Genomic DNA, 57,671 nt, shown 5'->3' with positions numbered 1-57,671 from the left:
GCCACATAACATTTAGTACAAGACCTGGTGAGACAACAGCTATTATTGGTGGTACAGGTTCTGGTAAATCAACTCTTATAAACTTAATACCGCGTTTTTATGATGCAGTTAGTGGCTTAGTATTGGTTGATGGAGTAGATGTTCGCGAAATGAGTCAGGAAGCTCTAAGGTCTAAGATTGGTTTCGTTCCTCAAAATACTGTACTCTTTTCTGGAACTATTGCCGAGAATATTAAATATGGTAAGGATAATGCTACTATTGAAGAAATTCAGCATGCAGCTACGGTAGCACAAGCTACAGATTTTATTAATGGAATGAAAGAAGGATATGACCATCTTATTGCCCAAGGAGGAACAAATGTTTCTGGTGGACAAAAACAGCGTCTATCTATTGCACGTGCCTTAGTTAGAAAACCTGAAATATATATTTTTGATGATAGTTTTTCAGCACTTGATTTTAAAACTGATGCAAAACTACGTGAAGCACTTAAAAAAGAAACAGCAAAATCAACGGTAATAATCATTGCCCAAAGGGTTGCAACAGTTATGGACGCAGATAGAATTATAGTTTTAGATGAGGGCAAAATTGCAGGCATAGGAACTCACAAGGAACTTTTAACTAGTTGTAAGATATATCATGAAATTGTATCTTCACAGCTTTCAGAGGAGGAATTATCATGAGTGAAAATAACAAGAACAATAAATCAGGTGAAGGAGCGGGAAAAGGCATGGGGCGCTCAGGTGGACCAATGGGATCCTTCGCAGGTCCTGTAGTGAAAGCAAAGGACTTCAAAGGTACATTAAAAAGGCTTTTAAGTTATTTAAAGCCTCAAAGAACTAATTTTATTCTGGTATTTATATTTGCGATAGTAAGTACTGTTTTTACAATAGTAGGACCTAAGGTTTCAGCAAGAGCTTTAGATAAATTATTTGAAGGCATAATGAGTAAAGTTGGGTTACTTCAGTTGCATGCTCAGCAGGGCAAAATAGCAGCTTTAATAAAGTCTGATCCAGCAGTTGCAAAGAGGCCTGAAGTAATTGAGGGCCTTGCCAAAATTAAAACTGGAATTTCTAAAATAATGGATGTAAATGGTGGAAAGATAGATTTCATATACATTCGAAATATTATTCTTTTATTATTTGCATTATATATAGTAAGTACAGTTTTTGCATTTCTTCAACAATATATAATGGCTGGAGTTGCGCAGAAAACTGTTTATAATTTGCGTAAAGAAGTTGAAAATAAGCTTTCGCGGTTACCACTTAAGTTTTTTGATTCAAGAACTCATGGTGAGATATTAAGTCGTGTAACAAATGATGTTGATAATATATCAACAACGCTTCAACAAAGTCTTACACAGCTTATTACGTCTGTTGTTACAATCGTAGGTATTATCATTATGATGCTCACAATAAGCCCATTAATGACGCTGGTTGTTATATTAACTTTGCCACTATATATTGTTGTGACAGCGTTTGTAGCAAAACGATCCCAAAAATATTTTGCAGCGCAGCAAAAGGAAATTGGAGCACTTAATGGTCATGTTGAAGAGATGTATACTGGACACAAAATTGTTAAATCTTTTGGACATGAGAAGGATTCTATTGAGGAGTTTAAAAATATTAATGACAGATTATATGTTTCGGGTTGGAAAGCTCAGTTCATATCGGGAATAATAATGCCTATGATGAGATTTGTTAGTAATATAGGTTATGTAGTAGTTTGTGTTGTTGGTGGATTTTTAGCAACGCAAGGTAAAATTAGTATTGGTAATATTCAAGCCTTTATTCAATATTCTAGTCAGTTTACTCAGCCAATAGTTCAAACTGCAAATATTGCTAACATAATTCAATCAACAGTAGCTTCAGCTGAACGTATTTTTGAATTATTAGATGAGGTCGAAGAGCTTGTAGAAACTGAGGATACCAAGGTAGTTGAGCTTCCTAAGGGAGAAGTTAAGTTTGAGAATGTTGACTTTAGTTATAAAGCAGAAGAACCTCTTATTAAGAATATGAACCTCGATGTAAAAAGAGGTCATACAATTGCAATTGTTGGACCAACAGGTGCTGGTAAAACTACACTTGTTAACTTGCTTATGAGGTTCTATGAGATAGATGCAGGTTCAATTACAGTTGATGGAGTGGATATCAGAGACATAAAGCGTGGAGAACTACGTAATATGTTTGGGATGGTACTTCAGGATACATGGCTCTTTAATGGTACTATAATGGAGAATATTGCGTATGGTAAAGAGGGAGCAACTAATGAAGAAGCTATAGAGGCAGCAAGAGCAGCTCATGCGCATCACTTTATAAAGACTCTTCCTGATGGATATAATACAATACTAAATGAAGAAGCTTCAAATATATCACAGGGTCAAAAACAACTTCTTACTATAGCTAGGGCAATACTTGCAAATCCAACTATTATGATACTTGATGAAGCTACAAGTAGCGTTGATTCAAGAACAGAAGTTTATATACAAAAGGCTATGACAGAACTTATGCAAAATAGAACAAGTTTTGTAATTGCACATAGACTTTCTACAATTAAAGATGCAGAGTTAATATTAGTTATGAATAAAGGAAGTATTATTGAGATGGGGAGTCATAATGAACTTCTTGCTAAGAATGGATTCTATGCAGATCTTTATAATAGTCAATTTAGTGGAGCAAACTTAGATAATGAAGTAGTATAAATAAAAGAATAATGATAAATGAAATTTTTAAATACCCTATAGAGTAGACAAGTAAAAAAAGTCTGCCCTATAGGGTATCTTTATGCATAATTATGTTTGGGATATTACTTGTAAAGGTATAGGCATCATTTTCATCTCAAGAAATACCAGCATAAATGCCAATACATTGATGTTTTAGATTATTAAAACAAACATTCAAAAACTAGTAAGAGTGACTCTTACTAGTATTTTTTTATGAAAATTTATCATGTCACGATATTTTAATATTGCAAATATAATGTAGTGAGGTGGTAATTTAATGAATCAAAAAAATTGTAAAGATAGATACGAAACACTTTCGAAAACTGTTGATATTCCTATAGAGCTGTACGAATCTATGCGTGGACAATATTTTATTGGGTATGCTGATGATTGTGCGCCACGAAAGCGTGGTAATCAACTCGCAAGAGTTGATTAATATAGCTGTGCTATACAGATGATGGAGGAAGGTCCTCCGAAATCGCCATGCAGGTGGAGATTTCAAACTACCTTAAGGTGCTGTAATCAAAAGTTATGGTGCTTAGCGTTAAGGAAAAGGCAGAGGTAAATCTGTCAAGTATGTACTAAAGAGATGAACGAGCATGTGAATCACTTACGAAAATGTCGAAAGCGTAGAGACTCCATCAAAACCAGGGGGTAGTCGTTAACTTGGGATAAGCCTAGAGGAAACCTGTTTACTGGCTAGGCGGTGGGCGGCATAAAGGTGGCATGACTTTAGTATGGGCATTTGTATGGAACGTGGGAACCTACGGCTTGATGTTAAGAGAGTATTTCAAGCAGAAGAACTGTGAGAAAAGAGTATCGATGCAAGCATAGGGGCAGATTGGGTCGTAGTAGTGAAGAAACTTCTGTAATGGAAGTGGAGCGAAGGACTTCAAGTTATTCAGTTTCAGAAATAAGTCAACTTTGAAAAGGAGGAGGAGCTTATGACAGAAACAAAGCCGTTTAATATTTCTAAAAGAGCTGTAGTTACAGCTTACGAAAAGGTGAAAGCAAACAAGGGAACATATGGAGTTGATGGACAGTCAATTGAAGATTTTGAAAAGAACTTGAAAAATAATCTATATAAAATCTGGAATAGGATGTCATCAGGAAGTTACTTTCCCCAACCTGTAAAAGCAGTTGCAATTCCAAAGAAAAGTGGAGGAACTAGATTACTAGGGATACCGACTGTTGAGGATAGAATTGCACAAATGCTAGTTAAACTATACTTTGAACCAGAAGTAGAGACTATGTTTTATGAGGATTCCTACGGATATAGACCTAATAAATCTGCAATACAGGCACTTGATGTTACAAGAAAAAGGTGTTGGAGGAAAGATTGGGTCCTTGAATTTGATATAAAGGGACTATTTGATAATATCAAACATAACATTTTAATTAAAATGGTAAAGAAACATACAAATGAAGAATGGATTATTCTATATATTCAAAGGTGGTTAACTGCACCATTTCAAATGGAAACGGGAAAACTAGTGCCAAGAATTTCTGGAACTCCGCAAGGGGGTGTCATAAGTCCAGTACTTGCGAATCTGTTTTTACATTATGTGTTTGATGATTTTATAACAAAAGAATTCAAAACAATTCCGTGGGCAAGATACGCAAATGATGGAATAGCACACTGTGTATCCCTAAAACAGGCTAAATATCTACAAAGACGGTTGCAAGAAAGGTTCGAAGAATACGGATTGCAACTGAACCTTGATAAAACAAAGATTGTATACTGTAAAGATGATGATAGAAAGGGAGATTATCCAAATATATCATTTGACTTTCTAGGGTATACATTTAAGCCTAGAGGCGCAAAAAGTAAATATGGAAAGTATTTTACAAGTTTCTTACCAGCGATAGCAGATAATGCAAAGAAAAGAATTAGGAAAGAAGTAAGAAGTTGGAGAGTACAGTTGAAGGTAGATAAAGACTTGTGGGATATATCAAGTATGTTTAATAAAAAGATACAGGGGTGGATTAACTATTATACACATTTCTATAAAACGGGAATGTATTCAGTATTAAGATATATCAATAATGCTTTAGTAAAATGGGTTCGAAGAAAGTATAAGAAACGAAAACATAAACGAAGAGCAGAATATTGGTTGGGAAGTATTGCGAAAAGAGATATAAATTTGTTTGCACACTGGAAAATGGGAATATTACCAACGACTGAATGATGGGAGCCGTATGAGCTGAGAGGTTCACGTACGGTTCTGAGAGAAACTAAGGGTGAAGTTCCCTTGGTTTACTTACTTAGTATTTGGGAAAGGTACAAGTGCCTCGGCAAGATTATACAATCCAATTAATTCAGGTGTTATTTTACATGTGAATGTTTGGACTGTAACTGATGTTGCAGAGTCAGCTTTCCGTGCACAGTTTTGGTTTAACGCAACTCCTCCTGAGTCAGATGTTAAGTATGCACTTGTAACGCCTACAAATTTAAGTGTCAAACCACAACCTAGAGCAAAGGTGAAATTAGAATACGCATCTAATGTTATAGGTGAGCCAACTGGTGGAATCAAAGCTTTTGTAAGACGTGCCCAGCCTGAAACAACATTGGTGGAAAGTGAAAATGGTAAAATAATTATTGGCGAAGGTGGTAATTTCTTAATATTTCTATCAAATCCAGAAACACCAGAAGTTTTAACAGAAGGTAGGATAGCTTTTGGTTGGTGGGAAGAAAGCATAAGTAACAAATGTAATGATTAACACTTTTCTAAGCTACAAATACGTACGTTGTAAATCATACAAATAAAAAAAGACCATTAAATAGTATAACTATTTAATGGTTTTTTTTTAATTATAAAACTGAAATGTTTTCTGCTTGTGGTCCTTTAGGTCCTTTAACGATGTCAAAAGAAACTCTTTGACCTTCATCAAGTGATTTGTAACCATCTGAATTTATTTGAGAAAAATGTGCGAAAACATCTACTCCGTCTTCTCCTGTAATAAAACCAAATCCTTTTTCTCCATTAAACCATTTAACTGTACCATTCATATAATGTATACCTCCGAAATTTTATTTTCTTAAATGCTTTGTAATAGCTCACTAATAAAATTTCGATATTAAAATACTATATTTAAAAGTACCAATTGAAATATATATGTGCTACATTAATTACTATTCATTTAAGTCAATTCTTATGTTATCATAGTTTATTATAAAAAGCAAGTTATATTAACTAATTGTTTTATATTTAGCATAAAATTAATTGTAGATTAGGAGGATTAAAATGAAAGAAAATCAATTTTAAAAGGATTTTTAGATGAAAAGGGTCAGTAAAATATGCTACTATATATGTAGATAACTAATAAAGTTATAAAGATAATTATGTGACCGTAGTTATTGAAATGATTTTATTGGACAGGAACCTAAGATTCATAAGATATATGAAGAAGGCTATTCCACAAATGGAAAAGACGAGGACTAGGTCTGTACAGCGCAAAACAGATTATAGATAAAAAATATCATAATGCATTCTTAAATACAAGCATAGAAGGTAACATGTTTGTTCAAGAATTGTGGATAAAATATATTTAAAAAGCATCTTATGTGGATGCTTTTTTTGATGCATAGGAGATGCTATATAGTTTTCATAAACGTTAATTTTTTAAGACTCATCGTAAAAATAAGTTTTTTCATGAAGAACTAAGTTTCACTTGGGAAGACTTGGATAATATAGGGCCAAAAGTTTGGTCCTATAAAGTCATCAAACAGAAATGAAGGAAGTGACATTATGGGTATTTTAAAATGTGAAAATGTTCGCAAAAATATAAGCAATAAGGAAATCTTAAAAAATATCAATTTCGAATTAAATAAAAATGAAATTGTGGGTTTGGTTGCCCCAAATGGTGCAGGTAAAACCACCTTGATGAAGCTAATGGTAGGTTTATCTAGTATTACTCAAGGAAAAATAAAGCTCTATAATTTTGATGTGGAGCAAGAATTTTTAAAATACATTAAAGAAGTTGGTGCCATCATTGAGGTGCCCATTTTCTATCCAAGTTTAACATGTTTGCAGTGTTTAAAGTTTTATGCAAAACTTAGAAATGTGGATAAAGACTCGTTATCAAAAACTATTCAATTAGTGGGTTTAGAAAATTTATAGGGTTATTTAATATTAGCACCAAAATTAATAAATATATTCTACCTACTATTGTATTTTTATTAAGGTGCTTTCCCTTCAAAATATCCCATTCCAAACTCTCTTAATATCTTAGGTACATAATTGCATCTACATTTAAACAGGAGCAAGATTTTGCATTAACACGGAATTAACATTGGATAATGTATAATAGAGTTCAGTCAAAAAATTATAATTTACAATAAACGCTTTTAGAGACAATGATTATGATTTAGTTGAAATAGCATGGAAATCAGTACTTAGGTCTATAATAGGGTTAATACTATTTAAAAGATAAATCGAGTTGGAATTATATGAAAAATCATAAGCTGGTGAAAATAATTTAAATTAGGGAGATAAGTCATTGATATTTTTAAGTTCATAAACACAGTCACGAAATTGTGACGTGATGATTTTTATATAAAAACAAATTAAGGAATATCAATGGCTTGAGAGTTTTCGAGGGTACGGTACTACATGATAGTTTGAGAGGTGATTAAAAATGCGTCTACTTATCATAGAGGATGACAAAGAATTGTCATATGTAATGAAAATCGGACTTGAAAAAAATGGGTTTACTGCCGATGTCGCGAACACAGGATTTGAAGGTGAAGAAAAAGCCTTTGCAAATAGTTATGACACAATTTTGCTTGACCTTAATCTTCCGGATAAAGACGGGATAGAAATTTTGTCCTTTTTACGTGAAAACAATATCCACACACCGATTATTATAGTTTCAGCGCGGGATGAAGTTCAACAAAGGGCGTTAGGACTTAATAGTGGTGCTGATGATTATATCATCAAACCATTTGACTTTGTAGAGCTTGAAGCGAGAATACAGGCCGTTGTTAGGCGTTTTTATGGACGCACGAAAAATGAAATCGATCTTGGAAAAATTAAGGTTTATCCAAATACGCGCAAGGTGTTTGTGGGTCAATTTGAAACAGTACTGTCGGCAAAGGAATTTGACATATTGGAATATCTGGCAAGTAGAAGCCCGGATATTGTATCAAGTGAAGATATTGTAGAACATGTGTATGATGAGTTTTATGACCCTTTTTCGTCCGTTTTACGCGTTCACATTGCAAATTTGCGCAAGAAGCTGACTCGGAAAGGCGGAGAAGGATTGCTGATTACGATTAAAGGGAAGGGGTATCAGTTATGCGAAAAAAAACAATGAAAATTAATTGGCTTCTTCTTTATTATTCCGGTGCGGTAACAGCACTTTTAATTCTTGTTTTCTATATTTTTGTTAGCACAATATCTGTTCCAAAATCAAATTTGCCAAAACATTTATTTGTTGCAAACGAGAAAAACATTGCTTATTCTATGCAGGGCGAAAGTATGGAAATACCTTTTAATGACAAGTACACTTCTGTTGTTACAAAAACTAATTTGGAAAATTATTATATAAGTGCGTTGCTTAAAAACATACCGATTCTTATTATATGCATTATAGGAATGTTCATTGTTGGAACAATTATCTTATCCAAAATACTAAGAAGGCAAAACGAGGAGCAGGCGCTATTGCTTGCAAAGCAGCTTTGTAATATTGGCGAAGAAAATTCGTTACCAGACCAACACCCAGCTGTTGTAAAAGAATATCAGAAAATAAAGGACAGATTGGCGGCTTATGCACTTGATTATGTCCGTCTAAGCTCCTATGTGACACACGAGCAAAAAAACATTCTTGCATTACTTCGGGCAAAACTACAGCTTTCGGAAAACTCGGATTATACGGCTGAGGTGGATAAACTCACCGATAGTTTGAACGATGTTTTGACCCTCTCCGCAACAAAAGACAGTGGGGAAACTGAAATTGTAGACGTTGCTTTAGTGTGTGCGGATGTATGTGACGAATACAGAAAAATTTACCCGCAGGTTGATTTTAATTTTGACGATTATGCTAACAATTTGGTGTATGGACGTGAACTATGGATTAGCCGCGCGGTCTCTAACCTTGTCTCAAATGCTATTAAGTACGGTGGTAGTGGAGAAATACAGGTTTCAGTTGAAAACAAAAAAGGTAGCATCATTATTACTGTTTCCGATGAAGGAGAAGGTATTGATGAAGAGGAACAGGAAAAATTATTTGATTACCAGTATAGAGTAGGCAAGCTCAAAAGAAATGGATATGGCATTGGATTAAGTATTGTGAGGCATGTCTGTGAGCTTTGTGGTGGTATTTGTTGGGTGGAAAACCGGGATGTGCGTGGCACAACCTTTTTTATGATTTTACCTGAGGCCTTAACGTTAGATTAACATTAGATTTGCTAAAATGAAATTGTTCCAAAGTGAATTCGTCTAAAAAGAAATCTTCAGATGAACCACTTTGTGAAATCTAACAAATTAATTCAAGGAGGCAAAGCAATGTACATTTTTCAAAATGCAATAAAAAACGTAGGCAGAAACAAGGGACGAAATATTCTTATGGGTATTATTATCCTTATCATCATAATTACGACAGTGGTATCATTGATAATAAACAACGCAACAAGTGAAATTATTGACAATTACAAATCTGAATTCGGCGCAAAGGTTAGTATAGCGCCTGATATTGACAAAATTATGGAAAGCGGTAAGCGGCGGGGCAGATTAACTGCTGATCAATATTTATCATTTGCTAAATCTGATTATATTAAAGAAAGTAAGTTATCCGCAGAAATACAAACTAGTAGTGAGAAACTAAAGGGAATAGGTCAAGATGAAGATGAGAAAGCTAGGAAAGAAGAAGGGGAAGGAGGGTCCATTTCATCAAATGGTTCAGGTAAAGAAGTACAAATTCCAACAATGAAGCTTAAAGGCGAATCAGATATTGATAATCTTGAAGAATTTAAGGATGGAAAAAGAAAGATAATAGACGGCAGAATTTATAAAGCTGAAAATGAATGTATTTTGAGCAAAGAATTTGCAAAGCTTAATAATATTTCTGTTGGTGATAGTATTACTGTCAAAGGTAATGGAAAAAGCATTAAATTAACTGTAACAGGATTGTATTTCGATACAACAGATGAGTTCGGAGGAATGCCGATACACTCTAGTTGGGCAAATAGACGTAATGAGATTCTTACCACGTTTAATACGATAATTAATGCGAAAGATGAAGGAGTTATGATTAATGCGTCATATTATCTAAAAAACCCTGATTTATTGCCTAAGTTTGAAGCTGAATTGCGTACAAAAGGACTTGCTGACACTTTTGTGGTAAGTGCAGACGATGCAGGCTATGACAAAGTAGTCGGACCTGTGGAAGGTTTAAAAAGCATATCCATGACATTTATGATTGTTGTCCTAATATTGGGAATGCTCATTCTTGTTTTACTTTCTTCCATCTCAGTAAGAGAACGTAAATATGAAGTCGGAGTTCTTCGTGCAATGGGAATGAAAAAAGGCAAGGTAGCGGCGGGATTTATAACTGAATCACTGATAATTACCACAATATGCCTTGTAATAGGGCTTGGTATAGGAAGTGTATCATCACAACCTATAGCAAACGCCTTACTTAAAAATCAGATAACAGCGGCAGAAAATGCTTCAGCTGGCGCTGATAAAATGATGTCGTTTGGCTCAGATTCAGATACCAGTAATGATAAACCAGTCAGTGAACTAGGTGCTCATTTGAGTCTGGACTCTCTTTGGAAAATATCGCTTATTGCCCTGCTACTTGCATCAGCTTCAAGCATTGTAAGTACCAGCAAGATTACGAAATACGAACCTATCAAGATATTGATGGAAAGGAATTAGGAGGGTTAAAATGAGTGTATTAACATTAAAAGATGTGTCGTATCAATATGAAGGCAGTAAGAAATCAGTTTTCAAAAACGTCACTGCGACGTTTGAAGCTGGGAAAGTATATACTATTGTTGGGAAATCCGGTTCGGGAAAATCAACATTGTTATCTCTTGTTTGCGGACTAGATGTCTGTGCGGGTGGAGAAATATTGTATGGTGGTACAAGTCTTAAAATATTGGACCGTGACGAATACAGGTCAAAAAGCATCGGCGTTATTTTTCAGGGTTTCAATTTGATTACTAATGCGACAGCCATGGAAAACATCGTTCTTTCCATGAATATAAGCGGCAGTAAAGAAAAAGATAAAAAAGCGTTTGCATATGCGCTTTTAGAGAAGGTTGAAATTGACAAAGAAACAGCAGATCGCAAAATTTTAAGGCTTTCCGGCGGAGAGCAGCAACGTGTCGGAATTGCCCGCGCATTGTCGCACAATCCTGATGTCATTATTGCCGACGAACCCACAGGAAATCTGGATAGTGAGACTGAAGCGGAAGTTTTGAAGATTTTAACGTCACTTGCCCATAATGAGGGAAAGTGCGTTATCATCGTCACCCATTCCAAAAAAGTCACATCCAGTGCAGACGAGGTTTGGGGAATAAATGGTGGAAAATTGCTTTTAATTAAATAGTGATAATTCATAGAAAGGGAGTAAATGAAACAGGGGTAAAAAGAAAATTCCGATTTTTAGTATCATTTTATATGTATTTGCCGTTTTACTTGTGCTTTATACGACTTGGGCAGTGATCCACTGCCAAGACCAAATTTCTACGATGATTGCACAGGGAAAGTTGGAGCTAAAAGGAAACGAGTATGATATCGTAAACTTCTACATGGCAAACTGTGCACAATATGTGTTGTTTGCAGTTATTATATTTACGCTGGGGTGGATATTGCAAAAGAATTCATCCGATACGGAAACAAAGCTTAACGTTGAGAATCAAGTAACCCCTTCACCATCCAACATTTCTAAAGATGATGAAATAAAGGATGAGGATTTTAAGGATTGGCTCAAGGATAACGATAAATAATATAATCCTTAAAAGTGTTTTGTCCGTAAGCGGTAAATAACCAGTCATGGAGTAGTTCACTCATATTCTTAAAACATCTATTAAGTTATTCCAGAAGGTTCAACTAATTTAGCATTACTTGGACAGTTCTGTGAAATAGAAGATGATGCACTTAAATCTTTGCAAAATAATTTAAATAACATTAGGGAGTTATAGGCTTTTAAGTTAAAAGCCTATAACTCCCTTTTAATCTCACACAAAATAAATACACCAGTTATTTTATGAAGTTTACTCTTTTTTACAAAGAAAAGGATTTTTTATTTAGAAATTGAATTAATTTAAACTATGTAGTATTATATACTATATAGAAAAATATATTTTAATGTTTTTTAGCGGTTGGACAAACTGAAGCTTAGTTTGATTCCGAGAATTTTGTTTCTAGGGCGGGAAACTCTTATTTGAGTCCCGCCTTTTTATTTTTTGATTAATAAACATTAAAAATTATTTATAGATACTAATACAAGGAGGCAATGATATGAATTCTCAAGATATGATTGTAATTGTTACTGTTGGAATATTAATTATAGGATTTGTTTATATTAATTTTATTTTTTTTCCAAAAGTTGAAAAAGAAAGAAGAGAAAAAGAAGAACAACAAAAAAATAAATAAAAAGTAGATTCATTTTTTAAGTGGCAAACAGGACCTTATTAAAGAAATTAGTTATGGATGGGATCTTTATGAAATATTATGGAAACACCTCTTTATTATTTGTCATCCGGGCGATGTTTAAGAATACAGATAAGAATAGTAACAAAGTTGTTAATTATTATACAAAAAAACTAGTAGCAGGGGAACAAAAGAAGCCTTACCCCTACTACTAACATCTTAACTGATAGCTACTTTTCTATTCATATATCACTTTACTTACGCTGCGAAGTCTACCTTTGATAGGTGTTTCTTGTAATTCCTTAAATACCAACTCACCTTTATTATTTAATATTTCTACAAAAGTAGATATATCAATTATATTGATGATTCCTATATCATCTTTTGTCATGCCGTTAATACTGCAAAGTGTACCTACAATATCCATTGCTCTCATCTTTGTTTTCTTACCTGCGTTAATATGTAATTTCATAATTTCTTTGCTTAGCTCGGCGCCTTTTGCTTCTTTAACTTCAGGTCTTGTATTCATTTTTCTCGCAAATTCTTCTTTGGCATTACTTACGGTTTCGGTTGAAGGTCTTTCGTTTAAAATAATCTCTTTGCCAATATATTGATGTATATCATTTAAAAATCTGCTTTCGTTTCTGGTTACAAAGGTAATTGCATGGCCTGTCTTTCCTATGCGTCCAGTTCTTCCTATCCTATGGACATAGCTTTCTTTGTCGCCCGGTATATCATAATTAACTACAAGGCTAATGCTATCTATGTCTATGCCTCTAGCTGCAACATCTGTAGCCACTAGATATCTAAAATAACCTTTTTTAAAATCATTCATTACTCTTAATCTATCAATTTGTTCCATTCCACCATGTATTTTTTTACAAGTATACTCGAGATTTGCCAGTTTATTATAAACTGCATCTACTTTTAGTTTTGTATTGCAGAATATTATACAGCTATCAGGGTTTTCTACTATGGTTATATCTCTTAAAAGGTCTATTTTATCTAGTTCATCTACGTTATATCTTTCTTGACATATATTACTTTTTAATTTATTTTGGTCCTCTATTTCTATGTATATAGGATCTTTCATGTAGTTGTTACATAAAGTCTCTATATCTTTGGGCATTGTGGCTGACAATAACATAGTCACACGTTCTTTTGATAAGCCACCTATTATTGTTTCTATCTGATCTACAAATCCCATATTAAGCATTTCATCAGCTTCATCTATTACAAGATACTTTACATTTGATGTATCAAATGTACCTTTTTCTAAATGATCAATAATACGACCAGGTGTGCCAACTACTACATGTGTTTTTTGTTTAAGTTCCTTTTTTTGATCATAGAAAGGAGACTTTCCATAAATTGCAGATACTTTAAGTCTTTTAAATCTACCTATATTAAAAATATCTTCTTTGACTTGAATAGCAAGCTCTCTTGTTGGTGTAAGCACTAATGCTTGGGGTTTATTTTCTTCCCAATCTACTAATTGGCAAATAGGAATGGCATATGCGGCAGTCTTCCCACTTCCGGTTTGGGACTTTACTACTACATCCTTTTGCGCGATTACCGCTGGTATAACCTGCTTTTGGACTTCTGTGAAATTCTTGAAATTTAACATGTTAATTGCTTTTAATAACTCACTGCTTAACTTACAATCGTTGAAATTTGCATTTATCATTTGATCATCTCTTTCCTTATAATTCTATTACTATTATTGTTAGGATTATATTTTTTTATGCTCCACATACAACGATTCTCCGTTTTTTTATTTATTGCAGATAGGTACATTGTCCCTATCATTACATTGGGATCACCAATATACACACTAACTTTTTTATTATATCACACCCATGTATTTCAACGTAAATATTACCACCGAAACAGGAAAACATTGAAAACAGCTAAATTTAATTGGAAGTAATGACTTCATACCAGCTATTATCGATAATAGCAGGGTACTAGTGTTTTGCAATATAAATTCATTGATAAACAGTGAATTTGCATTGTAAAAAAAAAACTAATGTGATAATATTGTTTTAAAGTTCATATAAGTTAAATTACAATTTTATATCATTTAAGAATCTGGAGATAAAAAGCAAACAACATAAATTGTTGAAATTAATAACATTGATTTATACTTACTTGTTAATATAAAGTAGCATTTAATTTAAAAAAATAAAAGTACAAGTTATGGAGGAAATTTTTATGAAATATTATGGAAAAACTTCTTTATCATCCCTACTAAAGTTAATGCTAGATGGTTTAATTGTTATAGGGTTTATTGTGTATTTATTAATACTTAGAAAAGCATTGGTGGCGGAGCAAGTAAACTTACTTAACTTTAAAAATATTATCACCTGCGTTCTATTCGTCCTAGGTGGTTTTGCATTACTTTGTATAATGTATTATCTTAGGTGCATTATGAATTCATTAGTTAAAGCAAACCCTTTTGTATGGAAGAATGTTGAAAGTTTAAAAATTGTTGCTGCTTCATGTTTTATAATTGCTGCTTGTTATGTGCTCAATTTTTTTATTAACAATCAATATTTAAATTTAAAGTTAATAGAAATTGATGCTAAAGGGATTCACACAGACATTGAGTTTATAATTTTTTTCTTTGCAGGTTGTTTTACATTAGTTCTTTCTAAGGTTTTTAAACAGGCGATTGAAGTTAAAGAAGAAAATGATTTTACGGTATAGATATTTGCGTTATATAAACAAATTGAGGTGAAATACATGGCAATAATAGTGAATTTAGATGTAATGATGGCCAAAAGAAAAATTTCTTTATCTGAACTGGCAAACAGAGTGGGAATTACAAATTCGAATTTGTCTATATTAAAAACCAATAAAGCAAAGGCAATAAGATTCTCTACCCTTGAGGCTATATGTAGTGAGCTTCAGTGTCAGCCAGGAGATATTTTAGAATACAGAGAAGAATAGTAACAAAAAACTTAGTGAAAGCTATCGAAGGTAACTACTGAAATATACATATATTTCAGTGGTTTTTTGTCGTTTAAATATAATTTACTTTAATACAAATATATGGAGAGATAGTTTTATTTTTCTTTTAAAATGCTTGTTATTTTGGTAGAATGAAATTAGCGGAGTAACTCCGTTATTGTAGATAAGGGGGAGATTTTTATGGCAATTCGAAATATTTTGTTTGATTTGGATGGGACTTTGTTAGATACAAATGAACTAATTATACAATCTTTTCAGCATACTTATAAAATGCACTTGAACAAGCAAGTAGATAAAGAGGAGATTATTAAAAACTTTGGAGAAATTTTAAAAATTACATTAGATAGGGAATTTGGTGATGACAGTGAAGAAGCCATTAAAACCTATCGTAGATTTCAAACCGGTAACTTCGAAAAGTTGATTACAATCCACAAGGGCGTAAGGGAAGGAATAATAGAGCTCCATAGACAAGGATATAATCTTGGAATCGTTACTTCCCGTTTAAATGATTCGGCCATTAAAGGATTAAAACATTTCGGATTAATGGATTATTTTGAAAGCATTATAGGGGCAGACGATACAGACCAACATAAGCCAGATCCTACCCCAGCACTTATGGCTTTAAAGGAATTGAAAGGGAAGCCAGAGGAGACCATCTTTGTGGGGGATAGTCCATTTGATGTTTTATGTGCCAAAAATGCAAAAATTACATCCGTGGTTGTTGGGTGGAGCGCACTGCCTATGGACATGATTCTTAAGTATGAGCCCGATTATGTTGTAAACAGCATGGAAGAATTTATGAGATTGGTTGAAAAAGTAGTATAATTTAAAGAGAAATAGATTTAATATTGAGATTTTGAATGTGAGGAATATATATGATTGAATCCATACTTCTAGCTCTTTTTATTGCAAAAATAAAAGGGTACAAAGTAAGACCACTTTTTAAGACATGGGCAGTATATCCTGTATTAGCATTTGTACTAATATATGTAATTTTAGAGGTAATGCTATTTCATGGTAATTATGCATTTATAAAGTATGCTAGCACTTTTCATTATTTTTATCTTTTAACGTTTTTGATTTTGATTATTAAATATAAGCTTAATGTTAGTGCAATTATAGGGTCAATATTTATTTTTATTGGAACTGCTTTGAATAATACTGCTATAGCAGCTAATAATGGGAAGATGCCAGTATTTCCAACTTTAGCATACTTAACTGGTTATGCAAAACCAGATTCTTTTATGAAAGTCAATGACATACATATTATGGGGAGTGAAGTAACTAAGTTGAAGTTTTTAACAGATATAATTGATGTGGGTTATAGCGTTATGAGTATTGGAGATATATGTATAAGAGTTTTTGCCTTTATTATTATATTCAATACCATAAAGATCATTAATGAAACAGAGATAATGAAGTCTGAGGGTTGCACTAGTAGTATCTGAAGTTTTATTGAATTGTATTAAGAATTATATCCTATTTTGTAATATTAATGATATAATTGGCAATATATACATAGATATTTTAGAAGGGTGTTAGGGGAGAAGTAAAATATGTTGAAAATAACGTTGTTAGAGTTTTTATTTAGAGGTCTGCCGGAAGGATTTCTAATTTTTTTCGCAGTATATGTATTTTCAAAGACTGTTATTAATATAAAAAGATATATAATATCAAGTATTATTTTTATTATAGCAGTTTATTTAATAAGATTACTACCAATTCAATATGGAGTACATGCTATTCTTAATATTATAGTAATTATTGTATTAACGGTTAATATAAATAAAATTAGCATAATTAAATCCATAAAAGCAGGCATAATGACAGTAGTTCTGGAACTTATTTGTGAGGGAATTAATGTTTTTATAATTGATAATATCTTTAAAGCAGATCTTATGTATGTGTTAAGCGAACCTTTATTAAAAACATTATATGGAATTCCATCATTGTTGGTTTTTGCAATTATAGTATCCACATATTATTTATATGTTGCTAGAAGAAAAAAGATGAGCGAGGTAATAAATGGAGAAATTATCTGATAATATTGCTAATAAAGTAGCATTAGAATTATCCCTTGATGAGGATAATAGAGAGGTAATTGCCTATGGCACTTTTGCTTTAATGCAGATGTTTATTTCTATAATTATTGTATTTTTATTTGGATTGTTGTTTCATGTAGCGTTTGAAGCTCTAATAATTTCCTTTACAGCAAGTATTCTTAGAAAATATTCTGGAGGAGTTCATGCAAGTTCACCAGGAATTTGCACTTTCATAGGAACAATTGTATGTGTAGGAGAAGCGGTATTAATATCGCTTTTAATGAGCTCAGTGGTTAATTTAAAATTAATTATAATAATAGGAACATTGATTTTTATATGGTCCTATTACATAATTTACAAATTAGCCCCAGTGGACAGTGCCTCAAAGCCTATAGTAAAAGAAGAAAAAAGAAAGCGGATGAAAAAAGGATCTACAATACTTTTAAGTGTTTATTTAATCATTTCAGTATTTATTATCCTGTTGTATATAAATAGTGGTGGAATAAATCTACTTTTTTATGCTCTATGCATATATTCAGGCATCTTATGGCAAGCATTTACGCTTACAGCTCCAGCACACTTATTAATAGGTAAAGTAGATACCTTTTTAAATCATAAATATTAAGAAAAGGAGGTAAAATTAGTATGAAGAAAATAAATAAACACCTATTCACTTTAATTGCAGTGGTAACTACATTTGTGGCGGCTTCTGTAGCTTCTTCAGCATGCTGGTGGTTTACTTATCAGCCTGTAGAACCAAAATGTCTAAGAGAAAAATAATAAAGAAATGAGGTCAGTTTTACTGACCTCATTATTTTTTTCGTAGTGCAGACCTTACAATAAAAGCAAAATTTATAAAGACGCTATTGATGAGATTAGTAGATCTAGCGGTAATCAGTTCGATAAAGAGATTGCTGATGCCTTTATCCAAGTTATTAGGGGAAGTGAAAATGTACTTGGTGATAGAGAGACCTTGAAAATATAAAAAGCATTGATATTATAAAGAAATTATAAGATAATACATTAGTAGCGAATCAAATGAAGAAGGAGTTTTATTTTATGAATGAATTACTTAAAGAAATTGAATATAATAATGGGAAATTTCCAGAAGCACAATTAAAGGAAATAATAAACCGCAAAGAAGAGTTCATACCTGAATTACTTGAGGTATTAAAAAATGCCAAAGAAAATTATGGAGAGATTTTAGAAAAACCTAATTATTTTGCGCATATATATGCCATTTTCTTGTTAGCACAGTTTAAAGAAAAGCAAAGTATTGAGCCGATTATAGATTTAATTAGTTTACCAAATGAAATTTCAGACGATATTTTTGGTGATTTTCTTACAGAGGATTTACACAAAATTTTAGCATCAGTTTGTGGAAGCGATATGGATCCAATAAAAAGATTAGTAGAAGATAGCAGTGTTAATGAATATGTTAGAAGTGCTGCGATTAAATCCTTTATTGTACTTCTGGGCGAAGGAGTTATATCACAAAGTGAAGTTATTGAATATTACAAAAGTTTATTTGAAGAGAAACTTGAACGGGAATTTTCACAAGTTTGGAATGAACTTATATATGATTCTTGTGAAGCGGGTCCTAGTGAATTATATGAACACATAAAAAAGGCTTATAAAGATGGACTAATAGATGAGGAGTGCATTTCTTTAGAAGAAGTGGATGGGGCTATTAAAATCCATGATAAAGAAAAATTTCCAAAGTTAAAAGAGGAAGGGTATTCATTTCTTAAGGATACTATAGAAGAGTTAGGGTGTTGGAGATGTTTTCCTAGAGAGAGTATTGAGTCTAAGTCGCAATATATGCTAGGAATTAACAAGATGAATAAAAATAAAAATAAAAAAAAGCAGGTAAAAGCTACAAAAAAAAAGCAAAGAAAAAAATAGAGGATAACCCGTAGATTGATTTCTACGGGTTTTTTTAGGTTATAATTTTTTTAGCAATAACCATTATTTCATTATCAAGTTCATATAAATCCCAAGAATTTCATAGTATTACAACAAGGTAAAAAGCCTAAAATAAGAGTATGAAATTTAAAAAAAAGAGGAGGTTTTTTTATGTCACACAATAATAATATACATTATAATGAAGATCGTGATAAAAACCAAAAAGATAATGCGATAGCGGTGCTAAATAATATAGCAGAAAGTCATAGTATAAAAGATCGAGTTCTTAAAAAACATTCTGATATTGAGTCATTAGAAAGTGTGAGTAAGGTGAGAACAAAGAAGGATGAGAGTGAAGATAACAGTGATGGAAGTTATAAAATTTCAAATTTTTTATAAGGTACATTAAAAACAGGCAAGATCCTAAGGAACTTGCCTGTTTTATTTTCTATTATATAATTAATTCTCTTCAATATATTTTATGATATTGTCAGGATTTCTTAGTGCTAATAAATCCACACCTTTTTCATACTTTTTAATATCGCCTGTTGTATAAATCTCAAATGAACCGTTAGTCTTATCATTATTAATAATATTATTTTCTTGTAAATACTGCTTTAACTCAGCACATTGTTGTAAAGCAGGATTTATAAAGTTTATATTGGGATAACATTCCTTAAATATATCCATTATTAGTGGGTAATGAGTGCATCCTAAAATAATAGTATCAACATTTTCTTTAGTAATAATAGTTCCGATATGATTTTTTACTATACACTTTACAGCCTCAGATTTATAATCAGAACTATCAATGATTTCTGCTAGTTCTGCACTCCCTTCTGATATAATTTGTATTTTACTATTAACTTTTAATAAAGCTTTATTATAACAATGAGTATTTACTGTAAAACATGTAGCTATTAAACCAACAGCATCTTTGTCTGTACTTTTACTTATAGTATCAATAACAGGATTAATAATACCAATTATTTTAATGTCATAATCCATACTAAATAGTTCTATTACACTGGATATTGTATTACAAGCAATTGCTATCACCTTTACGTTTTTACTAATTAGAAAATCAATCATACGTTTTGTTAAACCCGTAATCTCGCCTACTGTTTTGTTCCCGTATGGTACATTTTTATTATCTCCAAAATACATTATATTCTCATAAGGCAGGAGAAGTTGAAGTTCTTTAACAACTGATAAACCGCCTATTCCTGAATCAATAACTCCTATAGACCTATTATTATTTATCACGATATCACCCCTTAAAATTAAATTTGTCTTTCAGGAAAAATATTAAAAATATTCCCCATATTTGAGTTAATTGTTTTTCTTATTTATATATATGTAGGGTATCTATGTACCGTTAATGAACATGTTAAACTAAAGTAAATATAACATAAAGTTTATTTAGCGTAAAGAATTACATTATGATTTATAAGACTAAGACAGAGGCCATTATGGCTGCTATTATCGTATTTTGAGGACTATAGAGGTGCATTTTTTACAATAAAATCAAACAATTGGTTTATAAGTGAAAGTAGTAGTTGATTATAGGTTACTAATATTGGTATAATTGTATAAAGCAAGGCTAGTGATTGCACTAACCTCTAAAATTAGGGAGGTAAATTATGAATGATACAAAAAAACTTGGCTTATGGACTTTGGTAATGTTAATTTTTGTTCCAACATTTGGATTTGGGAATATTGCTTCAAATGCAGTGGCACTCGGACCGGCAGCTATTCCATCATGGCTTATAGTTGCTCTATTATTCTTTCTACCTTTATCAATAATGATAGCAGAGTTAGCTTCTTCTAATAAAGACAAAGAAGGAGGGTTATACACCTGGATAGAATGTTCAATTGGTCCAAGATGGGCGTTTATAGGTACCTGGTCATACTTTGTTGCTAATTTATTCTATTTGCAAATGGTTTTTGCCAGAATACCAGTCATGGTATCATGGACTCTTTTTGGTGAAAATAGATTTAACGATGCCAATGCATATTTGTTACCTTGGATAGGATTGGGACTAGCAGTAGTATTAACTTATATAGCTACAACTGGAGTTAAAAGATTCTCGAAAATCAGTGATTTAGGTGGAAAACTAACTTTAGCAGTTACAGTTATATTTATATTATTTGCAGTTGTTGGAGCATTAGTTGGTAAGCAACCATCAGCTACAACTTTCACAAAAACAACACTTATTCCCAAGTTTGATGCTGACTATTTTTCAACTTTCTCATGGCTGATTCTCGCTGTTGCAGGGGCTGAGGTGGCAGGGACTTATATTAAAGATGTTGCAAATCCTAAAAAAGTTTTCCCAAAGGCTGTTCTTATAGCAACTACATTTATAGCTGGAGCATATGTACTAGGATCACTTGCAATATGCTTAGTTGCATCACCTGAATTAATAACCAAAGCTGGTGTTAAGGATGCAGGTTATGTTGTTTATAAGATATTAGCAGAATCCTGGGGTTTAAATGGTAAAATATTTGTTCAAATATATGCTTTTATTTTAACTGTATCGTCTATAGCCGCATTTGTGGTTTGGTTAGAATCCCCAATTAGGGCTATGTTCTCAGAGGTTCCGAGTGGCACCTTTCCTAAATTTTTAACTAAGAAACGTGAAGATGGAACACTAGTTAATGCACTTTGGGTTCAATGTGGAATCTTATCAGCATTAATAATAGTACCACTAATAGGATTGAATTCAATAGATACTTTTTTTAACACATTAACTACATTATCCGGTTTATGTCTTGCAATACCTTATATTGTTCTTGCAGCTGCATATTTAGTATTTAGGCTTAAAGGTAATGTACCTCCATTTGTAATGTTAAAATCAAAAGCGGCTGTAGTTACATCTTCAACTATTGTTTTCGTATTAGGTGTATTAGCATTCTTTGGCGCTGGCTGGGGAGATATTGCAGGAGCTACAAGTTTCAAAGAAGCAATAGTTCCAATATTAAAGAATTATGGTGGGCCAGTAGGATTTATAATTTTTGGATTTTTTATAACATATTTAACAAAAATATTTACTAAGAGTGATATTAAAAGATAATTTGCTAATGAAATAAAAATTATAATAGGACATTTGTTTAAACGGACATCCTATTTTTTAAGGATTATATATAGGAGTTACAAAGAAAGAGGTATAGCAGGATTTTGCTATACCTCTTTCTAATTCAAGCTAATTTAATTAAAGAGGGGGGGGGGATGCAATGAAATTATTGTTCTATGTGGAAACATAGAAGATTTAAAAATAAGTTAGAATATTTTTAGGAATTTAAATATAGACTAATAAGATGTAATATTGAAACAATTACGATTCCATCTAAAACGTATATATAGTAAGCATATAAGCGGATGGGGATTAAAATGTTATAGTTTTGTCAATTTAGTCGGGGATTTGTTTTTATTTTAGCTTAAATGAAAGAATACAAAATTGAAGTCTTTGAATCAATACTATATAATAAATAAATAAATAAATATAGTAATGAAAAATTCTATAATAGAGGTGTAATTATGTTTTCAAAATTAAGAGAACTACTAATAGGTAAGACACTAAAAACAGAAGAATTAGAAGGAGAAAAATTAAATGTTTTTTGGGGACTTCCTATATTATCTAGTGATGCCGTTTCTTCAGTTGCATATGCAGGGGAAGAAATTTTAATTGTGTTAATTAGTGTTATAGGTATTATAGCATATAGATATATGTTTTATGCTGCGTTGTGTATTGTCGTACTATTATTTATACTTGTTTTTTCTTATAGGCAAACTATTGATAGCTACCCATGTGGTGGTGGATCATATATAGTCGCAAAGGATAATCTTGGTACAAAAGGTTGGAATGTTCTTAAAGTGGAAAAGAAGTAGAACTCTGGGATGGAAACATAAGGAACTTATAAATGGATTAGGTGCAGTTGTAACTTTTATTACAGTAATACTCATAGGTATAACAAAGTTTTTCCACGGAGCTTGGATAGTTTGTATTGTAATACCTTTACTTGTTTATCTTATGGTTAAGGTTAAGCAACATTATACTAAGATAGCGCAACAACTTAAATTATCATTAGAACAAAGACCTAATGAAGGAGCGACAACGAATAACCAACAACATGTAATAATACTTGTAGGAGCATTAAATAAATCATTTTTAAAGGCATTAAACTGTGATAGATGCCTATCACAAAATGTAGTTGCATTTCATGTATCAACTGATGCTGAAGCTACTGAAAAATTAGAAAGAAAATGGGAAGAGTATAATCCTGGGATTCCATTAATAATAAAACATTCCTCCTATAGAGACATAATGAAACCATTAATGAATTTTATAGAATCTGAAGAACGTGCTTCAAAACATGGAGAAACTGTGACAGTTGTAATATCACAATATGTCATTACTAAGTGGTGGCATAATTTACTTCATAACCAAACAGCATATTTTATAAAGAGTATGCTATATAAAAATAGAAATGTAGCAGTGCTTACTGTACCATATATAATAAAAGAGTAGAAACTCTAAAATTCTTTGCCTAGACCTATACTTCATGCTATAGAAATAGTTGGTCATTATTAAGAAAAATTAAATAATTTAAACAAAAGCACTTAATATGATTAAGTGCTTTTTTCAGAGCACATTATACATCTACCTTAAACTCTAAATGTTTCGCTTTTTCAAAGTTAGGAGTTAATTTTAAGAAAAGAACTAAATTTCTAGAAATGTGCGCAGGCAAGTACCGCCGTTTTAAGTGGTTTAGTTCTTAATTATTATAGGGTTACTCTATTTTTGACGTATAAACTGTTTTGAGTTGAACCAGTTTGTTTTAATTGTAATAAATCTAAATAATGCTAAGGCTGATCCGATTGCAGAGCGAAGCATAAGATGATCTAGTCAAAAATCACAGCAAAAAAGATTGCGATGGAGGAGCATTACAAAGCAATTAGAATATTATTACTTATAATATTTCATAGCTGCATTATGTTATAATTAAAGCTAATAATATGTAAAGCAGATTGTAGTAGAATATTGCTTTCATTGTAAGAGGTGAAATTATGGAAAAAAAAGTGCTCATTATAGAAGATGAGGAATCTATTAGAGGGTTTATTAAAATTAATTTCCAAAGAAATAACTTTTTAGTGCTTGAAGCTGTATCTGGAGAGGAAGGTTTAGAAAAAGTCCACCAGGAGCGACCAGATTTAATAATCTTAGATATAACACTTCCTGGTATGGATGGGTTTAAAACCTGTGAATTGTTAAGGGCTGATTTTCCGAATTTGGGTATTATCATGCTTACTGCTAGAGGACAAGATATGGATAAAATAATGGGCCTTGAGTATGGTGCTGATGATTATATGGTAAAACCATTTAATCCTTTAGAACTTATTGCCAGAGCAAATTCTCTACTTAGACGAATGAGTCATAGTGAAGAGAAAAATCCTGAGCGATTAATCTCTGGGTGCTTCATCATAGATACTGTTTCAATGAAGGTATATAAAAATCGCCAGCTTCTAGATTTAACTCCTAAAGAATACTTGATTCTGAAGGCCTTCATGGAAAATGAGGAAAAAGCTTTTAGTAGAGATGATTTATTAAACTTAGTATGGAATTATGAATACTTTGGAGACTCTAAAATTGTAGATGTTAACATACGACGTCTTAGAGAAAAAATTGAAGATACTCCTTCTAAGCCCAAATATATAGAAACAGTATGGGGCGTTGGATATAGATGGAAAAAGAGGTGATATTTTGAGAGGAATAAAAGCCAGACTTGTTTGGAGTTATCTATTAGTGATTTTTTTTACGGTAATTACCTTAGAAGTTTTTCTTACGGTTTCTATAGAGAAATATTACTACAAAAACATGGAGTCTTTGCTTTCGAGCCAAATTAAGGGGTCTGTTGATTTTTATAATAATTATTTTTCTTCATCAAGTTTAAAGGAAAATGTGGAGAATAATGCTGATATTTTTTGGAAAAACACCTCTGCTGAGGTCCAAATTATTGATAACTCAGGAATGATGCTAATGGATTCAATTGGTAATTTTAATGAGAAACCTATTGAAGATGATGATGTAAAAAAGGCATTGATGGGGGGACTTGGAACCTTTACTAAGAAAGATAAGTATACAAAAGAAAATTTTATGTACGTTTCATACCCCTTAAAATCCTCTAATAAAATAGAGGGTGTACTGCGTTTTGTTACTTCATTATCTGAGGTAGATGCACTGATTCGTAAAATAACATTTCTTTTCTTAGGAGTTGGGGCTCTTGTAATTGTGATTTCTGGTGTTTCTAGTATATTTATATCTAATACTATTGTGGAACCCTTAGAGGAAATAAAAAACCTAGCTAAGAAATTTGCGTCTGGAAACTTCAATGAAAGACTAGAAAAAATAAGAAATGATGAGATTGGAGAACTATCCGATACATTTAATTTTATGGCAGAAGAAATTGAAAAAAATCAAAAGTTGAAAAATGAATTTATTGCGTCGGTTTCTCATGAACTTAGAACTCCGCTGACATCTATAAAAGGTTGGGCTGCAACTATTAGTTCTGGTAGTTTAGAAGATAAGGAAGAAATCCTAGATGGACTTAGCATCATAGAAAAGGAAAGCGATAAACTTACAGGAATGGTGGAAGAACTGTTGGACTTTTCTAAATTTATATCTGGAAAAGTACCACTTACAAAAGAATATGTAAATATTCAAAGCATTATAGCCTATATAGAAAAACAGTTTATGCCCAAGTCAATACGTCACAATATTAATTTTACTGTTAAAATACAAGAAGCTTTATCTCCAGTTTTTGCAGATGAAAAAAGGGTGAATCAAGTTATTATTAACGTTTTAGATAACGCCTTTAATTTTACAAAAAAAGGGGGCAATGTAACACTCGAAGCATGCATTGCCGGTAATAATATTTGCATTATTATAAAGGACGATGGAATAGGAATTTCACCGGCGGATTTGCCTAAAGTCACAGAAAAATTTTTCAAAGGCAGAACAAGTATGTCACAAAATGGAATAGGACTTTCTCTTTGTAAAGAAATCGTAGAAATGCACAATGGTAAACTTGAGATTTCAAGTGAACACGGCATGGGTACAGATGTTAGAATATTCTTACCGTTGGCATAAGAAATAATAAAATTTAAATATATAAGAGGTGGCTCGCAGTGAAAAAGGCGTTATGTTTATTTTTTGTTTTATTTTCTATTATAATTTTTATATGGAGTCAGTATGTAGGATTAAATTTAAACTCTCAGGGATTACATAAAAAACTCAAGGTGTCTCCTATAGGAGGAAGCTGGACAGTAGAAAAATATGTTTCTATTGGTGGAGCTACAATAGATGATAAAAAGGCAAAAGAATTAATTGGAAAGAGTGCTTATTTTAGTGAAGATACAGTTGACTTTAATGGTGACATTTCTAATAATCCTCAATATAAAGTTAAGTCCGTGAATACTAAAAACTATTTTTGGAATACTGTAAAAATAAGTGCTAAAAGTTTAGGAATACAAAATGATGATGTGCAAATTATAACCATTAACTCCAATAATATTTTTTACGATGAATACATAAAGTTGGATGAGGTAACTTTAATAAAAAATTATGAGGGCATTTTATTATATTTTCATAAAGTAAAAGATTCTAGTACTACGCATTCATATGATAAAGATAAAGAAGATAACACAAAAATTTTAATCAGTAAGGCAGAAAAAGAAATAAGATCTAAGTCAGGATTATTACTTGGACTAAGGTATGAAAACCCTAAAGCGGAAGATGGGCTTAGCAAATATTTATATAAAACCTTAATGATTAGTTCGGTAAATGATAAAATTCTACCCATTGTGGAAACTAAAGATTTGCTACTTCCAAGGCAAGATGGATTTTGGAAGGTAGGGATAAGTAAGAAAATAGAAAATGGAGATGCTAAGGATGTACTTTGGTCTTATCCAATTAATCCAATTAATCCGACTAAACCGATAAATACAAATTCAAAACAAATAAAGTATACCAAAACGGAAGGTAGTATGGCTATTAAATTTGTAGGTAGCAATTATGTTTCAATTGATACTTTAGAGGATGTAAATAATAATTATTCAGAAAATAAATACACTAATAATCAGCTTAAAATTCTTCCTATGGATAATCTATTGGGAGAATCCATAAAACTTACAAGCATACTGGGAAGGGAAATAGAAAAGTCTACTTTGGCAGGTACACTTTTAAACGCACCTAAAAACATTAAAGATGAAAATCTAAAAAAAGTGGATACTAATTGGGGTGTAATAAGAAGGAGTGGACGATGGATACTAAGGGGAAGAATGGAAACGAAAATAAATAGTAAGAATTCATTTATAGATTTTGATATTCCTTATGCTACACCTAAATCATTAACTACATATGATAATTTATTTCCTTCTTTTAACGTAATAAAAACAAAGGTTCCTAGTGCAGTGGATGCTTATTCCTCACCTAATAGAGACTTTGTTGTTGTTCTAACCAATACAGAATTAATGGTTTTTACTATAAAAGGATATAACCTTGGAGAAAAATCATTAACTTTGAAGTTTAAATCAGGAGAGCTGCCAGTAATGGCCCATTGGGCTACGGGTAGTTATGTGGATGATTGGCAAAAAAAAGTAAAATAAGTGCTAACGCGACTAGTCGCGTTAGCACTTATTTTATTGTTTTAAATTCATATCCTTGACCCTTTAAATATTCTATAATTTGAGGTAATGCATTAGCAGTTCCTATTTTACCATAAGTATCATGCATCAATATAATTACTTTTTCTTTTGTTCCAACCTCTTCCTTTAATATGCTAAGGAACTCTTCGGGACTTTTATTGCGCTTACCTTCCGCATCTTTAATTTGAGCATTCCAATCTATACTGACCATGTTTTTTTTCTTTAATATTGTATCAAACTCTGGTAAAGTTGGATCTTTATAATATGTCCTGGACATATATCCTCCTGGCACCCTTAAAATATTTGTATTAAAATCCTGGCCAAGAATATTTTTTAAAGCGTCCTCGGTTTTTTTCACATCATTCATGAAAACAGGTATATTAATTTTGTTGTTAGGAAACAACACATTCAGGCTATGACAATAAGTGTGATTGCCTATTGCATGTCCTTCATTAAATTCACGCTTTACAAGTTCTTTACTTTTTTCATTCTCTTCTACATTTTCTCCAATCAAAAAAAATGTTGCTTTAACGTCATACTCTTTTAGAATATCTAGTATTTGGGGGGTTACAGTGGTAGATGGACCATCATCAAAGGTAAGAAATGCTATCTTCTTACCATCATTTTTTTCTTTGTAATTTACTATGGCATTTACCTTTGTAGCATCATAAATGTACTTTTGTCCTTCTTTATTTACGGTATAATTTTTTGGTGGTTTATTGATGGTTTCATTATTATGCTGTAATGCATTATTATTTGTAGCAGTAACTGGTTCAGCTTTAACTTCTTCTTTAAGAAAATTTTTACCTATTATGAGAGCACCTATTAAAATTAAAAAAATGCAGCCAGATAATAAATTTATTTTTATAGTTCTTTTATTAAGTCTCTTTGTTTCATTAATATTTAACACTTATTTAACACTTCCTTAACAGCTTATTTGCAAATAATAAACACTGAATAAAATTACAATTAAATACAACTTGTCCAAAATTTGCAATATTATCATCTCATATGTAAAATGTTGTCGTATCTATACATTTATAATACTACTTATTCTAATTTAAGAGATTACAGAATTATTACAATTTCATTACATATTTCATATTACGTTTAAATTTAACTTGCTAAGCACTCAGAAAAAATAAGGATTAAACAAAATAATGAATATGATGTAGTTGTATTAGATGAGCTTACTATAGAATTATATTTTAAATTTATGGATATAGAATGTATATTGGAATTAATAAAAAATAAACCAGAAGTTTAGAACTTATTATAACAATGGTGTTTTGTCGAGGAAAGGTATTGTGGGTACTTGAGGGGCCCACTTGCTGATTTCTTAACATAGTGATATTATTTTAATGTAACTAAAACCAATTATTAGGAACAATACATATATATATTCTCGATAATAGGAATTGAATATCTTTTACACGTTTTTAAAAGTGTCTAGAATTTGATATTCGTACTTTACATTATAAAAATAGGAGAAGTGATAAATTTGAAGCAATTTGATAATGATATACAACTTATAAAATATGAGGTAATAACAGAGGTAGTTAAACTTGCGATTAAAGGAACTCTAAAAAAAGAAGGTAGAAATCTATTTAAGGTTCTTGTTCCAGGCCCTAAGGCAAGAACTCGTTGTTGTATTCATAAGGAAAGAGCAATTATTGGGGAAAGAATAAAACTTGTAATGGGCGGATGTAAAAAAAACAAAAATGTTATTGAAGTAATAAGTATTGCTTGTGATGAATGTCCCATACAACGATTCACGGTTACCGAAGCTTGTAGAGGTTGTTTAACACACAAATGCATTCAAGTATGCCCTGTGGATGCAATTCACTCTATAAATCGTAGATCTTACATTGATACAGAAAAATGTATTGAATGTGGCAAATGTGAAGCTGCTTGCCCGTACAACGCAATCTCTGATGTTATGAGACCATGTCGTAGAGCTTGCAGTGCAGGCGCATTAAGTATTGATGAAGATAAAAAAGCAGTAATAGATAATGATAAATGTATACAATGCGGTGCTTGTGTTTATCAATGCCCTTTTGGTGCAATTATGGATAAATCATCAGTAGTAGATATTACTAATGCATTAATAAAATCAAAAGAAGATAAAAATATGCATGTATATGCTGTCGTTGCCCCTGCAATCGCTAGTCAATTTACCGATGTTAAGATTGGTCAAGTACTTTCAGGTATAAAAAAAATGGGCTTTTATGATGTCGTAGAAGCAGCTATTGGTGCAGATATGGTAGTTCAAAATGAAACAAAAGAATTTATAGAAACTATCGAGGAGCTCAAAACTATGACAAGCTCTTGTTGCCCAGCTTTTGTTTCATATATCAAGAAAAATTACCCAGAGCTCGGTAAACATGTATCAAGCACAGTTTCTCCGATGATAGCAATTTCTAAGCTCATTAAAAATACAGATCCTTTAGCTAAAGTTGTATTTATTGGACCTTGTACGGCTAAAAAAATGGAAATAAAGCAATCAGATATAAAAGGCATTACTGATTATGTAATGACTTTTGAAGAACTTCAGGCAATGCTTGAGGCATTTGAAATAGATCTTCAAGAGTGTGAAGAACTTCCTTTGAATAATGCTTCTTATTATGGAAGGATTTTTGCTAAAGCTGGTGGTCTTACCGAAGCAGTAAAACACTTAGTTGATGCTGAAAATGTTTCAGTTGAGTTTAAACCTATTAGCTGTGACGGCCTTATTGAATGTGATAAAGCCTTGAAATTATTGAAATTTAATAGATCAAACGGCAATTTCATAGAAGGAATGGCTTGTTCTGGTGGATGCATAGGTGGAGCAGCATCCCTTAAACATGGTTCACGAGATAAAAATGAAGTAAATAAGTACGGAAAATTAGCGTTAGAAAAAGATGCTAGCGATTCACTCAAAGTAATAAAGGGAGAGGAAATTGATATGCACCGTGGTAAAAACTTCATGTCTAAATAATCTTTTATAAGAAGAGGTATAGCAAAATTTTGCTATACCTCTTCTTATAAAAGATATTCTATAACTTTATATACTACTTAATCAATTTATTTTCCCTCAAAAAGTCTTCGGCAACCTTTGCTGGTTCTTCGGAAAGCTTATCAACTTTATAATTTAAGTCTATCATTTTTTCTTTCGTAATCTTGCCGCCTAATTTATTAATTAAAGGTTTAAGTTCTGGATGTTTTTCAAGAGTTTTACTACTAACTATGGGTACACAATCATAATTTGGGAAGAAGTTTTTATCATCTTTTAAAACCTTAAGGTTATATGACTTTAATAACCCTTCAGTTTTAAAAGCATCTATAGCATCTACTTTTTTATTGTCTAAGGCTGTATACCGAAGTCCTCCATCAATCGCGCTAGCACTTTTAAATTTCAAATTATATACTTTAGTTAATCCTGAATAACCATCTGCTCTATTGCAAAATTCTAATGTAGCACCGAGATTAAGCTCGCCTCCTACTTTTGCAAGGTCTGAAATGGTCTCTAGATTGTATTTTTTAGCAGTGTCTTGTCCTACCGATAATGTATAAGTATCATTAAAACCAAGGGGTTTTAGCCAAGTTATACCGTAGTTTTTAATGTAATAATCACTTACAATTTTATAAGCTTTAGCTGGATCATTAATTGGGGACCTCTTCATAATACCGACTAAACTCATTCCAGTATACTCAGGGTACATGTCTATTTCACCAGTTTTTAACGCAGAATAAGCGAGGCCTGATCCTCCTAAATTTAAATGTGTCTCTACTTTGATATCTGTATTTTTTTCTATTAGTGTTGCTAGTATATTACCTAATATAATTTGTTCGGAACTGTTGTAACAACCTACCACAATAGTGTCAGTCTTTTTAGTGGACATATACACACCGCTAGCTATCAGTATCATAGCTAAACTACTAGCTATGATTTTTTGCGTTTTACTAAACTTATGTTTTTTTCTCTTAGACAGTTTAATTGTTCCATCTGCTTTTCTGATTCCTGGAGGTGTTACCCCTTGTTCAATTTTCTCTACAATAGAGTCCATTAACAGTGCTAATAAACATGCAGGAATTGCTCCAGCTAGAATCATATTATTATCTACCGTTTGCACACCTGAGAATACCATATATCCAAGTCCGCCTGCACCTATAAATGCTGCAATTGTCATAAGTCCAACAGCAGTAACTGCTGATATTCTTATACCAGTCATAATTACTGGGAACGCAAGTGGTAATTGAACTAATTTAAGTACTTGTTTATTTGTCATACCCATGCCTTTAGATGACTCGATTACATCTGGATTTATATTCATAAGTCCAGTATAGGTATTTTTTATAATAGGAAGTAGTGAATATAAAAATACCATAAGTATTGCTGGCGTACTACCTATTCCAAGTATTGGTATTAAAAACCCTAATAAAGCTAAACTAGGTATTGCTTGTATTAAATTCGCAAGACCTATAACGGGCCCCGATAACTTCTTAACTCTAGATATTAATATACCTAAAGGGATTCCAATAATTATGGCTATAACCACAGCAAATACGGTTAATTCAATATGTTGAAGTGTTAAATCTATTATTTGACTCTGCCTTGAAACTACAAAGTCTTTAAAACTAACTATTCCATTTAATATGCCCATTATTCATCATCCTCCTGGTTAATATACTGATTGCTTAAAACAATCAACAAGCTACTCTCAGTAATTAATCCAACTAATTTAGAACTGTCATCTACAACTGGAACATATCCAATTTTAAGTTCATTCATTAGATTTAATATATCTATTAAAGAGTCATCTAAATTAACGGTTTTAATTTCTGTGCCCATAATAGTATTTACCTTTATAGAACCTATATAATTCCTTATAATATCTTTTATTGTAATGATTCCTTCCAGCTTATCTTCTTTATTAATAATTAACAAGCTGTCCACTTTGTTTGCCTTCATGATTTCTAAAGCTTGGACTACTGTTCTGTTGCCACTAGTTGTAATTGGCTCTGTAATCATAATATCCCTAGCTTTTATAAACCCTGGTTGCTGCCATATTCTATTTTTACCTATAAATTCTTTAACGAAATCATTAGCAGGATTATTTAAAATTTCTTCTGGAGTATCATACTGAACAATGTTTCCGTCCTTCATAATACAAATTCTATCACCGAGCTTAAGGGCTTCATCCATATCATGAGTTACGAAAACTATTGTCTTTTTAGACTCTTGCTGAAGATTAAACAATTCATCTTGAAGCTGATTTCTCGTAATTGGATCTAAGGCACTAAAAGGCTCGTCCATAAGAATTACATCTGGATTTGTTGCCCAGGCCCTTGCTACCCCAATTCTTTGTTGCTGACCTCCACTTAATTCACATGGATATCTATCAACATACTCTTCTGCCTTCATTCCTACCATCTTTAAAAGTTCAGTTGTTCGGTCAAGTATTTTATCTTCTGGCCATTTTTCCAGCATTGGTATTATTCCAATATTCTCTCCTACAGTCATATGTGGTAAAAGTCCTGTTTGCTGTATGACATACCCCATATTCCGTCGTAGCTTAATTGTATCACCCTTTAATATATTTTTACCATCCAAGTGTATGCTCCCTGATGTTGGTGAAATTAACCTATTAATCAATTTTAAGGTTGTGGTTTTACCGCAACCACTTTGTCCTACTATAACTACAAATTCTCCCTTATTTACAGTAAAACTAATGTCGTTAATTACGGTTTTGCCCTTGAAAACCTTCCTTATATTCCTAAACTCTAACATATAACCTCTCCTCAATAAAATAATAGAATGTCAGTCAAATTTTATTAATTAAAACTAACAACCTATATGGTATCATAGGATTGTCTGTTTACAAAACTCCATAAATTGAGAATAAATGTGACAGGTCTGTCAATATTGGGGTATAGGTGATATACGGATAAAAATGGAACATATGCTAGATAATAGTACCATTACTGGCTATATGGTCTTTTATAGGGGCCGAATATAGGCTATTTATGTTTTAAACATTTTATATTTTGTTTTTGTAGTACAAATCGAGTTTGTTTTAGTCGCCCACGTAAGTTTTACGTTTTAAGTGATGACGGTAAAGAAGCATATCATTGTTTAAAAAGTGAGTGGAAATCTCTTTCAAAACACTTAGATGTATTATTAATGGAGGATGGGTTTAAAACTTGGAAACCCTAGTTATAAATTGTTCACAATATTGACACTTAAATGCAACAATTATTTGTTACTATTATTAAAAGAAGCAGAAGTGCTGAAAAATAATATCAGTATTAAAACGAAATTATAATATAGCCTTTAATGGCGGAAATGGGGACGAATTACTATGAAAATCAAAGCAAAAAATGCGTCTAAAAAATCAGGAAAATCTGCTATTTCAATTACTTTGTATGTTGTCGCTTCAGTTGTTGCAATTATGGGAGTTGCATTATTAGTTAATAATGTTTTCTTATATAGAACTAACTTTAATCAAGCTGTAGCTCAGGGTTATTCTGCCGCTACTGTAAGGGATGCGTTAGTGCCATCACAATTGTTGCCAGGAATATTTGAACCAGTTGCAATATATGGAGGTATCGCATTTCTTCTATTAGGAGTGGGTGTAGTAAACAAAAAAGTTTCAAAATGTTTAATATGCTTAACTAAAGCTGAGGTTTGTAATGATATTGTTGAAGAAGATATTGATGAAGAATATATTGTAGAAACAATTAATCAGGAAGAAATTGATGGAAAAATTCAAAAAGCTTAATCGAAATACAACAAAAAGACTTGTCTCATTATACGAGGCAAGTCTTTTTTTCGCCTAACCTTATAATTTAATTAATATCTACAATGGTATTTTTATCTACAATGTTCCAGCAAGTTTTTCCAGGATTTAATGGCAAATTATTACCACCCTCATCAGTTAGAAGTGTTTGCGAAGTGGCATCTTTTTTAGCCCAATGCATTTTTATAAATTTACCATTACTAATAACATAACCATCCCCCTTACCTACAAGAGAAATGTCTAAATGTTGTCCATCTGCTTGTTTTTTAATGGAGGTGATTTGCACCACTATGGTTTTAAATGCTAGTGGAAGCTTATTCTCTTTATTAGTTGATGATTTTCCATCCATGCTTTTGAGGTAAAGCCCATCCTTATAATTGTAACCAGTGTTGTAATTTTTGTTTATTTTTAAAAGTACATCTATAGCTTTCGGTGATTTAGCGTTATCCCAATAGCCTTTGTCAAATTTTAATTTTACAGTAGGAGCTTTGACAAAATCTTTTCTTTTAACAAGTTCTCTTAATTTTTCTGTGGAGGTATAAAGATTATGAGGAGTCTTTCGCAGCGAATCTCTCCAATAAGTAGAAGCATGTGTCATTTCATTCATACTCATCAAGTTTTCATTTTTTATTTTAACAAGAGCTTCCGAACTTCCACCACAATGAGCAAAGGGCAGGTTATATTCTTTTGAAATATCTAAGAAGTAAGGCCTGGCACTTCTAATTGGTCCAACCTTTTCAGCATTGTTTTTTTGAAATAATGCAATGAATCTAGGTGTGCCACCTTCAGCCATGGTCTCATAAACTATATCCGCAGCATTCAAACCCGATTGAGGTCTTGCAGCTACTGAGTTTTCTACTACCACAAGCACAGCAATATTATCTAATAGTTCTTTTTTTACCGCTTCACCCGTATAAGGAGAGAAGTACTTTTGTGAGGTCTTTACAGCTGATTCTGTTTTTTTAGGGTTTGATTGCTTTGGCGTAGCAATAGATTCAGCTTTTTTGCTACAACCCTGCGAAATAAAGCTTATGGAAATAATTATACAAAATAATAGTATAGATTTGTTTTTCAAAGCAACATCTCCTTAGTTAATTTTAGAGGAAAACGTCATTACATTCATTCCTCTATTTTAATCTATTCGAAATATCGTGTATATAGAATAATATAAAAACTAAAAATACATAGGAGGATTAAATTCGCTCATAAAAACCACCGCGGGCATAGCTCATGTAACTAATTAGCAATGTAGTGTTTTTTTGTTGGAAATGGTATAATAATAATGTAAATTGTCATATTATTATAAGTTTTAGTTTGAATTCTTATTAAGGTGGTGCTAAAATGCTTGATATAATTATTTGTGAAGATAATGAGATGCAAAGGGAAAAGATTGAATGTATTATAAAAAATAAATTAATAGATTTAAAGCTTGATTTAAAGATAGTTTTATCAGCTGATAATTCTAAAGATGTAGTTAATCATCTTAAGAACAACATAGAAAAAAGCTTTATTTACTTTTTAGATGTAGATTTAGGCACTAAATCAAATGGAATAGACCTTGCAAAAGAGATAAGAAATTATGATACAAAAGGATATATTGTTTTTATAACTTCACATGCTGAGTTATCATTTTTGACATTTAAATATAAAGTACGAGCTTTTGATTATATCTTAAAATTTGATGATGAGGCTCTTAAAAGCAGCATTTCAGAATGCTTAAGTGGAGCCTACAATAATTATAAAAATGTTAATGTTAAAGAAAAAGAAGTCATTTCAATAAATCTAGTGAATAGGATTGAAAACTTTCTATTTAATGAAATCCTATTCTTTGAAACAGCAGATATTGGTCATAAATTAAGGGGCCATACGACTAATGGCCATTTTGAGTTCTATGGAAAAATGAAGGATCTAGAAGCTAAATTACCATCATATTTTTATAAATGTCACAGATCTTATATAGTTAATACCACCAAAATTAAGTTTTTTGATAAAAAAAATAAAACTATCTATATGATAAATGATGAAATCTGCTATAGTTCAGCATTATATCTAAAAGGATTAATTAAAAAATGTTTAATATGATAATGGAGTTATTATATATATTTATTATTGCATTAAATTTTGGTATTATTATGATTAATATAAGTTATATGGAAATAACTAAAAAAAACTTTTTAGTTATTAATAGTGTTTTATTTTCTATAATTGTATTATTGAATAATTATAATGAAAACAAGTTGATAATTCCTATTACAACAATAATAATGAGTATATATTTATATATACTTTTTAAAAAAGTATACTATGCTCTATTAATTTCTATTTTTATACAATTAATTTTTGCTTTCGGAGACGCAGTTACTGGGGTTATCTTAGTTTTTATTTTAAAAATTAAATATTGTGATATACTAAATAATCCTAAAATTAAATTATTAACAGCTTTATTAATCTTAATAGTATGTTATTTTCTAAGTAAATTTTCATGTAAAGTTTTAAAAAATAACTATGTTAAAAATTTTTTGAATATAAAATCAAAAAATATTTCTATTTTAGTCTCCACTGTAGTAATATCACTTATTTCTATATATTCTTATTCTTTATCATTAAAAATGATATTTAATAAGCCTAATAAATTTTTTATTTCATTAAACCTTTTTTTGATAATTAGCTATTTTATTGTGATATTAATATTAACTCATACAAATAACGAAAGTATTAAAAAAGATTTAGAATGGGATTACAGAGAAAAGGAATTGGCCCATCTTAAAGAATATACTATAAATTTAGAAAATCTTTCAAATGACTTAAGAAGTTTTAGACATGACCAAATTAATATATTCCAAACAATAGGGGCATATATTGAGTCAGAAAATATAAAAGGGTTGAAGGAATTCTATTATAAAGAATTAATGCCTGAAAGTAAAAAAATATTGGAAAAGAATCGATCTTATACATCACTTATGCATATAAAAATTGATTCGTTGAAAGGACTACTTTCTTCTAAAATTATTAAGGCTCAATCAAAAAACATAAAAGTCAAAATAGAGATTGTGGACGATGTTAATGAATTGTCAATATATTTAATAGATATCTGTAGGATTATCGGAATTGTTTTTGATAATGCAATAGAAGCTGCGATATTATGCGATAACAAATTTATTGAATTTTTAGTATATAAAAATAATAATAGTACTACATTTATTATAAAAAATTCTTGCCCGGAAAATACTGCATCTATTCATAAAATATACGAGAAAAATTTTTCAACAAAAGGCGTCAATAGAGGAATAGGCTTAAAAACTGTTAAAGATATTTTGAATGAAAAATATGATAATGTATATTTAAATACTAGTATTGATAATTTCGTTTTTACACAAGAACTAATTATTGTTAATAATTAGTTCTTGTGTTGTAAATTTTCATAGTCATTATTTGATTTTCTGAAAATAAAGAAGTCTAAGAGAGTAATTTATTGATAAAAATTAATATTAATTACATTTCACGCTCAAAAAAGCCCAACTTAGGAAATAATGTAGAATCAAATAATTAAACATGGTAAAATAAAGTCATGGTAATTCAAGTAAATCGATAGAAGAACTGAGGAAAAAGGGTTTATAAGATTGTGCTAAAAGTTTGGATTTAGTGCTATAGAAATAGACTAATAATTACATTGTATGTAAACGATTGTCTGAATTGAATAATTATTAATCATGATGATATCTTGTTCCATTCTTTTGTTTAGGTATTTTAGTTCTCGCGAAACTAAAATACCAAATCATGAGCGGGAAGCAAGTTATTTATATAAATTATTAAAATATAATGGGGTAAGTCAAAGATAGATTAATATTTTTGACAATACCACAAAAAAGGGGTGTCTTATGGAAACTTATTTATGTCCAAAAATAGATTGTACTTCAGTTGAAGTTACTGAAGATCAAGCGTGGGTTATAGTATTTATGGCAGCGTTACTAGCGGTAGGTGTTACATGGATGGTAGGCATGTCAGTGTGGTGTGTTAGTAATGGTTACAAGGGATTCACTGGTGATTATAGCATAGTTGAATGGGGATTAAAAGTCAATTTTGAATGTAAATAAAATGTAATAATAAATTTATTTTATTATTGCAACATCTTAGACAAGCTTATAATTAGGCTTGTCTAAGATTTATTTATAATCTATATTTGGATACTGTAAGGATATTTAGAATTAAAAATATAATAATGTATATTTAAATATTAGTATTGATAACTTCGTTTTTACACAAGCACTAATTATTGTTAATAATTAGTGCTTTAAAGTTGCAGATTTTTATAGTTATTATAAGGTTTTCTGAAAATAAAGTAGGCAAAGGGAGTAATTAAAAAGGATTCTTGGAAGATGGAATAAATAATTATATTTTTATAAATTGAATTTGGTAATAATAGACTTACTGAACACGAAATTAATACAACAGCGATAGATTTTAGTTTTAAAGCTTTTCTTAATTTTTTGCTTACAAGGGGACGCTCAGCTGTATCGGCAGGAGCATATTTAACAACTAAAATTAAGCTTATTAAAAATAAGATAATTATTGAAGTTCTATTTAGAGTGAAATTTAGACTTAAAAACACATTTCCTAAGAAAATTATATAATTTAAAAAAATACACTTTAGGCTAGAGTCTGCATGAACGCCATTAGCAAAAGATCTAAGGAAGCCAAAAACTATAAATGCTATTAATGTATAGGTGAATACTTTAAGAAAATATGATGTTACAAACAGAATAATCAATTTGTATATACTAATTAATATAACTTGAGTGCCATAATGGAGTATTTCAAGTTCTTCCTCTGTCTTATCTAAATTTTTTTTGACAAATTCCATGTATAAGTTGCTTAATTTTTCATTTATATTCATATAACGCCACCCTAAACAATAATTTATTGATAAAAATTAATATTAATTACATTTCACGTGCAAAAAAGCCCATCTTAGGAAAAAATGTAGAATTAAGCAATCACAATATGGTAAAATAATATCATGGTAATTCAAGTAAAGCAATAGGAGAACTTAATAATAAGGGGTGGAAAAATGAAAAATTTAATATTAGAAAAAGTAGCTTCAATAACTTGTTCTGGTGTATCGGCAGTGGCGAAAGCTTCATCATCAATGTGTATAGTTTGGTCATTTAATGAATGTAAGATGCCTAAATCACTATATAAGGTTGATAAAAAATTATAAAGAGATTTGGTATGGGTTTGTATTTTAGGTAAGAATATTAAAAGGACAACCCTTAAAGGTTTATAATATGGTAGTAGAGGAATAAGGGTAGTAATTATTTTGTATGTAAACGATTGACTGAATTGAAGAATTATTAATCATGATGATATCTTGTTCCTTTCTTTTGATTAGGTATTTTAGTTCTCGCGAAACTAAAATACCTAATCCTGAATTGGAAGCAAGTTATTTATATAAATTATTAAAATAAAATTGGGTAAGTCAAAGATAGATTAATATTTTTGACAATACCACAAAAAAGGGGTGTTGTATGGAAACTTATTTATGTCCGAAAATTGACTGTACTTCAGTTGAATATACTGAAGATCAAGCGTGGATTATAGTATTTATGGCAGTATTACTAGTAATTGGTGTTACATGGTTCATAGGTATGTCAGTGTGGTGTCTTGCTAATGGTTACAGTGGCTTCACTGGAGATTATAGCATAATTGAATGGGGATTAAAAGTCAAATTTGAATGTTATTAAATGAATAAAATGCAATAAAAAAGCTATTTTATTGCATCATTCTTCAACTTAGACAAGCCTATAATGGATAATAAGCTTGTCTAAGTTTCATTTAAATTTATAGTTGATTGCAAAATAAAATTTTACAAAAACAATATTCTATTTAGGGAGGAGAACTTTTATTATGTTATCAATTAAAGACCTTAGTAAAAAATATTCAAATAATTTTTGGGGCATTCAAAATTTTGATTTAGAACTAAAAGAAAGAGAATTGGTTTCAATTGTTGGTCCAAACGGTTCTGGAAAAACTACAATAATTAATTGTTTACTTGGAGTTATTTCTCCAACCAAAGGGACTTTGTCTTTATACGGTCAAAAAAATAATACTAAGAAATTTAAAGAATATATTGCATATGTACCGGACGAACTATTACTTATTGAGTCTTTGACAGGTAAAGAATATATTAACTTCGTAAAATCAATGTATCAAAATGTAAATGACGAAAAGATTAAAAAACTTGTACAAATATATAATATGGCAGAAGCTATGGAGCAAATAATAAAAAATTATTCACATGGAATGAAGAAAAAGCTTCAATTAATTGCAGCATTTATGTTAGAAGGCAAATTGATGGTGTTAGACGAGCCATTTAGAGGATTAGATGTAGAATCGATAATAACAACAAAAAAAATGTTGAGAAAATTTTTGAAAGATGGAAAAAGTATTTTAATGTCAACTCATGATCTTCTTTTAGCTGATAGTTTGAGTGATAGAATTGTAATAATTTCAAAAGGGAGGAAAGTTGCAGAAAATACTAGTAATATATTAAAAAAAGAATATAACTGTAATTCACTTGAAGAAGTTTTTATTAAAGCATCTCTTGATAAAAGTAGGAGTGATAAAATTGACGAAGTCATTAATAATTTGTAAATTAATTTTTAAAATATGGCAGAGAAGTTTAGCAAAAATATTGAATACTAAAAGTAAGGTTGTAGGAGTAATTTCATTTTTATTATTTATTACCTTATTATCCGTAATAGCAGGATACTGTGTTGTAAATCCTATAATAGTAATGTTTGTGAATGGGGATACTAGGTCACTATATTTATTGTTTTCTGGTATATTGGTAAATATTTCTGTGGTAACAACGGCACTATTTGTATTGGTGAAATCTGTAATACAAGAACGCGGTGAATTTGAAATGCAGTTAAATTGGTTTCCGCTTACTACATTCGAAAGGAATTTAGGATACAAGCTTCCAATATTTTTTGTTGTATTTGTCAGCGAATTGTTTATAAATACTTTATTAGTTGTACCTTCATTGGTTATGAATGATTTACAGGGAGGTTTTTTGCTAGCCAGTATATTAGCTTTTATTATACAAATTACTTTTGTATTCTTTTTAAATACAATAATATATGACTTTTGTATATTTATTATATCTATGATTGGACTCCCTTATAGAAAGCTTATAACGCTTTTAATTTTACTAATGTCAGTATTTTATTATTTTATAGAAAATTTTTCGGTGGAAGGGATTTTATCTTCATACACTAAATTTGATTATAATATACTTTATTTAATTAGTGGAGTTCTTATGAAATCAGTAAAGGTTGCAGCATTTAATTCTGTAAGCTATTTAAGAATAAGTATTTATATCTTAATTACTGCATTTTTAGCTTTAAGCACTTTATTTTGCTATGAAAAAGTTCAGAATAACAACTCTTCTAAAATATTAAAATTTCTGCCTATGTCAAAGGGGTTTAATAGATCATTAATTATAAAAGAAGTTAAAGTTCAAATTAGAAATGAAGAAAACTACATAAATATAATAATTTTTTTGCTATTGTCAATTTTAGTAAGATTTAAATTGGGAAATTTAGAGCCGAATATTATGATAATAGGGATAGTAAGTTTAGTTTCTAGTATGTTGGCGCTAAACTCCTTTGGAAATGAAAATAATTACTTTATAATGTATAAAGCTAATGGGGTTGAATTGTTAAAGGTGTTGATTTCAAAGGCAATAGGATTATGTATTATCGGATATGGTTTATTTCTACTTATAACTATAATAATACTAGGAATTGATATGGATATATATCAAGTATTGATTAGCATTCCAATAGTTATTAGTTCAATAATATCATTATATATTTTAGGAATATTAATTCCAGTAGATAACAAGAACCCTTATATGGGTGTATTTGCTTTTTTTATTCTCTTTTTTACAATGATTCCTATAGTAGTTATATTAAATCAAATAATTACAACAAATATGTCTTTGATAATTGTGGCGGTAGTACTTACAATTATATTATTTACTGCTTTTTATTTAGTGGCCAAATGGAGGATAAAATATGAATAAATTAAAAAGAATACCATATATACCTCAAAATATTGAGATTAATAAAGATCACATATTTGATCATAATCTACATGCTGATATTCCAATAAATGAAACGGCTTATAAAATATTATTACTAGTTGATGGAATTAAAAGTGTAAGTGAGATTACAGAATATTTAAACAAAGAAATCAAGATCGATTATGATGTTCTATATAATGATATAAATAATTTATTCTATGAATTAAATAAAAATTATCTTTTAAACTGGAAGTATGACACCAATATAAGGATAAAAAAAATATTTATAAATCTTATTGCACAATATAAAAAAGGATATAAAGAACGAGTTACTATAAAAAACAGCAACTTTTTTTCTGTATTTAATAGTATTAATAATGTGATTTTTAAAAAAATAGGAATATTATTTATATGGACATTAGTTCTATACATATTGAGTGTAGTTTTAATTAGTGATAGTTTAGCTTCGGGAGTAGCATTTGGATTTTTGATCGCTTTTGTTGGATTAATTTTGAGCACAAACATACATGAATTATCTCATATGTATTCTTTATGGATAAAAAAGAAAAATAAAAATATAGGATTTTTAGGGGTAAGTCCATTGGGAGTGAGATTTGTAAGACCGGCAGAAACTAATTCTAAGAACAATATTATTATAGCCTTATCAGGATCAATAATTCCTGGAATCTTAGGAGTCTTAATGTACATCATTAGTTTCACTATGTTTAAAGAGTGGCAATATTCTGTGTATATCAATATTTTTGCGGGAATGTTTGTTATTCAATTAGTACATTTACTACCATTTACAGGTGATGGTAAAAATATTCTTAACTATATATTCTTAATGATATACAATAAAAAAATAATTTAGATACTAGGGGAGATTAATATGATAAAAATTAGTGAAAAAACATATGGTTTAGCGGCTGTTTTAAGTATAATTATTTTACCTATAACTGCTATGAGTTTAATCTTTCTTAAAATGTTTGGTAATAAAAGTGGTAAAATCCTTTTTAACACAATGGAGATTCTTAAAATTGGAAACAATGGCTATACGTTTAATATAAAGACTACATTTTTATTATTAGTTTTGGCTGTATTTTTGGCGACTATTGTCTTATCAATAATATTTAATATTTTATTGAAAGGATTAAGGAAAAATGAAGTTTAAAAGAAAGAAAAAATGTGTTGTCATTACAATAAGTTTAGTTCTATTAGTGATTATGGGTATTTTTATAAATAGATCTGAGGGTTTAAGTAAAAAAGATGATATTAAGACTATATCTAATGCTGGAATTGTTTTTGGTGATATTAAGGCACCTGTTAAGATAATTGAGTATACGGACTTTAATTGTCCAGATTGTAAAAAAATGAATGAAAATATTGAGCCAATCCTATTAGAATACATAGCTAATAAGAAGGTTGTTTTAATATTTAAGACTGTTAATGAAAATATGCATTTAAATATTCCTAAAATTAGTACAGAGGATTATAAAGAGATTGGAAAGATCTTCAATGAAAAAGAAAAGTATATTAGTCCAAAATCAGAGCAGTACTTAAAGTCATATTTAGGAGAGAAATTATATAATAAAAGGAAAGATGATAACAAGGAAATAAAGAAAGAAATAGACTATCTCAAGATTAATACGATACCAACAATGTATGTAGGTAATGAAAAAATGGTTGGTATTTATAAAAAAGACGAATTTAAAAGAATTGTAGAAGATATATTAAACTCCAATTAGGAAAATAAATTGTGGTGGAATTATGATTAGATGTTTTAATCGTAAATAAATAGTAGGAACTTTATCATATTCATAGTGAAATTGAAATAATAAATAATCCAAGTGAGGTTAAAATATGAGAAGTATGAATATTAATAAAGTAGTAAAAAGATACTGTAGAATATTATTTTTACTAATAATATTCTTTGCCATTAATTTCTTAATGGTCGACACAATTCATGCAAAGACTAATGAGTTAAATTTGATTTATTTCAATGTGCCTCTTTGTAATACATGCAATAAGTTTGAAGATGAACTAAATAAGTTACAGAAAGAACATAAAAATATTAAGATATATAAATATGATATAAGTAAAAGTCAAAATTATGAGATGCTTGTTAGATATAATAATGAATATAAGTTAAATAAAGAGACTGGAGGAGCACCAATTATATTCGTATCAGATAGATATATAAAAGAGCCGTCTGAAATAAAGTCTATAATAAGAGAAATATTACAGAATGAGAATGAGAAGGTTAAGGAAACACCTATTTTGGAGGGAATTCAGATAAATGCAAATTCATTCAATTATGATATTTTAGGTTTTATATTTACAGGATTTATTAATGGACTTAACCCATGCTCTATATCCATGCTCTTATTTTTTCTCTCACTTATTAGTGTCAAAAATGTTGGAATAAAGAAGCTTGGTTTTAGTTTTATTTTAGGTAAATTTATAGCATATTTATTAATAGGTTCAGTCTTATACACATATCTATCTAAAATAAATATAGGAATATATAATACAATAATGAAAGAAATATTTATATTGTTTTCTGCTATAATTATTTATTTGAATGTAAATGATTTTTTAAAAGCAAGAAAGGAAAAATTTGGACAAATTAAAAATCAACTCCCAAGAAAAGTTAGACGTTTTAATCACAATGTAATAAAAAGATTTTTGGAAAATAAAAGTGGTAAAATATTAGTTATTATAAGTTTTTTATTAGGTGTAGTTATTTCATTAGGAGAATTTTTATGTACAGGACAAGTATATCTTGCAAGTATAAGTTACATGATACAAAAAAATAGCATTTATTCTCTTAAGGCTTTTTCTTATTTATTCTTATATGATTTAGTATTTATTATACCACCAATTATAATCGTATTTATTATTGATAAAGGGACTGATATGTTCAAAGTATCATCATTCCTTGTAGAGAAAATGTATTTAATAAAACTATTAACCGCAATAGTGATGTTCTTATTTTGTTTATTTATAGTTTTTATAATTTAATATAGTAAATATAAAGGAGTTTATTAAATGCCGAGAAATATTAAAATAACAGATAATGATAATTGCATTTTATATGAGGGTAATCTTTATAAACTACCAGTTGCAGAGAATATTATTATTGAGCAAAGTATTGAATACTTCAATGATTCAGAACCCTGTTTTTTACATAAAAGCGCAGTTACAAAAAAAATATATTATGAAATTGAAGACTTTTTTCAAGAAAAAGATAACATTGGCGTTAAAGAGATAAAATTAGGTGAATTTCCATTAATTTTGAAACGTCTTCTTGAGAAGATTGGAAATGCTAAAAGCATTTACTTGTAGTATGACATATTTGATGTGTATTTTTATTAATTAATATAATAAACTAATTTCTTTTAAAAAAGATAAGTAATCATTAATTATTATTGATTACTCATCTTTTTTATTTTGATATTAATTTCTATTATTTTAAGAAATATTTATCTTAGAATAAGAGCTGAAGAATAACTTAGGATGAAAAATTAAAGGGAAATATACATGAACTAATAGAAAAAACTAAAACGAAGGCGGTTTTTTATGATTGATATTATAATATGTGATGATTGTTCAAATACATTAGAGAAAATAAAAAATATAGTGGAGCAGTTTTATAATGAAAGTAGCTTTAAGAAGTTTAATATAAAAACTTTTAATAATTCAGAGGATACTATTACATATACTAAAAATAATTATGGTAAGAAAAAAATATATATTTTGGATATCGACTTGAATGAAGAAATAAATGGATTGTCATTAGGTGGAAAAATAAGGAGATTGGATGAGTATAAAAGTGAAATGATTTTTGTGACAAATCACATACAAATGGCATTTAAAGTTTTTCAGTATAAACTAAGAGTTTTAGAGTTTATTGATAAAAATTATAATATTGATAAACAGTTAAAAGAAAGTATTTTAATTGCAACGAAAATATTAAACAAGAATAAGGAAGAAATTGAAGAAAAATCATTGCAAATTAAGTTTGGAATTCAAATTTTTAATATACCATTAAAAGATATTGTTTGCCTTGAAACAATAAAAAGCACTAAGAAAATACTACTTTATAAAGCTAATAATAGACTAGAGTTTTATGGCACTTTAAAAGGAGTGAAAAATTCTTTAGATAGTAATTTTATTCAGGTACACAAGACTACTATAGTAAATAAAAATTACATAAAAAGTATAAATAAAGAACCTGGCAATCCTTATTTAGAATTAGATAATAATATTCAATGTTATATTTCTAAGAATGGGTTAAAAGAGGTGATTGAGCGGTGTACATGCTAGTAGATCTGTTTTTGTTGAATTTATCTTTTTATACCTTCTTGTATATTGCGTATAAACTAAGCAAATGTAAAATGCATATAAAAAAGAAGAATATTTTGATTATATTCTTTTTATCAATATTTTATTATTATTTGCTTAAATGGAGCTTTTTTAATAAATTTAAGATATTGGTCACTTTTATATTTATAACAATCATTATTATAAATGTAATTGATAATAAAATTCTTGAGCTAATTAAAATAAGTTTTATTATTTTATTGATAACTATAATTTCTGAATTAGAAATTACAATCATTATGCTTAGTTGTACTAAAATATCGTTAAATGATATATCTACAAATTACATGATTAAATTTATTGTAAATATTCTAATTTATATTAACGCTATTTTTACAATAAATTCTAGAGAGGTTATAACTAAATTATTTAAAACTAAAAAAGAGGTTATTATTAATAGTGCAATAATAAATATTATTTTTTTTATTGGGATGACAATCATGCTATTATTTAATTATTCATTGATTAATCAACATTTTAATGAATATTTTAATAAAAAAATATTTGGAGTTCTTATTATTGTAATTTGTTCTTTGGTTATCGCTAAAATTTTCCTGATAATAAATTACACATTAAATAAACAAATTAGAATGATGCAAATTAAAGAAAAAGAATATGATAGATTAAAATTATATTCAGAAATTACTGAAAGTTTAGTAGATGATATAGCAAAGTTTAAACATGACTATAATAATATTATTTTTATGATGAATGGATATATTGAAAATAATGATTTTGATGGATTAAGAAAACATTTTTCAAAAGAAATATTTAATCAACATAATATTTATGACTATTTTAAACTGAAAAAAATTAAAGAACCTGGATTTAAAGGGTTATTGGCAGCTAAAATGTCACAAATAGTAAAAGACGGTATAAATATATCGTTGGAAATTTTAAATGATATAGAGGTATTATATGTTGATACATTTGATTTATGTAGAATAATAGGAATACTTCTTGATAATGCTCGAGAGGCTGTAAAAAAATGTGATGAAAAAATTATAGCTATATCTATTGTTCAAGATGGTCCATTAAATATAACAATATTAAATAGTTATAATGATAAAGTAAATATAAATAACATATATCAAAAAGGCTATTCATCTAAAGGTGAGAATAGAGGAATAGGTTTAAGTAATGTAAGGAATATAATAAATGAAAAGTACCCTAATGTTCTACTAAATACACATATTGAAAATCATATGTTTATACAAGATTTATGTATTGAAACTAAAGCTAAGTAATAATTTACTTAGCTTTAGTTTTATTTAATAATGCTTTAGGCATTTTAGGTTCTTCTAAAGTTATACATAAACATGCTTGTGTAGATGTATGTGCTATTTTAGTAGATAGATCACTAATTTTAGTTGCTATAATTCTAGACAATTTAGCGGTAGTATTCATAATTATTATACCTCCTATTAAGTAATTTATAAGTAAGTGGTGATATAAGAATTCCTTCGATATATAGAACATAAATAAATATATTAGAAAAAAAAGTATCATCCACACTTATAGAAATAATAAAATAAATAATTGCTATAAGTATACTTTTTAACTTTAGATTCTTCCTGATTAAAGGATCTAAATAAGGTTTTTCTTCAGTATCGGCTGGTGCATACTTAAAGTATATGTACATAATTAGTAAAAAACATATTAGTCTAGTTATTATGGTTATATTTAAATATAAAGACAAATACACTGAACCCAATATAGTCACCATAGTAGATATTAGGCAAGTATAACTATGGCGAGCATGAATTCCTGAGGCAAAACCCCTTACAATGCTAAATATTATTAAAGTACACACAGTATATTTTAATATACCTAATAGATATCCTACACCTAAAATAATAGGAAATTTGGTGAGGTTCATAAACAAGACTTCTATTCCATATTGAATGATTTCTAAATCTTCTTCTGTTTTATCAGGTAATACTTTTTTTATGTGATTTGATATTTTAGTGCTAAACATTTTAGATACATTCATTTCTATTCATCCTTATATATTTTTGTATATTTTGTAGTAATAATACTTTGGAATATTATAAAGGAAATATCAATAGATTATCCTTTAACTGAACAAAAATTGCATTAAACAGTATATTTATATAAAAAATTCAATAAAATGCATGAATCGACCTGTTCAAGGAATAAGTATTTACTCTTATTAGTTTGAAATGTATCATTCTAGTTGAGCAAACATTTCGGTCGAAATTTTAGTGAAGAAAAAAACTATTTATAATTTCTAATAAAGGGGATAAATAATTGGGGTACAAAAGATATTTAGTTAAACAACTGGATGCAACTGATTGTGCAGCAGCATGTCTTGCTACTGCATGTATGTATTATAAAAAGGAAATTACAATAACAAAACTTAGAGACATTTTAGGTACGGATATTAAAGGGACAACTCTTAAGGGGTTAGAAGATGGTGCTAAAAAACTTGGATTTGATACTAAAGCCATTAGAGTTGATAAGGAAGGCTTTGTGAGTAAGTACACATTGCCAGTAATAGCTCACCTAATTACAAAGGATGGTCTTAGTCACTTTGTAATAGTTCATAAGATAAAAAAGGACAATGTTACAATACTCGATCCTGCAAAAGGTGTAATTAAAAAAACTATCGATGAATTTTTTAAAGAATTTGATGGAGTGCTTCTTTTACTTATACCAAACCATGAGTTTAGCGTAAAAAAAGATAAAAAAGAGAGTATGCTTTTAAAGTTTGTAAGTATACTTTTGCCACAAAAATCTTTATTCATATATACCATAATAGCTTCTGTAATATTAACAATGCTTGGAATTGCGTCTTCGTTTTTCAACAAAATTTTGATGGATGAAATTCTTCCATATAGTTTAAAAAATCAACTTATAACTTTTACCATAGGATTTTTAGTAATTGGCATAACTCAGATATTAATATCTGCTATAAGGCAACAAATGCTTTTATATTTATCACAGAAAATTAGTATTTCATTATTGTTAGGGTATTTCAGACATGTATACAAATTGCCTATGAAATTTTTTGCATCAAGAAAGGTAGGAGATATTCTCACGAGATTTAGGGATGCTACTACTATACAAGATATATTAACATCCGTTTCATTGTCACTGATTATGGATGTTACCTTAGCGTTAGTTTCTGCAGTAGTACTATATATAATGAATCAAACGTTGTTTATAGTTGTTTTGATTCTTACAATTGTTAGTGCAGCACTTATATATATATTTAAAAGACCATACAAAATAATTAATCTTGCGCAAATGGAGTCAGAAGCAAGGCTAAGTAGCCATATTATTGAAAGTTTAAAAGGAATAGAAACAATAAAGGTTAATGCAGCTGAAGAAAAGTCTTTAGAAAAGTTAGAAAGTGAGTATGTAAAAAATCTTAGAATTGGGTTCAAAACGGGAGTACTCTCTAATATACAAGGCTCAATATCCTCAGCAATATCAACTATAGGAAATTTAGTGCTTATGTTTTTGGGAGCAACAATGGTAATAGACGGGAAAACTACTTTGGGAAGTTTAATGGCGTTTACTTCATTATCAAGTTATTTTATGGGACCAATAGGAAGACTAGTAGGTCTTCAGCTTAGTATACAAGAGGCAGGAATATCTCTTAAGAGAATATCAGAGATATATGAAGTAGAAAAAGAACAGAATGAGGATGAAGAAGACAAAATTAAAATAGATAAAATAAGTGGCGATATAGAACTCAACAATATTACCTTTAGGTATGGCAGTAGAGTACCTGTTTTAAAGAATCTAAGTATAAAAATACCAGCGGGGAAAAAGGTTGCTTTAGTTGGTGAGTCTGGTAGTGGGAAAAGTACCATATCGAAGCTGCTTTTAAAATACTACTCACCAGAGGAAGGTAATATAAATATAGCTGGCTATGATATAGAAGAGCTTGATTTATATGATTTAAGAAGGCAAATAGCCTATGTACCTCAAAATATAGAATTGTTCTCTGGTAATATAAAAGAAAATGTAACACTCGGTAAAGAAAGTTTCACCTATGAGGATATTAAGGTTGCCTGCGAAAGTGCAGGATGTAGCTCATTTATAGAAAAGCTTCCAGGTAAATATGATACATTTTTAGAGGAAGCAGGCGGAGGCTTATCAGGAGGTGAAAGGCAGAGGATAGCTCTTGCCAGAGCATTTATAAAGAAAGCTAACTTTTTAATACTGGATGAAGCTACAAGTAATTTGGACTTTATAAGTGAAGCAAAAATATACAATACTCTCTTTGTAAAAGGTAAGAATACGACAATGCTAATTATCGCACATAGACTCTCCACCATAAGAAATTGCGACATAATTTATGTTATGGATAAGGGAAATGTAGTGGAGCAGGGAAGCCATGATGAACTTTTAAATGAAAAAGGATATTATTACAGGCTTTATATAAGTCAAGTTGGAGAAATAGAAAAATTAGATGAGACTATAATAGTAAAGGATATTGAAAAAGAAACAAATGATGAAACATTAGATACTAAAAAAGTTACTAAGGATGGTGAAGAGTATGAGTATAACTGAAAAAATAGTAGTAAAAGAAAATAAAATCCTGAAATTAAACAATGTACTTATAAGAGAAGTGAGTCAAAACGAACTTATAGATATAAACAAAATTACATATATGATGGATAGTTATATAAAGTCAAAGGGGAATTCTACAGTGGGTCCAATGATTAATTATTCATTTGTGGAGGGTGATGAAAATGGGCAGGCTAAAATAACAATAAAGCTTATGATACAGCTAAAAAATTCAATCCATAATATAGAAAAACCTTATGAATTAAAGAATCAAATAAGAGTAACAAATTGCTTGTTTGCAAGGTTTACTGAAAAAGAAGAAAATCTTCAGTATGCTTATTCAAAATTAGGATTATTCGCCTTCGAAAATGATATGAAATTAAGAGGCGATAGCTACACGGTTTTCGTAGGTAAAAATGAAGAAGGAATTGTGGCAGATGTATTTATGGAGCTAAAACAAGGAGTAGATGAGCTTGAAGGTATATAATCTAAACGAATTAACTGACAGTAGGGTTCTTTATGATAAAAATCCTCCCAAATTCATGATATACATAATTGCGCTAGTTACAGTACTTTTAGTAATGTTTTTGGTATGGGCAAATAAATCAGCTAAAACTTATATGGTAAAAGGCCAAGGAATAGTAACTACAGAAAATAAGTCGCAGATTATGGCTGCTGTATCTGGTTCAATAGTAGATGTAAGTGCATTAGAAGGTAAGGAAGTAAAAGCTGGGGATGTACTTTTCACCTTAAATCCAGTAGAACCAAATCTGCAATCAGGACAAGCAGAGGATCAAATTGTACTGTTTAATAAGAGAATAGCATTACTTATAAGGGCAGAAAATGATGCTACTAACCAAACAAATACATTTGAAAAATATGATGATGAAAAAGAGTTTTATAACAAATTAAGAAACGGCTACATAAAAAGAAAAGAATTTGTAGTAGACGAAGAGGCTTTAAAAAAACGGGGAGCTACAGATGATGAGATAAAAGAATATAAAAGGACACAAAAAATTAAATTGGATGGAAATTACTACGATACGATTTTACAATTCACTACTGAAAGAACGCAGCTAGAACTCGAGAGAGATAAACTTGAAGTTCAAAAGGTCGCCCTAGGAAAAAGTGCAAAAGAATATAAAGTTGTTGCACCAAAGGATGGTAAACTACATTTAAGTACCACTGTCACAAAGGGAATGGTGCTGCAAGCTGGAAATGTACTGGGTAGCATAACTAACAATAAAGAAGAATTAATAATAGAAACTTTACTACCATCTAGTGAAAGGCCAAGGATACACGAAGGTGACGAAGTTGCAGTTGCTGTAGCGGGATTAAACCAAGCAGAGTATGGCACTATTAAGGGAAAGGTTTTAAATATAGATGGAGATGCTACTATAGATAGCGAAAAAGGGAATGTATATTTCAAGGTTAAAGTAAAACTTGATAAAAATTACCTTGCAGATAAAAAGGGAGAAAAGTTTAACCTTACACTAGGTATGGTTACAGAGACAAGAGTTAAGTATGAAAAAATAACTTATATGAAATACTTTATGGAACAAATTGGGATAAAACTTACTTAGTTTTCGTGTAATAAATCAAAAGGTAATTATATTATGTAAATTAACCAATAAATACTCAGACAAAGTATACTAAAGTCTTCTTAGATTAAAGTCGAAGTGTAAAATGCTTATATTATGTAGCAAAACAATAACTTGTATTTAGTAGAAAAATGTAATATATAATTTAGGGGGGAAATATACAATGATAATGAGTTTAGAATTACCAGTTAGTTACGTTGGTATTGATAGAGAAGAAATGGAATATATAGATGGAGGCGTATACCTAAATCCAACACAAGTTAAAGGTGTAGTTATGTCGATAGGTTGTGCTGGTGTTTCAGCAGCTTCTATACCTGTTATAACAGCTGGCATATATAGTATAGCAGGTACTATGGCAGCAACTATTCCAGGAGCAGGATGGATTACTGGAGCATTATTAGCTGCGAATGCTACTCAATTTGCATGGGCATGTGTTAATGCAGTAATTAAAAATCAAGGTATTGCTATTAATACAGGTTTTCCAACAGGGTTGACTTTTAAAGTTTGCTAATAATTAAGGCTGCATAAAAAAATTAGTAATTAACACTTCGACTTTAATCTAAGAGGATTTTATTACTTTTGTATTAGTTATGATAAACAAAAATTATTGAGATACATCTAAATACCTATGTCAAAAAAACTAATTATAAAAATGGGAGTAGATTAAATGAAAAAGTCTGTTAAGCTATTAATGCTATTAAATTTAATGAGTTATATAAGTAATTTTGCATTTGCATTTATATATTCATACAACAAAATAGCATTACAAAGTAATTTAAGAATAGAAGTAATGTGGGTATTGTCACCATTTGTATTTTTAGTAGTTACATCATTTATACTAGCTACTGATAACAAAGAAGAATATAAAATATTTAAAATAGAGGCAATAATCGATTGGTTTATAAGAGTTGCATCATGTTATGTTACTTTTCAATTTACTTTTCAATTTTTATCATCAAAGTATATTATTCAACAAGTCGTATTAGCCTCATTACTAATTATTAATATATATTTGGAATGTAAAATGTATAAAAAAGCAAAAATACATATAATTATAAAAAAAGAAAACATGGAAGTTGAAATAATATTTGAAGCAGAAAAACAAAATATTGAAGGAATGGGTAAAGTAACAACTATTGGGATGAGTTCACTTTTTGTATTTGCGGGTTTGGGGATGGGTATAACACAAATACAACAGATTGATATTAAATTACTAAGAGGAATTATTGTATTTATTTCAATTTATGTGTTTGTATGGTTTTTAATTACTAATTATAGAAAGTGTTATTTATTTTATTTAGATAAATCTTTAGCAAAGAGAATTTTTGTTAGAGATGCATTATACGCATCTCTTGGATATATAATAGTTTTAATAGCTGCATTCGGATTTTTTGGAATCGGTTCTTTGCTTGAATCTATAGCTACGTTTGGTGGGTTTTTATTACTATATCCAACAATACGTACAGATAGAAAAATAGCACTTAGATTTAACAAAGTTAAAGAGAAATTATAATTAGTAAGATTAAACTCAAGATAGGGTGGTATGATATGTTCAAAAGCAGCAAAAAGACGGTTATTAGCGTTCTATCCACTTAAAAGCGGGTACAGCAGACATACGTGCAAAAATGAGCCACATCGTGGATGATATTTCCACAATGTGGTTTTTTAAGCACTTTATTCAAAACACCCAAAATACATATTAATAATATATTTTGTCCCCTAATATACCTTTTGGCGGGATAGGCAAAACATTGGAGCAATAATATACTGTATAGTGATTATAGATAAAAAACTTTAATCGACTTTAAATAGCATTATTTTACAAAAAAATAATGGATTAATTTTTTGCCTATAGAAAGAGTATACACAAAATAATTTACACGCCCTACGCTCCCGTAAATGTAATTATTTTACTTTATAGGGCTGTAATCACGTAGTTTTTTGTCTAATAAATTACATTTGTTTTTTATATTAGATTTATTTTTCTTTTTAACTTTCAAGTATAAATAATTTTTCTACCGTAGTGTTTAATAGTTTAGCAAGGTTCATAGCTAATTCCAGAGTAGGATTATACTTTTCATTTTCAATCGCATTAACGGTTTGCCTTGTAACACCAAGCGCAGTTGCTATGTCCTCCTGTCTAAATCCAAGTTGTTTTCTTAATCCTCTTATATTATTTTTCATCTTTTCCAAGTTTCCATTTCAAAAAATATTGAATTCCTATAATGGGTAGTGCTAGCAAGGCGTAAACTTACAACGCTAAGCTAGTTATTTACAATTAGATTGCATATATGATGGATAGTTATATAAAGTCAAAGGGGAATTCTGAAGTGGGTCCAATGATTAATTACTCATTTGTGGAGGGTGATGAAAATGGACAGGCTAAAATAACAATAAAGCTTATGATACAGCTAAAAAATTCAATCCATAATATAGAAAAACCCTATCAATTAAAGAATCAAATAAGGGTAACAAATTGCTTGTTTGCAAGATTTACTGAAAAAGAAGAAAATCTTCAGTATGCTTATTCAAAATTAGGACTATTCGCTTTTGAAAATGATATGAAATTAAAAGGTGACAGCTACACGGTTTTTGTGGATAAAAATGAAGAAGGAATAGTGACTACAGAAAATAAGTCGCAAATTATGGTGGCTGTATCTGGAGCAGTAGTCAATGTAAATGCATTAGAAGGTAAAGAAGTAAAAGCTGGGGATGTACTTTTTACCTTAAATCCAGTAGAGTCCAATTTGCAATCAGGACAAGCAGAGGATCAAATTGTACTGCTTAATAAGAGAATAGCATTACTTATAAGGGCAGAAAATGATGCCACTAACCAAACAAATACATTTGAAAAATATGATGATGAAAAAGAGTTTTATAACAAATTAAGAAACGGCTACATAAAAAGAAAAGAATTCATAGTAGATGAAGAGGCTTTAAAAAAGCAGGGTGGTACAGATGATCAGATAAAAGATTATAAAAAGACACAAAAAATAAAATTAGATGGAAATTACTACGATACGATTTTACAATTCACTACTGAAAGAACGCAGCTAGAACTTGAGAAAGATAAACTTGAAATTCAAAAAGTTGCCCTGGGAAAGAGTGCAAAAGAATACAAAGTTGTTGCGCCAAAGGATGGTAAGATTCATTTAAGTGCTACGATCACAAAAGGAATGGTTTTGCAAGCTGGAAATGTACTTGGAAGCATAACTGGTAAGGAAGAGGAATTAATGATAGAAACTTTACTGCCTTCAAATGAAAGGCCGCGGATACATATAGGTGACGAAGTTGCAGTTGCTGTAGCGGGATTAAACCAAGCAGAGTATGGCACTATTAAGGGAAAGGTTTTGAATATAGATGCAGATGCTACTATAGATAGCGAAAAAGGGAATGTATATTTCAAGGCTAAAGTAAAACTTGATAAAAATTACCTTGCAGATAAAAAAGGAGAAAAGGTTAACATTACACTAGGTATGGTTACGGAAACTAGAGTTAAGTATGAAAAAATAACTTATATGAAGTACTTCATGGAACAGATTGGAATAAAACTTAATTAGCTATTTTAGGTGTCAGCAAGTGCCTTTGATATAAATACTGCAATTTAATGTAATTATTAATTGTAGTAAACAGTTAAAATATTATAATAATGGGAAGGGGATTAAAAAATGAGTGAAATGGTTTTAAGAATGCCAAGTAGTTATGTTGAGGTTGAGAGAGATGAGATGGAGTATGTTGATGGGGGATGGTTAGGAGTTGATGTTATGCCAGTTTGGGTAGCTGGAGCAGCTTTTAATACAGCAATAGGTCTTGCTGTTGGTGGAGTTGGAGTAGGAGCTATCTCATCATATATTAGAAAGGTAGGATTTAGTGAGGCAAAAAAAATATTTAATAGGAGTATTAAAACCAAATTACTTTCTATTGGTGCTGGAGCACTAGCAGGTGGCCTTGGTCGTGCAGTAGATTTTGCAATAAATGCCGCTGATATTGGAAACACTGTTGCAAAATACTTAGATAATCATGATTCAAAACCAGGAAACGGTTGGTTATCAATATAAATTTTATAATATAGTAAAAAAATAAGTATTACGAGCTTTAACATTGTATCTTGGTACACTTAATAGTGCATAACAAAATATTAATGTTGAAGCTCGATTATACACAATGTGAGATATAAAAAGTATAGTTTTAAAATTATAAGGAGATGATTTATATGAAAGTCACAAAAGGAAAAGTAATTACTTGTATAAAGTTTTCAGTGTCACTTTGTTTTTTTAATTTTTTGTTTGACTATTTTTTCAGACCATCAAATATAAGTTTAGCAAGAAATATTTC

Annotated in this window: 64 protein-coding genes and 1 other annotated feature (2 of these 65 running past the window's edge); of the genes, 53 read left to right on the top strand and 11 right to left on the bottom strand. The window is 30.0% G+C overall.

The window, feature by feature from the left end; all coding sequences use genetic code 11:
- The 5 genes from ACWJJ2_RS10615 to ACWJJ2_RS10595 form a co-directional block, all read left to right on the top strand.
- Positions 1-680: the end of an ABC transporter ATP-binding protein gene (locus ACWJJ2_RS10615; RefSeq protein WP_216303845.1), read on the top strand. It extends 1,096 nt beyond the left edge of the window; only the last 680 of its 1,776 coding nucleotides appear in the window; its start codon lies beyond the left edge, outside the window; its stop codon occupies positions 678-680.
- Positions 677-2,698 carry an ABC transporter ATP-binding protein gene (locus ACWJJ2_RS10610; RefSeq protein WP_216303844.1) on the top strand — a complete coding sequence of 674 codons (2,022 nt, stop codon included), beginning with the start codon at positions 677-679 and terminating at the stop codon, positions 2,696-2,698. Before ACWJJ2_RS10615 ends, ACWJJ2_RS10610 begins: the two co-directional genes overlap by 4 nt.
- 298 nt (positions 2,699-2,996) lie before the next feature.
- A complete protein-coding gene (locus ACWJJ2_RS10605; RefSeq protein ID WP_165415072.1) occupies positions 2,997-3,155 on the top strand; it encodes a hypothetical protein in 159 nt (52 codons plus the stop codon).
- Positions 3,156-3,663: 508 nt separating this feature from the next.
- Positions 3,664-4,908, top strand: coding sequence for a group II intron reverse transcriptase/maturase (ltrA, locus tag ACWJJ2_RS10600; protein ID WP_462953240.1), 1,245 nt, complete (start codon positions 3,664-3,666; stop codon positions 4,906-4,908).
- 52 nt (positions 4,909-4,960) lie between these two features.
- Complete coding sequence (locus tag ACWJJ2_RS10595) at positions 4,961-5,440, top strand: DUF6143 family protein (RefSeq protein ID WP_462953239.1); 480 nt, start codon at positions 4,961-4,963, stop codon at positions 5,438-5,440.
- 91 nt (positions 5,441-5,531) lie between these two features.
- Here ACWJJ2_RS10595 and ACWJJ2_RS10590 read toward each other — a convergent pair whose 3' ends face one another.
- A complete protein-coding gene (locus ACWJJ2_RS10590) occupies positions 5,532-5,729 on the bottom strand; it encodes a cold shock domain-containing protein (protein ID WP_165413285.1) in 198 nt (65 codons plus the stop codon).
- A 739-nt stretch (positions 5,730-6,468) separates the two neighbouring features.
- Between ACWJJ2_RS10590 and ACWJJ2_RS10585 the strand changes: the two genes are divergently transcribed.
- From ACWJJ2_RS10585 to ACWJJ2_RS10550, 8 genes are all read left to right on the top strand, one after another.
- On the top strand, positions 6,469-6,840 hold the full coding sequence (locus ACWJJ2_RS10585; RefSeq protein ID WP_216303842.1) for an ATP-binding cassette domain-containing protein: 372 nt from the start codon (positions 6,469-6,471) through the stop codon (positions 6,838-6,840).
- 562 nt (positions 6,841-7,402) lie between these two features.
- Positions 7,403-8,035: a response regulator transcription factor gene (locus tag ACWJJ2_RS10580; RefSeq protein WP_253198250.1), complete on the top strand. Its 633-nt coding sequence runs from the start codon at positions 7,403-7,405 to the stop codon at positions 8,033-8,035.
- The gene (locus tag ACWJJ2_RS10575) at positions 8,017-9,117 is read left to right on the top strand and encodes a sensor histidine kinase (protein ID WP_216303840.1); all 1,101 of its coding nucleotides are present in this window, start codon (positions 8,017-8,019) and stop codon (positions 9,115-9,117) included. Before ACWJJ2_RS10580 ends, ACWJJ2_RS10575 begins: the two co-directional genes overlap by 19 nt.
- A gap of 108 nt (positions 9,118-9,225) precedes the next feature.
- On the top strand, positions 9,226-10,599 hold the full coding sequence (locus ACWJJ2_RS10570) for an ABC transporter permease (RefSeq protein WP_462953238.1): 1,374 nt from the start codon (positions 9,226-9,228) through the stop codon (positions 10,597-10,599).
- Between the two features lie 10 nt (positions 10,600-10,609).
- Positions 10,610-11,275 (top strand): ABC transporter ATP-binding protein, encoded by a 666-nt coding sequence (locus ACWJJ2_RS10565; RefSeq protein ID WP_216303838.1) that lies wholly within the window; start codon positions 10,610-10,612, stop codon positions 11,273-11,275.
- 142 nt (positions 11,276-11,417) lie between these two features.
- The gene (locus ACWJJ2_RS10560; protein ID WP_220286776.1) at positions 11,418-11,675 is read left to right on the top strand and encodes a hypothetical protein; all 258 of its coding nucleotides are present in this window, start codon (positions 11,418-11,420) and stop codon (positions 11,673-11,675) included.
- Positions 11,676-11,762: 87 nt separating this feature from the next.
- Positions 11,763-11,870, top strand: coding sequence for an oleate hydratase (locus ACWJJ2_RS10555; RefSeq protein WP_216303878.1), 108 nt, complete (start codon positions 11,763-11,765; stop codon positions 11,868-11,870).
- 178 nt (positions 11,871-12,048) lie between these two features.
- Positions 12,049-12,107 (top strand) — a sequence feature (sodium ion sensor (DUF1646 type); this cis-regulatory element may regulate processes involved in with the transportation of sodium ions).
- 82 nt (positions 12,108-12,189) lie between these two features.
- Positions 12,190-12,324, top strand: a complete 135-nt coding sequence (locus ACWJJ2_RS10550) for a hypothetical protein (protein WP_258280576.1) — start codon at positions 12,190-12,192, stop codon at positions 12,322-12,324.
- 235 nt (positions 12,325-12,559) lie between these two features.
- Here the strand turns inward: ACWJJ2_RS10550 and ACWJJ2_RS10545 are convergent, their stop codons facing one another.
- Complete coding sequence (locus ACWJJ2_RS10545; protein ID WP_216303836.1) at positions 12,560-14,008, bottom strand: DEAD/DEAH box helicase; 1,449 nt, start codon at positions 14,006-14,008, stop codon at positions 12,560-12,562.
- Between the two features lie 527 nt (positions 14,009-14,535).
- On the opposite strand from ACWJJ2_RS10545, the gene ACWJJ2_RS10540 reads away from it, so the two are divergent.
- The 9 genes from ACWJJ2_RS10540 (at position 14,536) to ACWJJ2_RS10500 (ending at position 19,640) form a co-directional block, all read left to right on the top strand.
- Positions 14,536-15,030, top strand: coding sequence for a DUF2975 domain-containing protein (locus ACWJJ2_RS10540; protein WP_216303232.1), 495 nt, complete (start codon positions 14,536-14,538; stop codon positions 15,028-15,030).
- 36 nt (positions 15,031-15,066) lie between these two features.
- A complete protein-coding gene (locus ACWJJ2_RS10535) occupies positions 15,067-15,273 on the top strand; it encodes a helix-turn-helix domain-containing protein (protein WP_165413294.1) in 207 nt (68 codons plus the stop codon).
- A gap of 201 nt (positions 15,274-15,474) precedes the next feature.
- The gene (gene ppaX, locus ACWJJ2_RS10530) at positions 15,475-16,119 is read left to right on the top strand and encodes a pyrophosphatase PpaX (protein ID WP_216303231.1); all 645 of its coding nucleotides are present in this window, start codon (positions 15,475-15,477) and stop codon (positions 16,117-16,119) included.
- A 50-nt stretch (positions 16,120-16,169) separates the two neighbouring features.
- On the top strand, positions 16,170-16,742 hold the full coding sequence (locus ACWJJ2_RS10525; RefSeq protein ID WP_216303230.1) for a DUF5317 family protein: 573 nt from the start codon (positions 16,170-16,172) through the stop codon (positions 16,740-16,742).
- A 108-nt stretch (positions 16,743-16,850) separates the two neighbouring features.
- The gene (locus ACWJJ2_RS10520; protein WP_216303229.1) at positions 16,851-17,336 is read left to right on the top strand and encodes a hypothetical protein; all 486 of its coding nucleotides are present in this window, start codon (positions 16,851-16,853) and stop codon (positions 17,334-17,336) included.
- Positions 17,320-17,961 (top strand): accessory gene regulator ArgB-like protein, encoded by a 642-nt coding sequence (locus ACWJJ2_RS10515; protein ID WP_165413298.1) that lies wholly within the window; start codon positions 17,320-17,322, stop codon positions 17,959-17,961. Before ACWJJ2_RS10520 ends, ACWJJ2_RS10515 begins: the two co-directional genes overlap by 17 nt.
- Before the next feature lie 20 nt (positions 17,962-17,981).
- A complete protein-coding gene (locus ACWJJ2_RS10510; RefSeq protein ID WP_216303228.1) occupies positions 17,982-18,116 on the top strand; it encodes a cyclic lactone autoinducer peptide in 135 nt (44 codons plus the stop codon).
- 279 nt (positions 18,117-18,395) lie between these two features.
- The gene (locus ACWJJ2_RS10505) at positions 18,396-19,241 is read left to right on the top strand and encodes a DUF1186 domain-containing protein (protein ID WP_216303227.1); all 846 of its coding nucleotides are present in this window, start codon (positions 18,396-18,398) and stop codon (positions 19,239-19,241) included.
- Positions 19,242-19,412: 171 nt separating this feature from the next.
- Entirely contained in the window at positions 19,413-19,640 is a 228-nt protein-coding gene (locus ACWJJ2_RS10500) for a hypothetical protein (protein WP_165413301.1), read from the top strand.
- Positions 19,641-19,700: 60 nt separating this feature from the next.
- Here the strand turns inward: ACWJJ2_RS10500 and murI are convergent, their stop codons facing one another.
- Positions 19,701-20,507: a glutamate racemase gene (gene murI, locus ACWJJ2_RS10495; protein ID WP_462953237.1), complete on the bottom strand. Its 807-nt coding sequence runs from the start codon at positions 20,505-20,507 to the stop codon at positions 19,701-19,703.
- Between the two features lie 377 nt (positions 20,508-20,884).
- Between murI and ACWJJ2_RS10490 the strand changes: the two genes are divergently transcribed.
- From ACWJJ2_RS10490 to ACWJJ2_RS10465, 6 genes are all read left to right on the top strand, one after another.
- A complete protein-coding gene (locus ACWJJ2_RS10490) occupies positions 20,885-22,315 on the top strand; it encodes an amino acid permease (RefSeq protein ID WP_462952607.1) in 1,431 nt (476 codons plus the stop codon).
- A 464-nt stretch (positions 22,316-22,779) separates the two neighbouring features.
- Positions 22,780-23,130, top strand: a complete 351-nt coding sequence (locus tag ACWJJ2_RS10485; RefSeq protein WP_462952606.1) for a hypothetical protein — start codon at positions 22,780-22,782, stop codon at positions 23,128-23,130.
- Entirely contained in the window at positions 23,105-23,770 is a 666-nt protein-coding gene (locus ACWJJ2_RS10480; RefSeq protein ID WP_462953236.1) for a hypothetical protein, read from the top strand. Before ACWJJ2_RS10485 ends, ACWJJ2_RS10480 begins: the two co-directional genes overlap by 26 nt.
- Before the next feature lie 539 nt (positions 23,771-24,309).
- Positions 24,310-24,999 (top strand): response regulator transcription factor, encoded by a 690-nt coding sequence (locus tag ACWJJ2_RS10475; protein WP_165413305.1) that lies wholly within the window; start codon positions 24,310-24,312, stop codon positions 24,997-24,999.
- A gap of 4 nt (positions 25,000-25,003) precedes the next feature.
- Complete coding sequence (locus ACWJJ2_RS10470) at positions 25,004-26,389, top strand: HAMP domain-containing sensor histidine kinase (protein ID WP_216303223.1); 1,386 nt, start codon at positions 25,004-25,006, stop codon at positions 26,387-26,389.
- Between the two features lie 38 nt (positions 26,390-26,427).
- Entirely contained in the window at positions 26,428-27,906 is a 1,479-nt protein-coding gene (locus ACWJJ2_RS10465) for a hypothetical protein (RefSeq protein ID WP_462953235.1), read from the top strand.
- Positions 27,907-27,934: 28 nt separating this feature from the next.
- Here ACWJJ2_RS10465 and ACWJJ2_RS10460 read toward each other — a convergent pair whose 3' ends face one another.
- A complete protein-coding gene (locus tag ACWJJ2_RS10460; protein WP_462953234.1) occupies positions 27,935-28,855 on the bottom strand; it encodes a polysaccharide deacetylase family protein in 921 nt (306 codons plus the stop codon).
- 231 nt (positions 28,856-29,086) lie between these two features.
- Here ACWJJ2_RS10460 and ACWJJ2_RS10455 point away from each other — a divergent pair, with 231 nt between their 5' ends.
- Together ACWJJ2_RS10455 and ACWJJ2_RS10450 are read left to right on the top strand one after the other, a co-directional pair.
- Entirely contained in the window at positions 29,087-29,212 is a 126-nt protein-coding gene (locus ACWJJ2_RS10455; protein WP_216303237.1) for a cob(I)yrinic acid a,c-diamide adenosyltransferase, read from the top strand.
- Positions 29,213-29,446: 234 nt separating this feature from the next.
- Positions 29,447-30,922, top strand: a complete 1,476-nt coding sequence (locus ACWJJ2_RS10450) for a 4Fe-4S dicluster domain-containing protein (protein WP_462953233.1) — start codon at positions 29,447-29,449, stop codon at positions 30,920-30,922.
- 73 nt (positions 30,923-30,995) lie between these two features.
- Here the strand turns inward: ACWJJ2_RS10450 and ACWJJ2_RS10445 are convergent, their stop codons facing one another.
- On the bottom strand, positions 30,996-32,588 hold the full coding sequence (locus tag ACWJJ2_RS10445; protein WP_216303220.1) for an ABC transporter permease/substrate-binding protein: 1,593 nt from the start codon (positions 32,586-32,588) through the stop codon (positions 30,996-30,998).
- Positions 32,588-33,715 carry an ABC transporter ATP-binding protein gene (locus ACWJJ2_RS10440; RefSeq protein ID WP_165413311.1) on the bottom strand — a complete coding sequence of 376 codons (1,128 nt, stop codon included), beginning with the start codon at positions 33,713-33,715 and terminating at the stop codon, positions 32,588-32,590. Before ACWJJ2_RS10440 ends, ACWJJ2_RS10445 begins: the two co-directional genes overlap by 1 nt.
- A gap of 571 nt (positions 33,716-34,286) precedes the next feature.
- Between ACWJJ2_RS10440 and ACWJJ2_RS10435 the strand changes: the two genes are divergently transcribed.
- A complete protein-coding gene (locus ACWJJ2_RS10435; protein WP_462953232.1) occupies positions 34,287-34,706 on the top strand; it encodes a hypothetical protein in 420 nt (139 codons plus the stop codon).
- 67 nt (positions 34,707-34,773) lie between these two features.
- On the opposite strand, the gene ACWJJ2_RS10430 is transcribed toward ACWJJ2_RS10435, so the two are convergent.
- Positions 34,774-35,799 (bottom strand): DUF3048 domain-containing protein, encoded by a 1,026-nt coding sequence (locus tag ACWJJ2_RS10430; RefSeq protein WP_216303219.1) that lies wholly within the window; start codon positions 35,797-35,799, stop codon positions 34,774-34,776.
- A gap of 266 nt (positions 35,800-36,065) precedes the next feature.
- Between ACWJJ2_RS10430 and ACWJJ2_RS10425 the strand changes: the two genes are divergently transcribed.
- From ACWJJ2_RS10425 to ACWJJ2_RS10415, 3 genes are all read left to right on the top strand, one after another.
- Positions 36,066-36,806, top strand: a complete 741-nt coding sequence (locus tag ACWJJ2_RS10425; protein ID WP_216303218.1) for a LytR/AlgR family response regulator transcription factor — start codon at positions 36,066-36,068, stop codon at positions 36,804-36,806.
- The gene (locus ACWJJ2_RS10420) at positions 36,794-38,125 is read left to right on the top strand and encodes a sensor histidine kinase (protein WP_462953231.1); all 1,332 of its coding nucleotides are present in this window, start codon (positions 36,794-36,796) and stop codon (positions 38,123-38,125) included. Before ACWJJ2_RS10425 ends, ACWJJ2_RS10420 begins: the two co-directional genes overlap by 13 nt.
- A gap of 477 nt (positions 38,126-38,602) precedes the next feature.
- A complete protein-coding gene (locus ACWJJ2_RS10415; protein WP_216303216.1) occupies positions 38,603-38,818 on the top strand; it encodes a hypothetical protein in 216 nt (71 codons plus the stop codon).
- A 197-nt stretch (positions 38,819-39,015) separates the two neighbouring features.
- On the opposite strand, the gene ACWJJ2_RS10410 is transcribed toward ACWJJ2_RS10415, so the two are convergent.
- Entirely contained in the window at positions 39,016-39,618 is a 603-nt protein-coding gene (locus ACWJJ2_RS10410; RefSeq protein ID WP_220286767.1) for an accessory gene regulator ArgB-like protein, read from the bottom strand.
- A 174-nt stretch (positions 39,619-39,792) separates the two neighbouring features.
- Here ACWJJ2_RS10410 and ACWJJ2_RS10405 point away from each other — a divergent pair, with 174 nt between their 5' ends.
- From ACWJJ2_RS10405 to ACWJJ2_RS10355, 11 genes are all read left to right on the top strand, one after another.
- On the top strand, positions 39,793-39,942 hold the full coding sequence (locus tag ACWJJ2_RS10405) for a cyclic lactone autoinducer peptide (RefSeq protein WP_165413317.1): 150 nt from the start codon (positions 39,793-39,795) through the stop codon (positions 39,940-39,942).
- Positions 39,943-40,249: 307 nt separating this feature from the next.
- A complete protein-coding gene (locus ACWJJ2_RS10400; RefSeq protein ID WP_216303214.1) occupies positions 40,250-40,465 on the top strand; it encodes a hypothetical protein in 216 nt (71 codons plus the stop codon).
- 163 nt (positions 40,466-40,628) lie between these two features.
- Complete coding sequence (locus ACWJJ2_RS10395) at positions 40,629-41,375, top strand: ABC transporter ATP-binding protein (RefSeq protein ID WP_216303213.1); 747 nt, start codon at positions 40,629-40,631, stop codon at positions 41,373-41,375.
- Positions 41,350-42,810 (top strand): hypothetical protein, encoded by a 1,461-nt coding sequence (locus ACWJJ2_RS10390; protein ID WP_216303212.1) that lies wholly within the window; start codon positions 41,350-41,352, stop codon positions 42,808-42,810. Before ACWJJ2_RS10395 ends, ACWJJ2_RS10390 begins: the two co-directional genes overlap by 26 nt.
- Positions 42,803-43,681: a PqqD family peptide modification chaperone gene (locus tag ACWJJ2_RS10385; protein WP_216303211.1), complete on the top strand. Its 879-nt coding sequence runs from the start codon at positions 42,803-42,805 to the stop codon at positions 43,679-43,681. The genes ACWJJ2_RS10390 and ACWJJ2_RS10385 overlap by 8 nt, the downstream gene beginning before the upstream one ends.
- Before the next feature lie 18 nt (positions 43,682-43,699).
- A complete protein-coding gene (locus ACWJJ2_RS10380; RefSeq protein WP_165413322.1) occupies positions 43,700-43,981 on the top strand; it encodes a hypothetical protein in 282 nt (93 codons plus the stop codon).
- Positions 43,971-44,555: a thioredoxin domain-containing protein gene (locus tag ACWJJ2_RS10375; protein WP_216303210.1), complete on the top strand. Its 585-nt coding sequence runs from the start codon at positions 43,971-43,973 to the stop codon at positions 44,553-44,555. Before ACWJJ2_RS10380 ends, ACWJJ2_RS10375 begins: the two co-directional genes overlap by 11 nt.
- A 115-nt stretch (positions 44,556-44,670) precedes the next feature.
- Positions 44,671-45,831, top strand: a complete 1,161-nt coding sequence (locus ACWJJ2_RS10370; RefSeq protein ID WP_216303209.1) for an urease accessory protein UreH domain-containing protein — start codon at positions 44,671-44,673, stop codon at positions 45,829-45,831.
- Between the two features lie 27 nt (positions 45,832-45,858).
- The gene (locus tag ACWJJ2_RS10365; RefSeq protein ID WP_165413325.1) at positions 45,859-46,155 is read left to right on the top strand and encodes a hypothetical protein; all 297 of its coding nucleotides are present in this window, start codon (positions 45,859-45,861) and stop codon (positions 46,153-46,155) included.
- A gap of 234 nt (positions 46,156-46,389) precedes the next feature.
- Complete coding sequence (locus ACWJJ2_RS10360) at positions 46,390-47,136, top strand: LytR/AlgR family response regulator transcription factor (protein WP_216303208.1); 747 nt, start codon at positions 46,390-46,392, stop codon at positions 47,134-47,136.
- Positions 47,137-47,303: 167 nt separating this feature from the next.
- The gene (locus ACWJJ2_RS10355) at positions 47,304-48,440 is read left to right on the top strand and encodes a sensor histidine kinase (protein ID WP_462953230.1); all 1,137 of its coding nucleotides are present in this window, start codon (positions 47,304-47,306) and stop codon (positions 48,438-48,440) included.
- Between the two features lie 4 nt (positions 48,441-48,444).
- On the opposite strand, the gene ACWJJ2_RS10350 is transcribed toward ACWJJ2_RS10355, so the two are convergent.
- Positions 48,445-48,600, bottom strand: a complete 156-nt coding sequence (locus ACWJJ2_RS10350) for an AgrD family cyclic lactone autoinducer peptide (RefSeq protein WP_216303207.1) — start codon at positions 48,598-48,600, stop codon at positions 48,445-48,447.
- Positions 48,584-49,186 (bottom strand): accessory gene regulator B family protein, encoded by a 603-nt coding sequence (locus tag ACWJJ2_RS10345; RefSeq protein WP_216303206.1) that lies wholly within the window; start codon positions 49,184-49,186, stop codon positions 48,584-48,586. The genes ACWJJ2_RS10350 and ACWJJ2_RS10345 overlap by 17 nt, the downstream gene beginning before the upstream one ends.
- Positions 49,187-49,464: 278 nt before the next feature.
- On the opposite strand from ACWJJ2_RS10345, the gene ACWJJ2_RS10340 reads away from it, so the two are divergent.
- The 5 genes from ACWJJ2_RS10340 (at position 49,465) to ACWJJ2_RS10320 (ending at position 54,849) form a co-directional block, all read left to right on the top strand.
- Positions 49,465-51,738: a peptidase domain-containing ABC transporter gene (locus ACWJJ2_RS10340; RefSeq protein ID WP_216303205.1), complete on the top strand. Its 2,274-nt coding sequence runs from the start codon at positions 49,465-49,467 to the stop codon at positions 51,736-51,738.
- A complete protein-coding gene (locus ACWJJ2_RS10335; RefSeq protein ID WP_216303204.1) occupies positions 51,725-52,222 on the top strand; it encodes a hypothetical protein in 498 nt (165 codons plus the stop codon). The genes ACWJJ2_RS10340 and ACWJJ2_RS10335 overlap by 14 nt, the downstream gene beginning before the upstream one ends.
- Positions 52,209-53,318, top strand: coding sequence for an HlyD family secretion protein (locus ACWJJ2_RS10330; protein ID WP_462953229.1), 1,110 nt, complete (start codon positions 52,209-52,211; stop codon positions 53,316-53,318). The genes ACWJJ2_RS10335 and ACWJJ2_RS10330 overlap by 14 nt, the downstream gene beginning before the upstream one ends.
- A 181-nt stretch (positions 53,319-53,499) precedes the next feature.
- Complete coding sequence (locus tag ACWJJ2_RS10325) at positions 53,500-53,847, top strand: hypothetical protein (RefSeq protein ID WP_216303202.1); 348 nt, start codon at positions 53,500-53,502, stop codon at positions 53,845-53,847.
- A gap of 156 nt (positions 53,848-54,003) precedes the next feature.
- Positions 54,004-54,849: a hypothetical protein gene (locus tag ACWJJ2_RS10320; protein WP_462953228.1), complete on the top strand. Its 846-nt coding sequence runs from the start codon at positions 54,004-54,006 to the stop codon at positions 54,847-54,849.
- A 476-nt stretch (positions 54,850-55,325) separates the two neighbouring features.
- Here ACWJJ2_RS10320 and ACWJJ2_RS10315 read toward each other — a convergent pair whose 3' ends face one another.
- Positions 55,326-55,520: a helix-turn-helix transcriptional regulator gene (locus tag ACWJJ2_RS10315; protein ID WP_216303235.1), complete on the bottom strand. Its 195-nt coding sequence runs from the start codon at positions 55,518-55,520 to the stop codon at positions 55,326-55,328.
- 155 nt (positions 55,521-55,675) lie between these two features.
- On the opposite strand from ACWJJ2_RS10315, the gene ACWJJ2_RS10310 reads away from it, so the two are divergent.
- The 3 genes from ACWJJ2_RS10310 to ACWJJ2_RS10300 all read left to right on the top strand — a co-directional run.
- Positions 55,676-56,896: an HlyD family secretion protein gene (locus tag ACWJJ2_RS10310; protein ID WP_253198193.1), complete on the top strand. Its 1,221-nt coding sequence runs from the start codon at positions 55,676-55,678 to the stop codon at positions 56,894-56,896.
- A gap of 108 nt (positions 56,897-57,004) precedes the next feature.
- A complete protein-coding gene (locus ACWJJ2_RS10305; RefSeq protein ID WP_462953227.1) occupies positions 57,005-57,394 on the top strand; it encodes a hypothetical protein in 390 nt (129 codons plus the stop codon).
- A gap of 155 nt (positions 57,395-57,549) precedes the next feature.
- On the top strand, positions 57,550-57,671 hold the 5' portion of the coding sequence (locus ACWJJ2_RS10300) for a hypothetical protein (RefSeq protein ID WP_216303199.1). The gene runs 67 nt beyond the window's last position; only the first 122 of its 189 coding nucleotides appear in the window; its start codon is at positions 57,550-57,552; the stop codon falls past the right edge of the window.

The sequence above is a fragment of the Clostridium sp. CM039 genome (assembly GCF_055081075.1).
The sequence above is the reverse complement of the archived record's forward strand: the minus strand, read 5'-3'. Positions and strand labels throughout refer to the sequence as shown.

What these genes read in the sequence shown, in the direction of transcription:
- ACWJJ2_RS10515 (WP_165413298.1), top strand. Translation starts at nt 17,320, where the DNA reads ATGGAGAAATTATCTGATAATATTGCTAATAAAGTAGCATTAGAATTA.
- ACWJJ2_RS10580 (WP_253198250.1), top strand. Translation starts at nt 7,403, where the DNA reads ATGAAAATCGGACTTGAAAAAAATGGGTTTACTGCCGATGTCGCGAAC.
- ACWJJ2_RS10425 (WP_216303218.1), top strand. Translation starts at nt 36,066, where the DNA reads ATGCTTGATATAATTATTTGTGAAGATAATGAGATGCAAAGGGAAAAG.
- ACWJJ2_RS10420 (WP_462953231.1), top strand. Translation starts at nt 36,794, where the DNA reads ATGTTTAATATGATAATGGAGTTATTATATATATTTATTATTGCATTA.
- ACWJJ2_RS10385 (WP_216303211.1), top strand. Translation starts at nt 42,803, where the DNA reads ATGAATAAATTAAAAAGAATACCATATATACCTCAAAATATTGAGATT.
- ACWJJ2_RS10335 (WP_216303204.1), top strand. Translation starts at nt 51,725, where the DNA reads ATGAGTATAACTGAAAAAATAGTAGTAAAAGAAAATAAAATCCTGAAA.
- ACWJJ2_RS10575 (WP_216303840.1), top strand. Translation starts at nt 8,017, where the DNA reads ATGCGAAAAAAAACAATGAAAATTAATTGGCTTCTTCTTTATTATTCC.
- ACWJJ2_RS10525 (WP_216303230.1), top strand. Translation starts at nt 16,170, where the DNA reads ATGATTGAATCCATACTTCTAGCTCTTTTTATTGCAAAAATAAAAGGG.
- ltrA (WP_462953240.1), top strand. Translation starts at nt 3,664, where the DNA reads ATGACAGAAACAAAGCCGTTTAATATTTCTAAAAGAGCTGTAGTTACA.
- ACWJJ2_RS10480 (WP_462953236.1), top strand. Translation starts at nt 23,105, where the DNA reads ATGTTCTTAAAGTGGAAAAGAAGTAGAACTCTGGGATGGAAACATAAG.
- ACWJJ2_RS10585 (WP_216303842.1), top strand. Translation starts at nt 6,469, where the DNA reads ATGGGTATTTTAAAATGTGAAAATGTTCGCAAAAATATAAGCAATAAG.
- ACWJJ2_RS10370 (WP_216303209.1), top strand. Translation starts at nt 44,671, where the DNA reads ATGAGAAGTATGAATATTAATAAAGTAGTAAAAAGATACTGTAGAATA.
- ACWJJ2_RS10545 (WP_216303836.1), bottom strand. Translation starts at nt 14,008, where the DNA reads ATGATAAATGCAAATTTCAACGATTGTAAGTTAAGCAGTGAGTTATTA.
- ACWJJ2_RS10565 (WP_216303838.1), top strand. Translation starts at nt 10,610, where the DNA reads ATGAGTGTATTAACATTAAAAGATGTGTCGTATCAATATGAAGGCAGT.
- ACWJJ2_RS10325 (WP_216303202.1), top strand. Translation starts at nt 53,500, where the DNA reads ATGATAATGAGTTTAGAATTACCAGTTAGTTACGTTGGTATTGATAGA.
- ACWJJ2_RS10500 (WP_165413301.1), top strand. Translation starts at nt 19,413, where the DNA reads ATGTCACACAATAATAATATACATTATAATGAAGATCGTGATAAAAAC.
- ACWJJ2_RS10440 (WP_165413311.1), bottom strand. Translation starts at nt 33,715, where the DNA reads ATGTTAGAGTTTAGGAATATAAGGAAGGTTTTCAAGGGCAAAACCGTA.
- ACWJJ2_RS10605 (WP_165415072.1), top strand. Translation starts at nt 2,997, where the DNA reads ATGAATCAAAAAAATTGTAAAGATAGATACGAAACACTTTCGAAAACT.
- ACWJJ2_RS10375 (WP_216303210.1), top strand. Translation starts at nt 43,971, where the DNA reads ATGAAGTTTAAAAGAAAGAAAAAATGTGTTGTCATTACAATAAGTTTA.
- ACWJJ2_RS10365 (WP_165413325.1), top strand. Translation starts at nt 45,859, where the DNA reads ATGCCGAGAAATATTAAAATAACAGATAATGATAATTGCATTTTATAT.
- ACWJJ2_RS10550 (WP_258280576.1), top strand. Translation starts at nt 12,190, where the DNA reads ATGAATTCTCAAGATATGATTGTAATTGTTACTGTTGGAATATTAATT.
- ACWJJ2_RS10590 (WP_165413285.1), bottom strand. Translation starts at nt 5,729, where the DNA reads ATGAATGGTACAGTTAAATGGTTTAATGGAGAAAAAGGATTTGGTTTT.
- ACWJJ2_RS10400 (WP_216303214.1), top strand. Translation starts at nt 40,250, where the DNA reads ATGGAAACTTATTTATGTCCGAAAATTGACTGTACTTCAGTTGAATAT.
- ACWJJ2_RS10485 (WP_462952606.1), top strand. Translation starts at nt 22,780, where the DNA reads ATGTTTTCAAAATTAAGAGAACTACTAATAGGTAAGACACTAAAAACA.
- ACWJJ2_RS10570 (WP_462953238.1), top strand. Translation starts at nt 9,226, where the DNA reads ATGTACATTTTTCAAAATGCAATAAAAAACGTAGGCAGAAACAAGGGA.
- ACWJJ2_RS10395 (WP_216303213.1), top strand. Translation starts at nt 40,629, where the DNA reads ATGTTATCAATTAAAGACCTTAGTAAAAAATATTCAAATAATTTTTGG.
- ACWJJ2_RS10510 (WP_216303228.1), top strand. Translation starts at nt 17,982, where the DNA reads ATGAAGAAAATAAATAAACACCTATTCACTTTAATTGCAGTGGTAACT.
- ACWJJ2_RS10320 (WP_462953228.1), top strand. Translation starts at nt 54,004, where the DNA reads ATGAAAAAGTCTGTTAAGCTATTAATGCTATTAAATTTAATGAGTTAT.
- ACWJJ2_RS10535 (WP_165413294.1), top strand. Translation starts at nt 15,067, where the DNA reads ATGGCAATAATAGTGAATTTAGATGTAATGATGGCCAAAAGAAAAATT.
- ACWJJ2_RS10445 (WP_216303220.1), bottom strand. Translation starts at nt 32,588, where the DNA reads ATGGGCATATTAAATGGAATAGTTAGTTTTAAAGACTTTGTAGTTTCA.
- ACWJJ2_RS10305 (WP_462953227.1), top strand. Translation starts at nt 57,005, where the DNA reads ATGAGTGAAATGGTTTTAAGAATGCCAAGTAGTTATGTTGAGGTTGAG.
- ACWJJ2_RS10505 (WP_216303227.1), top strand. Translation starts at nt 18,396, where the DNA reads ATGAATGAATTACTTAAAGAAATTGAATATAATAATGGGAAATTTCCA.
- ACWJJ2_RS10380 (WP_165413322.1), top strand. Translation starts at nt 43,700, where the DNA reads ATGATAAAAATTAGTGAAAAAACATATGGTTTAGCGGCTGTTTTAAGT.
- ACWJJ2_RS10315 (WP_216303235.1), bottom strand. Translation starts at nt 55,520, where the DNA reads ATGAAAAATAATATAAGAGGATTAAGAAAACAACTTGGATTTAGACAG.
- ACWJJ2_RS10410 (WP_220286767.1), bottom strand. Translation starts at nt 39,618, where the DNA reads ATGAATATAAATGAAAAATTAAGCAACTTATACATGGAATTTGTCAAA.
- ACWJJ2_RS10310 (WP_253198193.1), top strand. Translation starts at nt 55,676, where the DNA reads ATGATTAATTACTCATTTGTGGAGGGTGATGAAAATGGACAGGCTAAA.
- ACWJJ2_RS10520 (WP_216303229.1), top strand. Translation starts at nt 16,851, where the DNA reads ATGTTGAAAATAACGTTGTTAGAGTTTTTATTTAGAGGTCTGCCGGAA.
- ACWJJ2_RS10560 (WP_220286776.1), top strand. Translation starts at nt 11,418, where the DNA reads ATGATTGCACAGGGAAAGTTGGAGCTAAAAGGAAACGAGTATGATATC.
- ppaX (WP_216303231.1), top strand. Translation starts at nt 15,475, where the DNA reads ATGGCAATTCGAAATATTTTGTTTGATTTGGATGGGACTTTGTTAGAT.
- ACWJJ2_RS10405 (WP_165413317.1), top strand. Translation starts at nt 39,793, where the DNA reads ATGAAAAATTTAATATTAGAAAAAGTAGCTTCAATAACTTGTTCTGGT.
- ACWJJ2_RS10435 (WP_462953232.1), top strand. Translation starts at nt 34,287, where the DNA reads ATGAAAATCAAAGCAAAAAATGCGTCTAAAAAATCAGGAAAATCTGCT.
- ACWJJ2_RS10360 (WP_216303208.1), top strand. Translation starts at nt 46,390, where the DNA reads ATGATTGATATTATAATATGTGATGATTGTTCAAATACATTAGAGAAA.
- ACWJJ2_RS10345 (WP_216303206.1), bottom strand. Translation starts at nt 49,186, where the DNA reads ATGAATGTATCTAAAATGTTTAGCACTAAAATATCAAATCACATAAAA.
- ACWJJ2_RS10610 (WP_216303844.1), top strand. Translation starts at nt 677, where the DNA reads ATGAGTGAAAATAACAAGAACAATAAATCAGGTGAAGGAGCGGGAAAA.
- ACWJJ2_RS10490 (WP_462952607.1), top strand. Translation starts at nt 20,885, where the DNA reads ATGAATGATACAAAAAAACTTGGCTTATGGACTTTGGTAATGTTAATT.
- ACWJJ2_RS10475 (WP_165413305.1), top strand. Translation starts at nt 24,310, where the DNA reads ATGGAAAAAAAAGTGCTCATTATAGAAGATGAGGAATCTATTAGAGGG.
- ACWJJ2_RS10415 (WP_216303216.1), top strand. Translation starts at nt 38,603, where the DNA reads ATGGAAACTTATTTATGTCCAAAAATAGATTGTACTTCAGTTGAAGTT.
- ACWJJ2_RS10350 (WP_216303207.1), bottom strand. Translation starts at nt 48,600, where the DNA reads ATGAATACTACCGCTAAATTGTCTAGAATTATAGCAACTAAAATTAGT.
- ACWJJ2_RS10540 (WP_216303232.1), top strand. Translation starts at nt 14,536, where the DNA reads ATGAAATATTATGGAAAAACTTCTTTATCATCCCTACTAAAGTTAATG.